Genomic DNA, 57073 nt, shown 5'->3' with positions numbered 1-57073 from the left:
GCGGTACGCGCCGCGTTTTGAAGCCTACTGCCCGAAATACCAGCGTATCGGTGTTTTGCACCTCAATACGGAAGTCGCCTTCGGCATCGGCCACTACACCCCGGCCACTACGCTGCACTAGCACGGCGGCACCCGGCACCGGACGCTGGGTGCCCGCTTCCAGCACCGACCCCGACACGCGCACCTGCGCCGTAGCACTCAGCGGTAGCAGCAGTAGCAGTAACCAGCCAAGTAGTAGTTGGAGTTTGGCGGAAATACTCGAAAGAAAATCTGGAAAAGTCATTGGCTCTATCAAACGCAAGCAACTGGCAAGTTAGCTCCCAACAGAGCCAAAAAAAGCCCGCACCGTTGCAGATGCGAGCTTTCAGAATCAATAATCAGGCGAAAACTACTTGATTTTGGTTTTCTCGCCGTTTTCGGGCTTCAGCTTCACAGTGCCGTCGTCGCCGTCAATTTTGGCTTTATTGCCTTCGGCATCCTTGATTTTCACGTCGCCGTCGGCTTTCACTTTCATCTTGCCACCTTCGCCGCCGTCCATGCTGCCAGTTTCAGTGGAAGCGCTTGCTGAATTGTTCATGCTACCCGACTCCATGTTGGAGTCGTCCATGTAGGCATCTTCGTAGTAGGTGGGGCGGCTAGTTTCATAAGCGGTATATGTTTCCGCTGGCAGATAGCCTTTCATTTCGGTGTCCGTCTCGGAATAAGCGCCACGCATAGCAGCACCCATACCGGTGGTATCGGAGGTATACTGGCCACGCAGCGTGCCAAGGCGCTGAGCACGAGTGTAGTACGAGTTTTCGATGCGCGATACCATCGCCGTGTCGGTGATTTTCATGTCAGCGGCCATCTTGTCGGCAATGCGCTTAGCGCGGCTGCGGTACTGCGTGTCCATGTCGCCGGTGGCGGCGGTGCTGGTGGTGGCTTCGGTAGCCTCAGCCGTTTCAGCAGGCTTGTTTTCGTTGCACGAAGCCAAAGAGAAGGCAGCAGCAACCGGGAGAAACATCAGGAGCTTTTTCATGATCAAAGTTGGGATGTGAGAGGAAAAGGGAAGAGCGTAATGGGCGCGTATACGGCCCAGCTACAGTGGCGGTTATTGGATACCCAAAACTTTGTAACTGAAAAAAGAAAGCCCCGGCAAAAACTTGCTGGGGCTGCTTTGATACGCTGTAAGTGGGGCTAATGATTAGGCCCGCCGCAGCTCAATCACCGTTATTTCGGGCAAGAAACCTACCCGGCCATGGTAGCCGATAAAGCCCAACCCGGCATTTACATACAGGTATTGCCGCCCGCGTTGGTATAGCCCCGCCCACTGCTTGTACACGTACTGCACCGGGCTCCACTTCAGAAATGACAGGTTCACGCCGAACTGCATACCGTGGGTATGGCCCGAAAGCGTCAGGTCAATATCGGGGTAGTTGTGCACCTGCCCGTCCCAGTGCGAGGGGTCGTGGGAAAGCAGAATCTTGAACGGCGCGGCGGGGTCGGCAGCGGCGTAGGTTTTGGCCAGGTTGCCGTACTTTTTGAAGCCTACGCCTCCCCAGTTCTGCACGCCCAAAATGGCTATTTTCTCGCCGTTGCGCTCCACGGTGCGGGCTTCGTCGAGCAGCAGTTGCCAACCAATTTTGGCATGGTTTTGCTTGAGCCGGGCCAGGTTAGCCAGCTTGGCCGGGTCGCCGCCTTCCTGGGTCCAGTCCACGTAGTCGGAGTAGTCGTGGTTGCCGAGGATGGAGTAAATGGGTAAGCTGGACTTGATACCTGCCAGCGTCTCGATGTGCTCTTCCACTTCGGTGGCGTAGTTGTTCACTAGGTCGCCGGTCATGAACACCATGTCGGCGTTTTGCTGATTGATGATCTGTACGGCCCGCTGCAACGGCTCTTTACTGTGAAACGAGCCAGTGTGCAAGTCGGAAATCTGGAGCACCCGGAACCCGTCGAACGAGGCCGGTAGGTTGGGGAACTTCAGCGTAATGCGCTTCACCGTATAGTCGGTGCCGCCCTTGGCCATGCCCCAAATCAAGGACACGAACGGAATGGCCCCCAGCACCAACGCGGCTTTGCTGATGAACTCACTGCGCGGCATGGCTGGGCCACTACCGCCGCCCGCCGGCCGCGCCTGGAACACCCAGCGGCTAAACCGTACCACATCTTCCAGCAGCAGCGGAACCACGATGGTCATTTTGGCGGCAATAACGGCCAGCAATACGCCACCCAAATACGACTTAAAGGAGGGGTGCTCGTGGCGGTTGCGCATCGACCAGATACCCAGCCCCCACACCGTCACCGTCACCACCCAGTATAAAATCGAGACCAGCCGGCGCGTGCCGGGCGCAGTGTGTTGCACCAGCGTCCGGAAGGCCTGATAGCCATACCATTCGCCCAATACAACCAGCGCTAAAAACAGAAAAGGAAACGTGCGTCTTGACATAGTTCGAAGGCAAACCCGCGCAAGAAGGAATAGGTTTAGGTGGAGCTGCCAGGGCAGTAGTCGCGGATGCGGGGTTTTTGCTTTAAATTCCAGACCCTGCAACCCTTATGCCTTATGTTATCCGTTGACAATCTGTCCGAAAATCAGCCCGTTGAAGACCTCACGGCTATACCCTATGAAACGCCGGCCTCGTTTGGTATCAAGAGTTGGGCCGAGGAGGACCGCCCCCGCGAAAAGCTGATGCAGAAGGGCCGCGCCGCCCTTTCCGACGCCGAACTGATGGCTATTCTGCTGGGCTCGGGCACGGCCAAGCTCTCGGCGGTAGACGTGGCCAAGCTGATTCTGAAGGCCGCCAACAACGATTTGAACGCCCTAGCGCGGCTGTCCATCAAGGATTTGATGCGCCACAAAGGCATCGGGGAAGCCAAGGCCATTACCATTGTGGCAGCGCTGGAACTGGGCCGCCGCCGCAAAGAAGCCGATGCCCCCGCCCGCACCACCATCACCAACTCGCGCGATATATACCGCGTGGTGCAGCCCCATTTGCAGGACTTACCGCACGAGGAATTTTGGGTGGTGCTGCTCAACCGCGCCAACGTGGTGATGCGCACCGTGAGCATTAGCCGGGGCGGCGTGGCAGGCACCGTGGCCGACCCGAAGCTGATTTTCAAGGAGGCGCTGGAGCAACTGGCGTCGTCGGTGATACTGGTGCACAACCACCCCAGCGGCAACCGCAACCCCAGTGCCGCCGACATTGCTCTCACCCGCAAGCTCAAAGAAGCCGGCCAGTTCCTCGACCTCCCCATCCTCGACCACCTCATCTACACCGACACCGGCTACTTTAGCTTCGCCGATGAAAGTATGATGTAGTTGATTGTTGCTAGTTGGGAGGTGATTGTTAATTGTTGGTTGTTGCTTTGTAGGCTGGTTGCAGCTTAGCGGTTCAGGAAGCCGTCCGAACTACAGTAGAACGTCATGCAGAGGCGGAGCCGAAGCATCTCGCCTGCTGATGTTGCAACGGTAATCCTGACGTCAGCAGGCGAGATGCTTCGGCTCTGCCTCTGCATGACGGGCTTCCATGCTCTACAACTGCAATAATCAGCCCCCAACAATCACCACCCAAAACATGCGCCTCAATCCCAAATTGCTTATCGGCCTCGGCCTGCTGCTCGTAATCGGCTATTTCCTGAGTGACCTGGTTTTCAACGACGACCAGTACGCCGCCCGGCTCCGCAAAGCCCGCCGCGAAAAGACCGATAGCTTCCGTCGGGTGCAAGGCTCACCGCTCAGCGAAACCCAGCGCAACGCCTTCGACAGCCTGCGTTACTATGCCCCCGACAAAGCCTACCGTTTCGAGGCGCAGCTAGAAGCCGTCAGCCAGCCTGATACCGTGGAAATCCCGCTCAACACGGGCAAAGCCGACAAATACCTGCGCTGGGGCCGGGCCACATTCATTCTCAACAAGCAGGAGTACAAGCTGACCTTGTTTCAGAAAGCCGACGGCAAGGATTCCACTTTGTTCGTGCCCTTCACCGACCGCACCAACGGCTTCGTCACCTACGGCGGCGGCCGCTACCTCGACGTAGTTAAGCCTGCCACCGGCGACACCGAAGTAGTGCTCGACTTCAACGAAGCCTACAACCCGTTCTGCGCCTACAACGACGGTTTCGCCTGCCCCGTGCCGCCCCAGGACAACCGCCTAGCCGTGGAAATCAAAGCCGGCGAGCAAGCCTTCCACGACCATGCCGAGCACGCGGGCAAGGACCACTAAGTATTGGGTAGCTATGGCCTAACGAAAAGCTATAAGGCAAAATCAGTAGGGTTTCCGCTCGCCACAGGCACCTGAAAGTAGTTGCCCGCCGAGCCATTGAAGCCACAGACCTGAATCCGTACCTTTGCCGGCTCTGTTGCCAATTGTGAGTTGCCAGCTAAGAGTTTATTCGACTAGCTAGCTTCTAGCGCCAACAACCAACAATCAGCTTCCAACAATCACCATGAAAATATCCCTCGACTGGCTCCGCACGCTCATTCCCACCGACAAACCCGCCGTGGAAATCGGCAAGCTGCTAACGGGCTCGGGGCTGGAAGTGGAGGGTATTGAGGAGCTGGAAAGCGTGCCGGGCGGCTTACGCGGCGTGGTGCTCGGCACCGTCCTGACCTGCGAAAAGCACCCCGACGCCGACAAACTCAGCCTGACCACCGTGGACGTCGGCGATGGTACGCCCCGCCAGATTGTGTGCGGTGCCCCCAACGTAGCCGCTGGTCAGCGGGTGGTAGTGGCGTTGGAGGGCGCTATGCTGTACCCCAGCTCCGGGGAGCCGTTCAAAATCAAGAAGTCGAAAATCCGCGGTGCGGCCTCCGAGGGCATGATTTGCGCCGAAGACGAAATTGGTCTGGGCCAGTCGCACGCCGGTATTATGGTGCTGGACACCGACCTGCCGAACGGCACGCCTGCTGCCAACTACTTCGGCCTAGGTTCCGATTCGGTGTACGAAATCGGCCTGACGCCCAACCGCGCCGATGCCGCCTCGCACTACGGGGTAGCCCGGGAGTTGCGCGCCTTGCTGCGCCGGCCTTGCCACCTGCCCGATGTGAGCAAGTTCCACGCCCCCGCCGAGGCCACGCAGAACATTGGCGTAACGATTGAAGACGCCGAAGCCTGCCCCCGCTACGCCGGACTGTTGCTGGAAAATGTGCAGGTTGGGCCGTCGCCGGAGTGGCTACAGCGCCGCCTGCGCAGCATTGGCCTGTCGCCCATCAACAACGTAGTGGACGTGACCAACTTCGTGCTGCATGAGTTAGGCCAGCCGCTGCACGCCTTCGATGCCGACCAAATCACCGGCAACCAAATCCGGGTGAAGCGGGCCGAAGCGGGGGAGAAGTTCGTGACGCTGGACGGCACCGAGCGGGCCCTCAAGGCAGAGGACTTGGTTATTGCCGATGCCAACGGTGCACCAATGGCGTTGGCCGGGGTGTTCGGCGGCAAAACGTCGGGTGTTTCCAACAAAACCACCCGCGTATTCCTGGAAAGTGCGTATTTCCAGCCGGCCGCCGTGCGCAAAACCAGCCAGACGCAACAGCTCAAAACCGACGCCTCTTTCCGCTTCGAGCGGGGCACCGATCCGCACATGGTGCCCGTGGCCCTTAAGCGCGCCGCCTTGCTGCTTCAGGAAGTAGCCGGTGCCACCGTGGCCGCGCCCGTAGTGGACGAGTACCCGACGCATATCGGGCACACGGCCGTGCGCCTGCGCCTGCCCCGCGTGAAGAAGCTGGTAGGCCAGTTCATTGCGCCCGACCGGATTCGCCAGATCCTCACCGACCTCGACATCCTGATTTCCGAGGAAAGCGAAGACGCCAACGGCCACGCCGAATGGATCCTGTCGGTGCCGCCGCACAAGGTGGACGTGACCCGCGAGGCCGATATCATCGAGGAAATTCTGCGCATCTACGGCTACGACCATGTGGCGCTGCGGCCCCACAACTCGGCTACCTTCTTGGCCAACTTCGTGAAGCCCGACCCGGAAATCCTGCGCCAGAACATTTCCCGCTTGCTGAGCGGCATGGGCTTCTCGGAAATCATCACCAACTCCATCACCAACTCCACCTACTTCCAGAAGCCGGGCGAGAAAAACGAGGAGCTGGTGCCGCTGCTCAATTTCAACAGCGCCGACCTTGATGTAATGCGCCCCACCATGCTGCACAGCGGCCTGGAAGTGGTGCGCCACAACCTCAACCGCCGCCAGCGCGACCTGAAGCTCTACGAGTTCGGCAAAACCTATCACCGCCAAGCCGACGGGCAATACCAAGAGAAGAACAAGCTGGTGGTGTACCTAACCGGCAACACCACTGCCGAAACCTGGCAGCAGAAGTCGGAGAAGGCGACCTACCACCAGTTGGCGGGTGCGGTGCAGCAGGTGCTGGCGGCGCTGGGTTTCGGGGCGCCTACTTCGCAGCCGGTGCAGCATCCGTACTTGGCGGGTGGCCTCACAGTACTAGCCCAAAACCAGCCGGTAGCGCAGCTCGGTGCCGTGTCGGGCGCGGTGCTCAAGCAGCTCGACGTAACGCAGCCGGTGTGGTACGCCGAGCTGGATTGGGACTGGCTGATCAAGAAATACAAGAACAACCTGGCGGCCCGCGAGCTGCCCAAGTTCCCGGAAGTGCGCCGCGACCTGTCGTTGGTAGTCGATAAAACCATCACCTTCGACCAGTTGCAGCAGATTGCCCGCCGCACTGAGAAGAAGCTGTTGCAGGCCGTGAACGTGTTCGACGTGTACGAAGGCGAAAACCTGGGAGCCGGCAAGAAGTCGTACTCGGTAAGCTTCACGTTGCAGGATACCACCCAAACCCTGACCGAGCAGGCCATCGACTCGGTGATGCAGCGCCTGATTCAGCAATTTGAACAGCAAGCGGGAGCCTTAATTCGCAAATAGTTGTTTCATTTTTCGTTATTGGTTTTTCGTTTTCTGTCGAGCTGAGTTTCAATTACTAGACCCACTAATTCACCTGGTTCGAGTAGGTGAAGCTCAACAGCAAGACCGGAAACGAAAAACCGACAACGGAAATCCAAAAAAATGGCCTCTTCTCAACAGCTTGCTCAACTAGACCGCCTGGAGCGGCAGGTGAACACCTTAGTGACTGCCTATCAGCGGTTGCGCGAGGAGCTGGCCGATGCCCAAACGACCGTGCAGCAACTCCAGGCCGACGTGCGCGACCGGGAGCGGCAGCTCAAGGATTTCCAGAATCAGGAGAATATCGTTAAACTTGTCAACACCATAGCCGGCGAGCCGGCCAATGTCAACGAGCTAAAACTGCGCCTCAACGAATACATCCGCGAAATAGATAAGTGCCTTGCCTATTTGAGGGAGTAACCGACCATCCACCCCACCCACGACTGCTCCCATGAGCGAATTATCCATCAAAATCCGCATTGCCGAACGGGATTACCCGATGCGCGTTGAGCCTCAGGACGAGGAACGACTGCGCATGGCCGGCCGCCTGCTAGGTGAGCGGATCAAGGAATTTCGCGAGCTATATGGCATTCAGGACAAGCAAGACCTGCTGGCCATGATTGCTCTGTCCACGATGGCTGACCGTTTGAAAGTCAGCAAGGAAAAAGATGGTACCGACACCGTGCTAACTGAGCGCCTCGCGCGTCTCGACGAGCTACTGTCGGGAGTGGTGCTCGTCTGAGAAGAGAAACAGACGAACGCACCGGCGTATTTTTAGTTTGAAACCCCGAACGGCGCAGATGGCGCGGCGGGGTTGTTTGGCATGTGGCCTTTGCTGGGTTGTGGTTTCATCATTCCCTTCCAAACCAATAGCCCATGTCCTCCACTATTTATATCGTCTTAGCCGCCGTGCTGTCCCTTGTGGTCGGCATCGTGGTGGGGCGCCTGCTGGCCGGTAAGGCCAACCAGGGCCACGAAGCCGAAGCAAAAGCCCGTGCTCAACAACTGCTGGCCGATGCCGAGCAGCAAGCCAACCGCACCCGCGACGAGCGGATTCAACAGTCGAAAGACAAGTTTCGCACCCTCAAGCAAGAGTGGGAGCAGGAAAGCCGCCGCCAGAAGCAGGCCCTCGATCAGGAGCTAACCGACCGCCGCGCCACCGTGGTAGAGCAGGAGCAGGCCATCAAGAAGCTTACTGATACCACCCAGCGCCAGCTAGAGCAGATTCAGCGCAAGGAAACCGAGCTGGACGCCACCCGGGAGCGGATAGAAGCCCAGAGCACTGCCCAACGCGAAAAGCTGGAAGCCCAAGAGGAAAAGCGCCGCACCACACTGGAAAACCAGCTGGCCAAGCTCCAGCAGCGCGAAGAAGAAGTGGAAACCGAGCTAGAAGAAACCCGCCACCACCTCAACGAGCAGCTCCAGCAGGTGCAAAGCAAGTTGGAAACTATTTCCGGTTTGACGGCGGCCGAAGCCCGCGAACAGCTAGTAGAATCGTTGAAGAATGAAGCCCAGATTCAGGCTTCTTCCTACATTAAAGACGTAGTAGCCCAAGCTAAGCTTTCGGCCACCAAAGACGCCAAGAAAGTGGTGCTGGAAACCATTCAGCGCACCGCAGCAGAACACGCCATTGAAAACTGCGTGTCGGTATTCAATATCGAATCTGACGATGTGAAGGGCAAGATTATCGGCCGGGAAGGCCGCAACATCCGGGCGCTGGAAGCCGCTACCGGGGTTGAAATCATAGTGGATGATACGCCCGAGGCCATCATCATATCGGGCTTTGATCCGGTACGCCGTGAGGTGGCCCGCCTGAGCTTGCACTTGCTGGTGAAAGACGGCCGGATTCACCCGGCCCGCATCGAGGAAATCGTGGCTAAAACCCGCAAGAACATCGACGAGGAAATCGTGGAAATCGGGGAGAAAACCATCATCGACCTTGGCATTCACGGTCTGCACCCTGAGTTGATTAAGATGGTAGGCCGGATGCGTTTCCGCTCCAGCTACGGCCAGAACCTGCTCCAGCACTCGCGCGAAGTAGCCAACCTTTGCGCCACCATGGCGGCCGAGTTGGGCCTCAACGTGAAGCACGCCAAGCGCGCCGGCCTCCTCCACGATATTGGGAAAGTAAGCACCGAAGAGCCTGAGCTGCCCCACGCCATCTTGGGTATGGAGCTGGCCAAGAAGTACAAAGAGCACCCCGACGTGGTAAACGCCATCGGCGCCCACCACGACGAGATGGAAATGACGGCCATGATTTCGCCGTTGGTGCAGGCCTGCGACGCCATTTCCGGCTCGCGCCCTGGTGCCCGCCGCGAGATGATGGAAAGCTACATCAAGCGCCTCAAGCAACTGGAAGAAACGGCAGTAAGCTTCGACGGGGTACTCCAGTGCTACGCCATCCAGGCCGGCCGCGAATTGCGCGTAATGGTCAACGCTGACAACGTATCGGACGAGCGTGCACAGGAACTGAGCTATGAAATCTCGCAGAAAATTGAGAAAGAAATGCAGTATCCCGGCCAGATCAAGATTACCGTAATCCGGGAAATGCGCGCCGTAGCTTACGCTAAGTAGTAATAGTAGCTAATCAGTTTATGCAAAAGCTGTTGTGGTTTCGGCCGCAACAGCTTTTGTGCTTTATCTACCGCTGCCGCACCAGTTCCAGATATTTCGCGTCGCACTGCTCGAAGCGCGTGTATGGGTTCATGGAGTTGCCAGTATTCTGGATGACCAGCATGCTGTCCTGCCAAACAGCTTCTACATCGTCTACTGGGTCGGCACCTTTTAGCCCGGCGAAGGTGAAATACGTGCTGGAATCTTGCTGCTCTACCTGCACTTGCCCCTGGGTTGTGCCCGTAGTGAAACTGTAGCCATCGGCTTGCTTTCCAATGGTGATAGAGAGGGCACACACTGCCGTATCCTGTACCGTATACGTGCCTGCGTAGATGGGTTTGGCTGGGGCTGATGGAGATGTTGATGGACTGGCTGCCGCGGGTGGCATGGGTGCGGCGGGCGTAGCGGAAGTGGTGGGTCTTTGTTCGCAGTCTGTCAATGCTGCAACCAGGAAGGCAAGAGCTATAGGACGTGTTTTCAGGCATCTGGCTTTCATACAGGAAGTAATATGGACTCTAACTAAAGCTACCTGCTGAACCCGTTCCGGGTGCGGGCCTTTGGGCTTCCAACCAAGCTGTGGGCACCCCATCGTCGTTGAATACGCCCGCGTGACGTAGGCCCACCTTAGCCAATACTGCTCGGGAGGCTAGATTCTGCATGTCGGCTATGGCGTATAATCTTGGCAGGCGCAGCACCTGGAAACCATAGTCTACTGAGGCTTGGGCGGCTTCGGTGGCATACCCCCGGCCCCAATAGCGGCGGATAAATCGGTAGCCAACATCATAGAAATCAACGTGGTGGTTGATGGGCTCCCGGATAAGCTTGAGGCCAGCCCAGCCAATAAATTCGGTGTTTGCTTTGTCGATAACTGCCCAGCGCCCAATGCCATTATCTAGGTATTGCTGCCGGATGAAGGCTATCATCTCCTGGCTTTGCTCGATGGACTGCACCGGCTCGTTGCCCAAGTAGCGGTGCACCTCGGGGTCGGAGTCCAGCTCAAACATACCGTGCGCATCGGTGGATAGGAACTCGCGGAGTAATAGCCGCTCAGTTTCCGCAAATATCTTCATGAGGAGCTGGATTACGGGGAGCTACAGTAATCCGAAAATAGTGGTTCGTAGGAACAGCGCAGCAAAAAGCCCGTCGTGCAAAGCAAAGCGGGCTTTTTAATTGGTTGAAACAACTAAGCTATCCTCAACAACTTACTCCGGCTTGTCCAGCTTGGCAAATACGTTGTTCAGGCCCTCGGCCCAGCTTGGGTGCGCAATGACCATATTCTGGAGCTGCTGATATTTCAGCTTGCCCATCATGGCTAGCTGGAACATGGTCATGACTTCACCACCTTCCGCAGACAGCACAGTGGCGCCAATAATCTGGTCCTTGGCATCAACTAGTACTTTCCAGAAGCCGCCGGTCTGGCCGGTTTCGCGGGCGCGGCCTATCGTGCTGACGGGCATGGTGGCTACGCGGTACGTAATGCCTTCTTCCTGAGCTTGGCTTTCGTTGAGGCCGATGCGGCCCAGTTGAGGCTCGGTGTACACGCAATAGGGGAGGGGGCGCTGCTTGGCCGAGCGGCGCTTGCCCCGCGTGAGCAGGTTGTCGCGCACCACGCGGTAGTCGTCGTAGCTGATGTGGGTGAACTGGGGGCCGCCGTGCACATCGCCGAGGGCGTACACGCCGCGCACGTTGGTTTCGAGCTGGGCATTCACTTCAATGAAGTGCTTCTCATCGAGCTTGATGCCCGCCTGTTCGAGGCCCAGCGCGTCAGTATTAGGGGTGCGGCCGGTGGCTACCAGCAAGTGAGTGCCCCGAATGCGCCGCTCACCCTGCTTGGTGCTGGCCGTGAGGGTGAAGATGCCCTCGGTGTTGCGCGACACGAGCCGGACTTCGGCATTCAGCACAATCTCCACGCCTTCCTTGGTCAGGATTTCGCTGAGCGCCTCGCACACGTCGTCGTCTTCGCGTTCCAGCAACTGCTTGCCCGACTCGATGATGGTAACCTCGCAGCCGAACCGCCGAAACATCTGGCTGAACTCCAAGCCGATATATCCACCGCCCAGAATAACCAGGTGCTCAGGCAATTCCTTAAGGTCGAGTAGTTGGGTAGTGGTGAGATAGGGTAGGCCTTCCAATCCTTCGATTTCCGGGATAGTGGCGCGGGTGCCGGTATTGATGAAGATGCGCTTAGCCGTGAGTTCCTGCACGGGACCTTTGGTAGGCGTGAACACTATGTTGCGCGGCCCGGTGAAAGCGGCGTGGCCCTCCAGCACGGTAATACCCTTGTGTTCCTTGGTGAGGTTGCTACGCACTCCTTCGCGCATGTCGCCAATGATTTCGTCTTTGCGCTTTAGTACAGCGGCTATATCTACTTTGGGTTCGGCGCCTTGTACACCGTAGGTAGTGGCAGTACGCAGTTGATGGGCACGCTCAGCGGAAGCCAGCATGGCTTTCACAGGTGAGCAGCCGTAGTTGATGCAAGAGCCTCCCAGTAAATTTTCCTCAATGAGAGCTACCCGTTGGCCAGCATCGGCAAGGGCAGTGGCAAGCGGATTTCCGGCTTGGCCGGAGCCAATAATAAGAGTGTCGTAGGAAGTATTGGGCATAAAGCGCGAAGTTTGAACAATGGGAAGCTGCCGCGGTGGCTGCTGCCTGTCAATCAGTACGCAACTGTCGAGCCCGTGGCCACACAACTACGTGAGGTATCTTGCGTTTGGCTCTCGAATTATCTGTTTCTGCCCGCCCTTCATGCTTCGTTTGCTTCGTGCGTCCGTTTTGTTGAGCTTACCTCTATTGGCTAGCTGCTCGTCACTTTATTTTCCGCCACCCCCGCAAGTGCCCCTACTCACGCAGAAAGGCGAGTGGAGCGCTGGGGTACACACCAATTTTAGCAACAACACCGCGGTGCAGGGTGCTTACGCCGTGGGGGAGCATATTGGGGTAATGGGTTCGGCTTCGTTCCTGCATTCCAATAAAAAAGAAAGCTTGTTCGGTAGTAAAGCCGAGCGCGAATCCGTGGACCACGACTTTGTAGAGGCCGGCGTAGGATACTTCACCCGCTTGCGCAAAGACCGGCGCGTGCTGGAAGTGTACGGCGGCCTAGGTGTGGGCAGCACCAAGCGCACCCGCTTCAACCAAGAAACTAACTTCACCGCCGAAACAGCCGAGGGCACGTTGCACAAATATTTCGTGCAAGTGAATTACACCTCGAAGGAGGAAAAAAGCTTCCACGCATTCGGGCGCGACTGGCCGTTCAACTACGGTACCGCCTTGCGGGCCAGCTTCATGCAATTGGATAAGCTAAAGGTGAACGGGCTCGATGTTGCTCCCGAAGACAATGTGTTTCTGGAGCCTATTACTTATACCCGTATTCAGGTGGTCGGGCCGCTTCAGCTTCAGCTTATCAGCGGCAGCAACTTCGGGTTGCGCAGCCGCAAGTTCCTAAAAGCCTCCAACTCGGTGTTTCAGTTCGGGATTGTGGTGAACATAGGCGGGCAGGAAGGCCGTAAGTAGATAAGCTACTTGGCTGATTTGCTCTCGAAAAATTTATTGAGTGGGCGTTTAAACAGACCGTTAGTAGTGCCTAAATACACAGTATCGCCGAGTTGGGCCAGGTCAGAGAAATCAGCGTACCCTATACCGTCGTTTTTTAGCTCGCGCAGGCGAACAGTACTGGCGTTCAGCCACCGGAAGGTATAAACGCTGTTGGTTACAGCACCATGCGTAATGCCTACCAAACTGTCGCCTACTGAATAGAAAGTAGATAAGTCGAGCGCGGAATTGAAACCATCTAAACGCTGCCAACTTGCGCAGTCATTGTTTGAAGTCCAAATAGTGCCACCTCGCTGCAGGGAGTACACAATACCCTTTAATTTATAAACAGCAGTGGGATTTACTGGACCAGTAGCTTGAGTAAAAGTGCCATTTACCTGCTGATAAGTGCCATCCTGAGTGATTTTAAACAGGCCATAGCCGTCGCACCACACCAAAAAGTAATCGTCAACGGCCCAGAAACTTTTATAATTGAATTGGCTCCGGCCAGGAGGGGTGGGTATGCGGATAAGTTGCGAGCTTATTTGCGTTGTGCCAACAAGGGTTGACCCAGTAGTCGATGTGTTAATAAGCCTACTCAATACCAACTGAAAGGAGTTAGCCTGATCATCATTCGTGCGGTAGCCGCACAGTAACTAATTGTTGCGGTTGATAGCCCCAAAAGGGTATTGTGAGCCACCCAAAAAATTTTCAAACTGCGTAGCAGTTGGGTCCAGGCTACGCAGGTTCAGTTGAGTGCCTCTGTCGAAGAACTTAGTTGGATAAATAGTGAGTAATGTATTGGAAGCAACTTCACGGTTATCTTTTGGATTGGCGTAGAAATTTTCGTTCATCGGTACGGCATTGCGTACATCCCACGGCAGTGGGTCGGTGCCCCAAGTGCGTGACGGAGTCCGGCCAAAACCCGTGTAATAACCATTAGCCTTTTGTTCAGCAGAACCAGGAATTGGCGAAAGCACCTCAAACTGCCCTATCACTTGTAAATTAAGCGTATTCGTTCCTGGCACTACCCGTAAGACATTGCGTTGATAATTGATCAGATACTTTACCTCTGTCCAACTATATTGCTTGTCTACCTCTATAGTTACCTCCTCTATTTCCTTTCGGCAGGATAGTAAGAGAGGTGTAAAAAGAGCAACAGAAATCAGATTTCTAGAGAATTGCATACAATATTCTTTCAATGACAATAATTGTTATCAGTAGCAAATAAGCACAAAAAAGTGGACCCAACAGATCTGTTGAGTCCACTTTTCTATAGCTATACTACAGACGTAGTTGCGCCTCTCTATTTGCCGCCCAGTACGCGCAGCATCGTGTCGCCGATTTCGGCGGGAGAGTCTACTACGTGGATACCACACTCGCGCATGATGGCCATTTTAGCAGCAGCCGTATCGTCGGCGCCTCCTACGATGGCACCTGCGTGACCCATGCGGCGGCCGGGAGGGGCCGTCTGGCCAGCAATGAAGCCAACTACGGGCTTTTTGTTGCCGGTTTCCTTGATCCAGCGAGCTGCTTCGGCTTCCATGCCACCGCCAATTTCACCGATCATTACGATACCTTCGGTTTCGGGGTCGTTCATGAGCAGTTCCACGGCTTCTTTGGTGGTGGTGCCAATGATGGGGTCACCGCCGATGCCGATGGCCGTGGTCTGGCCGAGGCCGGCTTTAGTGAGCTGGTCAACGGCTTCGTAGGTCAGCGTACCCGACTTCGAAACGATACCGATTTTGCCTTTCGTGAAGATAAAGCCGGGCATGATACCCACTTTACACTCGCCAGCCGTCATTACGCCGGGGCAGTTCGGGCCGATCATACGCAGGCCTTCGCGGCCTTTCAGGTATTCTTTCACCGCAATCATGTCCTTGGTAGGAATGCCTTCGGTGATGGTGATAATAACCTTGATACCGGCGTCGGCGGCTTCCATGATGGCGTCGGCGGCATAAGCCGGCGGCACGAAGATGATGCTGGTATCGGCGCCGGCCTGCTCTACGGCCTCCGCTACGGTATTGAACACGGGCCGGTCGAGGTGGCTGGTGCCGCCTTTGCCGGGCGTAACGCCGCCCACCACGTTGGTGCCGTACTCAATCATCTGCTGGGCATGAAACGAGCCTTCGGAGCCGGTAAAGCCCTGCACAATCACTTTGGAATCCTTGTTGACCAGAACACTCATGTAAAGAGGGGTTATAGGTAGGTTGCGGTTGCAGCTGGAACTACTGGCCGCTGCAAGCAGCGGGTGCGCAAAAGTAGCCTTTTTTAAGGCTGCGGCAAGGTGCTTGTTGTCATTCTGGCCTAGGATGGATTCAGACCGTAGTTCCAAGCAAATGCTATCGTAGCAGGCGGCTCCCATCTGAAATTCGTACCTTTGCTGCCCCCTCTCTCAATAATAATTCCCCCTCACATGTACCTCAACAACATAGTCGAGGCCATCGGTAATACGCCGCTGGTCCGGCTCAACAAGGTCACGGACGGTATTAAAGGTACCGTGCTGGCCAAAGTGGAATACCTGAACCCCGGCAACTCAGTGAAAGACCGGATGGCCATCCGAATGATTGACGATGCCGAGAAAGCCGGACTCCTCAAGCCCGGCGGCACCATCATCGAAGGCACTTCTGGCAACACCGGCATGGGCTTGGCCCTAGGCGCCATTGCGCGCGGCTACAAGTGCATCTTCGTGATGAGCGACAAGCAGAGCAAGGAAAAACAGGATATTCTGCGCGCCGTAGGTGCCGAAGTAGTTATCTGCCCCGTTGACGTAGCGCCCGAAGACCCGCGCTCCTACTATTCTGTGGCGCGCCGCCTGACCGCCGAAACGCCGAACTCATTCTATCCCAACCAGTACGACAACCTCTCGAACACGGCGGCCCATTACGAAAGCACCGGTCCTGAAATCTGGCAGCAGACGGAAGGCACCATCACGCACTTGGCGTGTGGTGTGGGTACTGGCGGTACCATTTGCGGCACGGCCAAGTACCTGAAAGAACAAAATGCCGATTTGAAGACGGTAGGTATCGACACCTATGGCTCAGTGTTCAAAAAGTACAAAGAAACGGGGGTATTCGATAAAAGTGAAATCTACCCGTATAAGACCGAAGGCATTGGAGAAGACATTTTGCCTAAAAATGTTAACTTCGACCTCATCGACCTATTCATTAAGGTAACCGATCAAGACGGAGCGCTCATGACCCGTCGTTTAGCTAAAGAAGAGGGGTTGTTTGTGGGCTGGTCGTGCGGATCGGCCGTTTTCGGAGCACTAGAATATGCCCGGCAGCACCTTCAGGAAGGCGACACGATGGTAGTGATTCTACCTGACCACGGCACCCGCTACCTTGGCAAGATTTACAACGACGATTGGATGCGCGAGCAAGGCTGGCTGTAACATTTGCCGTGTCTAATTTGTCTGGTTTGCGCTGCTACTCTTTCATTGAAAAAAAGCTCACAGTCTTATGCCCAAGAAATTGCGCAGTATCATTCTGGTTGACGACAACGAAACCACCAGTTTCCTGAACAACCGGCTGCTCAGTCGTCTTGACGTGGCCGAAAAGGTGCACACCTTCCGGAAAGCTGAGCAGGCTTTTCAGTTTCTGTGGGGTGACGACAGCGACTTGGAAGAATCCGATGCTACGCCGGCACTGGTTTTCGTTGATTTGAAGATGCCTGGCATGGATGGCTTCGAGTTTCTGAAGCTGTATGATGCGTTGCCTGACCAGTCGAAAGCTAAAACAGTTATGGCAGTGCTAACCACCTCTATGCACGCCGCTGACACGGCCCGCGTGGCTCAGTACCCCAATGTGGAGTACCTGGCTAAGCCGTTGACCGAAGAAAAAATGGAAAAGCTGCTGAAAAAGCGGTTTTAAAATGAAAAGCTAAAAGACGGGAGCCCGGAGTTAGAAGAAAATAGAATAACCTGTTCTATTTTCTTCTAACTCCGGGCTCCCGTCTTTTAGCTTTTTCTAACGCTACCCCACCGCCTCTACAAACCGGAAGGCCTCCCCGTCGAACAAGCCTTTGTCGCTAAGTTTCAAGCTAGGAATAACCAGCAGTGCCATAAACGAAAGGGTCATGAACGGTGCCCCCAATGGGGAACCCAATTGCCGCGAAAGTAAATCAATGGCGGCGTAGGCTTCGGCTACGCGGTAGCCATCCTGCTCCGACATAAGGCCTGCGACGGGCAGCGGCAGCAATAACTCCTCGCCGTTGGCGCCTACAGCTGCCAAGCCACCACGTGCTTCCATTACCAGATTGACGGCCCGCGCTATACTTTCATCGTCACAGCCAACGGCAGTAATGTTGTGAGAATCGTGGCCGACGCTGCTGGCCAAGGCTCCGTGCTTCAGCCCGAAGCCCTTAATGAACGCCACGGCCGGCGGGGCGGCGTGGTAACGGTTCACTACCGTAAGTTTCAGCACATCCTGCGCTACATCGGGCACCACTAAGCCGTTTTCTATGCGGGCCGGTAAGTCGTGGCGGGCCGTGATAAGCTGCCCATCAAAGCACTCAATCACTCTGCTGGTGGCTTGTTGGCTTCTGTCAGGAGCTGGCAACTGAAAATCGGGGGCGCTAACGGGGTAGGCGTGGAAATTGTTGATGACGCGACCCGGCACCGAAGAAATAAGCGTAGCTCCGTTTTCGGCAACCAACTCACCGTTCAGATACGTCTGCTGAACCTGAAAATCGGTTAGGTTATCCACCACGATAAAGTCGGCCGGGTCACCGATGCGGAGCAGACCCACGGGTAGGCGGTAATGCTCGACGGGGTTACGGCAAGCCACGCGCAGCACTTTTAGTACATCTTGGCCGCGCGCCAAGGCCCGCTGCACCAACTGGTTGATGTGACCCAGCACTAGTGTATCGGGGTGCTTGTCGTCGGAGCAGAACATGAGGTGTTCGTAGTGCTCGGGTAGCAAATCAATCAGGGCTTCAAAATTGCGGGCCGCTGAGCCTTCCCGAATCAGAACCTTCATGCCTATGGCTAGCTTGTCAAGCGCCTCTTCTGCCGTGAAACACTCATGGTCGGTGCTGATGCCGGCTTCGGCGTAACGCTGGGCATCGGTGCCGCGCAGGCCAGGGGCGTGTCCATCTACGGGGCGGCCATACTGCTGCGCCAGCCGGATTTTCTCCATCACGCCCGCGTCGCGGTTCAACACGCCGGGCCAGTTCATCATTTCAGCCAGATACCCGATTTCTGAGTTTTGAAACAGCTGCTCGATGTCGGCGGCCGTTATTTCAGCCCCAGCTGTTTCAAACGGGGTGGCTGGTACGCACGACGGAGCACCAAAGCAGAACTTAAATGGTACCTGCCGCCCACTTTCCAGCATGAACTCCACGCCTGCTACGCCCAGCACATTCCCAATTTCGTGCGGGTCGGATACGGTGGCCACTGTGCCGTGCACCACGGCCAGCCGTGCAAACTCGGCGGGTATCAGCAATGAGCTTTCAATGTGTACATGGGCATCAACAAACCCCGGCAAGGCATACGGTAAGCTAGGGTCGGGGACGGAGGCGCCCGTGGGCTCAACAGCCTGAATGCGGCCTTCGGCTACGCGCAGCATAGCGGGCGTTATCGTGTTGGCAAACAGGTTGATGACGTTGGCGTGCAAACTGAATTTAGCAGACATAAGCTAGGAGAGAAGCAATAATGGAACAGCCACTCTACGGTGGCGAACGGGTAAAGAACCGTATATTTGAGGAAAACCTGCCCCAGTGAAAAAGATAACAACGCTTCTGCTAACAGCTCTTTTCCTGAGTTCCGGACTCGTAGTTACCAGCTGCGCCAGCCGTACCCCGCAGCAAAAGAAAACCCGCTCATTCAAGCGCCATCACAAGCCCGGCGACCGGATGCCCTGCCCCACGCACGACTGCTAAAGTCCACTGTTGCACACTGCACTGCCAGATTAGGCACTGATATGGTAGGTACTGCGCTACCAAATAGTGTCGTAAATGAAAGAGTCCTCCTTGCTCCTTGACTGATAGCCTATGACTGACACCAATCCGCTTGCCGCCCTCCGTGCTGCCGCCGAGGCTGTTCGCCAGCAATTGCGCGCTAAGGCGTTTGATATTGATGCTGTGCAGCAACTAGACCATTTCATTGAATCTCAGCGGGCTGGTTTGCCAGCCACCGAGAAAGAGGGTGTAGTTACGGCATTGGGATGCTTCTTGGGTGAGTGCCTAGTGCAGACCTACAATGGTACTTGGGCGCAGGGTCCCGATGGCACAACGGGGGTGGGCATCAACCAGAATAGCTTTTTCAATCCGTTCTTTCGGGTAGCCGAGCAGCTGGATAAGGGTAATACCGAATCGGTAGCTGAGTTTTTTGCTTCGGTGCCCATTCGTCTGGCAAACCCAAGTCGTAGACAGTGGATTTCGTGAAATTCACCTAAAAAAGTAGGGGGTAAGCGCATCGTTCAGTAGATTAGAATAACCTGGAGGTCTGTAAGCAGGGGGCTACCGACAATTCAGGCAGTATTTTAACTGCTGTACCCATGCGCCATTTGCAAGAAGCGGCCGAAGCCGTACGACAAAACCTCAACCTGACGCAGTTCGATGAAACCGCTGTGCGCCAACTGGCTGAGTTTATTGAGAATGAACGCCCTAATGTGCTGGCCGATAGCCGGGCCGCAGTGGTAAATGCACTCGGTTGTTTTTTAGGCGAGTGTATCATCCGTAGCTTTGGGGGCTGGTGGCGGACTGATATCCGTGGCACCGCAGGTGTGCAAATCGGGCAAAATCTGTTTTTGCATCCTAATTTTTTCATTGAACAACAGTTTAAGCGTGGTCTAGCAGAGTCAGTAGCGGAGTTTTTTACTTCCTTACCAACCAAACTACTGAACCCGCCTCCACCGCGCAGAACCTGGATTCCGGTGCCGGTACCGGTTGTCCGCCGACCGATGTAACTATGAGAAAAATCGTCATTGCCATCGACGGCTACTCCTCGTGCGGCAAGAGTACTACGGCCAAGGCTGTAGCCGCTGAACTAGGATACGCTTACATCGACACGGGAGCCATGTACCGCGCCGTGACCTTGTACTTGCTCGAACATGATATCCGCTTTGACGATTTGCTGCGCATCGAGCAGGCGCTGCACGAAATGCAGATTTCCTTTAAGCGCAACCGCAAAACGGGGCGCAACGAGCTGTGCCTTGATGGGCACATCCGGGAAGATGAAATCCGACAGATGCGCATCTCCAACTTGGTAAGTGAGGTTTCGAGCGTGCCGGCGGTGCGGCATGCCATGGTGGCGCAGCAGCAGCGCATGGGCCGCAAGCGCGGCATTGTGATGGATGGCCGGGACATTGGCACCACTGTTTTTCCGGATGCCGAGGTGAAGATATTTATGACGGCCGACGTGCAAACCCGCGCCGAACGGCGGCAGGTGGAGTTGGCGGCAAAAGGGGAGGAGGTGGCCGTAGAAGAAATTGTGGAAAACCTACGTAAGCGCGACCATCTGGATTCCACCCGTACCGAAAGCCCTTTGCGCCGCGCCGCCGATGCTGTCATGCTCGATACGACGCACATGATGATTGACGAACAAGTGGATTTTGTGTTGGAGCGGGTGTCGGCCATGCTGTTTGCGCTGGCCGTTGAGGGCGGAAATGAACGGAATAGCAACGAAGTGGTTGTATAGGAGTAGTGCTTCGGGCCTAGCACTTTAGGCTTGGCATCAACCTTGTAAAAAGCCTCGTGAGTTTTCTGCGAAGCACCACGCATCAAGTACCAAAAAGTCATGAACGTCATTATTGACAAGAATTCCGGGTATTGCTTTGGGGTTGAATTCGCCATTCAGATGGCCGAAGACGAGCTGGCGCACGAAGAAACCTTGTATTGCTTGGGCGACATTGTGCACAACCGGATGGAGGTGGAGCGCCTATACGAACGGGGCTTGCGCATCATCGACCGGGAGCAGCTTGAGCAACTGCATGACTGCAAAGTGCTGATTCGAGCTCACGGAGAGCCGCCAGAAACGTATCAGCTGGCGCTGCGCAACAATATTGAGTTGATTGATGCTTCGTGTCCGGTGGTGCTCAAGCTCCAGAATCGGGTGAAGCACGCCTTCGATTCCAGCCAGCGCCAAAACGGACAGATTGTTATCTATGGTCAGCCAGGTCACGCCGAAGTAGCGGGCCTCACGGGCCAGACCGGCAACCGCGCCCTCATCGTCATGACCGAAGCCGACCTCGACCAGATCGACTTCGCGCGGCCCGTTACGCTCTTCAGCCAAACCACAAAAAGTACTGCCGGCTTCTACCACATGAAGGCCGTAATAGAAGAGCGGATTCAGGCGGCCGGCGGCTCTCTGGATTCATTCGACGCCAACGACAGTATCTGTCGGCAGGTAAGTAACAGGGAGCCCGCCCTGGCTCGCTTTGCTACGGAGCACGACGTAGTGGTATTTGTGAGTGGCCGCAAAAGCTCCAACGGCAAAGCGCTGTTTTCGGTGGTCAACAAAACCAACCCGCGCAGCTATTTCGTGGAAAACGAGCAGGAAATAGATGAGGAATGGTTTCATGGTGCCGAGTCGGTAGGCATTTGTGGTGCTACCAGCACCCCCATGTGGCTGATGCAGCGCGTGAAAGACCGGATTGAGGAAGTGCCGGAAACGGTATAGCCCCCCTCAAAAAAGGAAAAAGCCCTTGACGTACCCATTCGCCAAGGGCTTTTTTATTGAGTACGGCAGAAAAAAAGGAGGGAAGCAAGGATAACTTGGGCGTTTCTGGGCAATAGCAGCAGCGCATTTACGCCGGTGTTACCTTCGCGCTATGCGCAGATTTCTCAACTACTTTCTCAACGGCTTTCTTATCGTCGCGCCTATTGGCCTAACAGGATACATCCTGTACGCTGTGTTTCACTGGCTCGACGAGCTGTTCAAGATTCAGGACGTGCCGGGGCTGGGGTTGCTGGTAGCTGTGCTGGTTGTCACGGCTATTGGCTTCGTAGCAAAGTCGTTCATGGTACGCCCGTTCTTGGTTATTGCCGAGCGGATTCTGCACCGCACGCCGCTGGTTAGCATCATCTATTCCAGCCTCAAGGACCTCTTCGATGCCTTCGTGGGCGACAACCAGAAATTCAACCGCCCGGTACTGGTCCGCCTCAACGCCCACGATGAGGTATATAAAATGGGCTTCGTAACGCAGGAAACCATGCTGGCCATCGGGCGAGAGGAACTATTGGCCGTGTACTTTCCGCACTCCTACAACTTCTCGGGCGAGCTGGTGCTGGTGCCCGCCGCCAACATCACGTATCTGGACCTGCCCAGCAGCGAGGTCATGAAATTCATCGTGTCGGGAGGCGTTTCGCGGCTGATGTAACGGTGAGCGAGTGAGGTGCTGAAATAGTGAGTTTACGTTCTGTTGTACTGCACATATGCGTCACTAGCACGTAAAACACACTATCGCATCACCTCATTGTCTCACCATATGCCTACCAAGCTGCATTACCGCGCCTACGGCTCAGGGCCGCGGGTAATTCTGGCATTTCACGGTTATGGGCAAGGCGAAGGGCACTGGCGCAGCCTGATTGCCGAGCTAAGGAATGAGGTGACGGTGTATGCCTTCGACCTGTTCTACCACGGCCGCAGCCGCTTAGCCAAAGCGGATGCTCCGCTCACTAAAAACCGCCTGGGCGAATTGCTAAATGAGTTTCTGACGCAACACCACATTGAAAATTTCAGTCTGCTGGCTTTCAGCATGGGCGCTAAGTTTGCTCTGACGGCCGTGGAGTATTTTCCGGAACGAGTGCAGCAACTGTGGCTAATTGCGCCTGATGGCCTGCAACGGCAGTTCTGGTATTCGTTGGCAACCTATCCGCCGTGGATGCGCGGCGTATTGGGCCGGGCAGTGCTACGGCCCCAGCGGCTGTTGCAGTTTCTGGGCACGCTGGAGCAGCGCCGGCTGGTACCAGCTAACTTGGTTCGGTTTGCGGAATGGCAGCTTGAAAGTCGCGAAAAGCGGTTGCGGGTGTACCGTAGTTGGGTGGGTTTCCGGTTGCTCACGTTCAGCCTACGGGCACTGGCCGCCTTGCTAAACCGCCGGCCGACGCCCGTTACGTTTTTCCTCGGCCGCCACGACCAAGTGATTCCGCACGCCGGACTCCAGCGGTTCATTGGCTTGCTGCAAGGCGCCGAAACTATCCTGTTGGAAGCCGGGCACGCCGGCTTGATTTACACCGTGACCAATTACCTGCGTTGGCATCCGGAGCGGCGACTATAGTGGCTTAGTCGTGAGAGGAATCGGGCAGGCTGCGGAAATACTTGTGGTCAATAGAATAACGGCCGGGGCCCTTGATCATAAAGAACATCAACAGGCTCAGCACCAGCAACGATACCCATAACTCCCGGTTGTCGGTACTTACTCCTTGCTGCGGATTGACAACCAGCGCGGCTCCCATCAATATCGGAATCTGACACAGCAAGGCCAGCCGGGTTAGGCAGCCGAAGGCAATCATCAGGCCGCCCAGCATGTGTACCACGCTAAAAAAGAAGGGCGCTTTGCTTAGTTCTCCAATGCTATGCTGCTGGCTCAGCAGGTAGTATACGTCACTGCTGTTGTTGAGGAACGAGAAGCCTTTGATGAATAGAAACAAGCCGAGCAGGACGCGCAAAGCATCCATCCAGACAGGGTTACTGGCGCTATTTCGGTTGCGGCGGGCGGCTAACGGAGGGTGGTTTACAGCTTCCATGGCATTATTCTTTTGGTGAAACCAAGTTCATTGAAAGTAATGGAAATCGATTGCATAAACAATCGTTGCCCTCATCAAGTGCCAGTAACTATTGTAATTCCTGCTCGTAAAGCTTGAAGCTAGCCTCGTCGAATACTACGAAAACCACTTCCTGAGGCAACTCGTGCTGGTCGAGAAACGCCCGGACTTCGCGCACGGCAATGACAGTAGCTTCTGCTTTCGGATAGCCATACACGCCCGTACTAATGCCGGAAAAGGCGATACTATGCAACTCATTTTTCTCGGCTAGCAACAAGCTATTGCGGTAGCAGTTGGCCAACAGTTCAGGCTCCTGTTTGTGTCCACCGTTCCACACTGGGCCTACCGTGTGGATGACTTGTTGGGCGGGTAGGCGGCCACCGGTGGTTATCACGGCTTCGCCAGTGCGCAGGCCCTTACCATAATGGCCGGCCCGTAGCTTGCGGCACGCTTCCAGAATCTCGGGGCCACCGGCGCGGTGAATGGCTCCATCAACACCTCCGCCCCCGAGCAGGCTGGAGTTGGCAGCATTCACAATGGCATCGATGTCGAGGCGCGTGATGTCGCCTTGGTAGAGCAGGATGCGGCCGAAGGAGCGGGCGTTGGTGCGCCAGGTAGAAGGGGAGGTAGCCATGGTAGCAGGTAATGAACGGCTTTTCATACGCTGACCCGCAACAGGTGGCTGCGGTTGAGTAACGGTTTTCGAGACTTCAAGTAGTGGAATTGATGCTTCGGGAAGTTCCAGTTGGGGTAAGGGAAAGCAGGGAATAAGTTTGAGCATCAATCAACCGCAACACCTCCCCGTCATGGAAACTTCCGACCGTAACCCCCAACTTTGGCGCATGGCAAAAGACCGCGCTAAATTCAAGTCGCACTTGTTCACCTATTTGGCCGTGAATGCGCTGCTGTGGGCTATCTGGGCTTTCACCAACGATTACAGCGGGCACCACCGGCACGCGGGGATTCCTTGGCCTGTCTTCCCCATGCTGTTTTGGGGGTTTGGGGTAGTTATCCAAGGCTTGAGAACCTACGGCGTGCTGAGCCAGCCCAACCTGTCGGAGCGGGAGTACGAACGGCTGGTTCGTCGGCAGCGCGAAGGCCGGCTGTAAGTTGCCGGTTGCCAATTGGTACTTCGTTCTGGCAACTGGCAACTGAACCACAGTAACTTTCCGGCCCGGCGAGTGGTTAGGAAGCCATGACAACGCGCCAACTTTTTCCACTGTTGCTGCTGGCTCCGCTGGCCCTGGGTTCCTCCACGCCCAACCGGCCAACGGCGGCTCCAGATGTTAACCTCAGCAAGATCAAACTACCCGCCGGCTTTACCATCAGTTACTTTGCCCAAGGCGTGAAAAGCGCCCGGGAGCTAGCTGTAGGCCCCGATGGCACAGTGTATGTGGGTACCAAGGACGACAAAGTGTACGCCCTGCCCGACCGCAACAAAGACGGCCGCGCCGACGAGATAGTGACTGTAGCTACTGGCCTGAATGCGCCCAACGGCGTGGCTGTGCGCAACGGCGCCCTCTACGTGGCCGAAATCAACCGGGTGGTGCGCTACGACAACATTGCGGCCACTCTGCGCAAGCAGCCCAAGCCGGTGGTGGTGTACAACCAACTGCCCAACAAAGACTGGCACGGCTACCGCTACATTGCCTTCGGGCCCGATGGCAAGCTGTACGTGCCAGTAGGTGCGCCCTGCAATTCCTGCCTGCCCGAAGAACCCATCTACGGCACCATCAACCGCATGAATGCCAACGGCACCGGCTTGGAAGTATTCGCACAGGGGGTGCGCAACACCGTAGGCTTCGATTGGAGCCCGCAGGACAAGGCCCTGTGGTTCACCGACAACGGCCGCGACATGCTCGGCGACAACCTGCCCGCCGACGAACTAAACCGCGCCCCTAGCCCGGGTTTGCACTTCGGCTTCCCATATTTCTTCGCCGGCGACGTGCCCGACCCCGAGTTCAGCAAAGGCCGCTCGGCTGCCACCTACACCAAGCCGGCCCGCAAACTGGGGCCGCACGTAGCGGCGCTGGGTATGAAATTCTACACCGGCAAACAGTTTCCGGCCGCCTACCGCAACCAGATTTTCATTCCTGAGCACGGCTCCTGGAACCGCAGCAGCAAACTTGGTTACCGCATCACGCTGGTGCGCCTCGATGCTAGCGGCAAGCAGGCCCGCAGCTACGAAACCTTCGCCGAAGGCTGGCTACAAGGCCAGAAACCCTGGGGTCGCCCCGTGTGCTTACTCGTACTGCCCGACGGCTCCCTACTGGTATCCGACGACCAGAACGACGCCGTGTACCGCATCAGCTACAAAGGATAAGCAGTGAAATTGTGAGACAGTGAAATAAGGAGTTTGATGTTCTGGCTAGTTTAGCTGTGCGAATCTGCGGCATTTGCGTTAGCTAGCTTACCAGACCGTCAAATTTCCCATTTCACTGTCTCACAATTTCACCGTTACTTGCCTTTCATGAAGAAGCAGCGCATGCCGAAGCGGACCGTAGGACGGTTGGAATTGGTTGACTTTCCGGACTTTCAGCTCTGGGGAGTGGAAGCCAAAGTGGATACCGGAGCTTATACTAGCGCTATTCACTGCTCCAATATTGAAGTACTGGACGGCCCCGATGGCCAGCCGCGGCTGCGCGTACTTCTGCTCGACCCCTCACACCCGCACTTCGATGGCACGCTGATGGAGTTCACTGACTTCACGCTGCGCGACATCAAAAGTTCCAATGGCGACGTACAGGAGCGCTACGTCATCCGGGCTGTTTTGCGGATTTTTGGCGAAGATTTCAATACCGAATTCTCTCTATCCGACCGTTCCGACATGAAATACCCCGTACTGCTGGGCCGGCTGTTGCTGCGCCACGGTCGTTTCGTGGTAGATGTGGCGCGGCGCAACTTATCCTGCCGGGCGCAAGCCACTCAGTCGTCGCGGCCGTAAATGGTGCCCTATCTTCGTGGCCGGTACTAACCGAGCTATCAACCCTCTCTCTCCCCTCCAATGAAACTGGCGATTCTGTCGCGTGAGCCCAAACTATATTCCACTAAGCGCCTCGTAGAGGCCGCCGAACAGCGCGGCCACGAAGCGCTGGTAGTGGATCATTTGCATTGCAACCTGGTGCTCGAAAAAGGCAAACCCGACATCATCTACGAGGGACACCGTCTCGTGGGCATCGATGCTATTATTCCGCGTATTGGCGCTTCGGTCACGTTTTACGGCTGCGCCGTGGTGCGGCAGTTCGAGATGATGAAGGTGCGTACCGCTGTGGAAAGCCAAGCCATTGTGCGCAGCCGTGACAAGCTCCGCTCCATGCAAATTCTGGCCCGCGCCGGCGTAGGTATGCCCAAAACGGCCTTCACCAACTACTCCGACGAGGTACCCGAAATGATAGAGCAGGTGGGCGGCGCGCCGGTCATCATCAAGCTCCTCGAGGGCACCCAGGGCTTGGGCGTAGTGCTGGCCGAAAGCGCCAAAGCCGCTCAATCCGTCATCGAAGCTTTCCACAACCTCAAGGCCCGCATCATTGTGCAGGAGTTTATTGCTGAAAGCAAAGGTGCCGACTTGCGGGCGTTTGTGGTGAACGGCGAAGTGGTGGGCGCCATGAAACGGCAGGGCAAGGAAGGCGAATTCCGCTCGAATCTGCACCGCGGCGGCAGCGGCAAGCTGGTGAAGCTGAGCCGCGCCGAAAAAGCCGCCGCGCTGTTGGCCGCCAAATCGTTGGGCCTCGGTATTGCGGGCGTGGATATGCTGCAAAGCAAGCGGGGCCCGCTGGTGCTGGAAGTGAATTCGTCGCCGGGCCTTGAAGGCATCGAAAAAGCCACTGGCCTCGATATTGCCGGCAAAATCATTGAATACACCGCCGAAATAGCCCAGAAGAAGAAAACCAAGGCCAAATCCAAATCCGCTGTCGGTGCGCTGCCCGACAACCAGCCCGATTCGCCTTTGTAAATGAGAAGTGGTTAGCTACTGGCGGTTGGCTGATAACCGACGTTCACCAGAAAGCTACCAGCCAACCGCCAGTAGCTACCAGAAAAAACCAACCTATTGACTCCAGCCGCCCGTTCCGCCGCCGATATTTCCCTTAATGGTCTCACTATCAGGCCGGGCGAGAATGTGCAGACGCGGCTAGTGATTTCGCGGCTGCCGTCGGGTACTGTCATCGACATTCCGGTGCACGTGTACCGCTCCACGGTGCCGGGCCCCACGGTGCTGCTGCTGGCCGGCATGCACGGCGACGAAGTGAACGGCATTGAAACCATCCGCCGCCTGATTCGGCGGGGGCTGCTACGCCCCCTCAAGGGGACCATCATTGCCATTCCCATCCTCAACATCTACGGCTTCCTGAACTTTAGTCGGGAAGTGCCCGATGGTAAAGACGTGAACCGCAGCTTCCCTGGCAACCCGCGGGGCTCTTTGGCTAGCCGCGTCGCGCACCGCTTCATGCGCGAAATCATGCCACTGATTGACTACGGCATTGACTTCCATACGGGCGGCGCGGCCCGCTCCAACATGCCCCAAATCCGGTGCATCCTGCACGAAGACGCCGAAACCGACGAACTAGCTGCGGCTTTCGGTGCCCCCTTCACACTACACGCCTCCTTGCGGCCAGGCTCCTTGCGCGAGGCCGCCATGCAGGAAGGACGGCGCATCATCGTGTACGAAACTGGCGAATCGTTGCGGCTCGATGAGACGGGGATTGAACTGGCTATTGCTGGTACGTTCCGGGTGCTGCACCACCTAGGCATGGTGGAGCAGGCCGCCCCCTCCGAACACGCGCAGGTGGTGTGCGTGCGGTCTACGTGGCTCCGGGCTCGGTATGCGGGCTTGTTCCGTAGCCTCGTGCAAAACGGGGCGTACTTGGAGAAAGGCCAAGTGTACGGCACCATCTCTGACCCCTACGGCGAAACGTCGGTACGGCTGGAATCACCGGTGACGGGCTACATTATCGGGCTCAACTACATGCCCGTAGTGAACCAAGGCGACGCGCTGGTGCACGTAGGACGTACCGACGCCGCCCCCAGCCGCGCCGACCTGGCTCCACCGTTCGAGGAAAAGCCTATGAAGCCCCTGGAAACGGAACCCGACGACCCTGAACTCTACGAAGACGAGCTGCACTAAGGCGAGCCTGACTTTCGGACTACGACTACAATAAAAAGGCCCGCCTTGGCAAGAGGCGGGCCTTTTTATTGATAGCCAGTTGGCTTACTGTTACTTCACCAGCGGCTGATCGGCTTTGCCCGCCAGCACGATAGTCTTCGGGTCAACGGTAATTTCTTTGAGCCGCTGGGCCACGGCTGGGGGCATGCTTTCTTGATAACGGCCGCCAAGCTGTTGCGCCAGAAACTTCTCCGACGCCGCGTACATGGCCATGTTGTTCACGGGGCGTGCAAAGCCGTGCCCTTCATCGGGGGCGCAGATATATTGCACGGGGTAGTTCCGGTCGCGCAGGGCTACCACTATTTGGTCAGCCTCGGCTTTGTTCACACGCGGGTCGTTGGCGCCCTGCACCACCATCAGCGGGGTTTTGATTTTGTCGGCTGAGGTAAGCGGCGACTGGCGCAACAACTGCGCTTTACCTGCTTCGGTACTAGGGTCAGCCATGCGGGCGTATAGTTGCTTGCGTTGTGCTTCCCAATACGGCGGAATGGCATTGAGTAGGGTGGGCAGGCTGGAAGGCGCCACGATAGCCACGCCAGCCGCGTACAAATCGGGCGTAAACGCCACACCCGCCAGGGTGGCATAGCCACCGTACGAGCCGCCCATGATGCCCACTTTCTTAGGGTCGGCAATGCCTTGGGCTACCAGGTACTTCACGCCCCAGGTAAGGTCGTCCTGCATTTTCTGGCCCCACTCGCCGTTGCCGGCTTCCAGAAACTTCTTGCCGTAGCCCGTGCTAGCCCGGAAGTTGGGCGAAAGCACCGCGTAGCCCCGGTTGGCCAGAAACTGGTGTAGCGTGTTGAAACCGTACACGTCGCGGGCCCAGGGGCCACCGTGCGGAAGGATGATGACAGGCAGATTTTTGGCCGCTACTCCTTTAGGCAAGGTCAGGTACGCCGGAATTTCCAGCCCATCCGACGACTTATAGCGCACCACTTTCATGTCGGCTAAGTCGGTGGTGTTTAGCTTGGGGCGTAGGTCGTACTGCTTGGTCAGGGCCTTGGTTTGGCGGTCGAAGAGGTACACCGTGCCGGGCATGGTAGCGCTGCTGGCTGCTATCAGCCACCGCCGCTCGTCCTTGGTCGAGGATACCGGATTGAGGTCGGCACCGGGCACTTTGGCCTGGATGGTTTTGAAATCGGCCTCGTACGCTTTGTCTTTCCACACGCGGCGCATCCGGTCGTCTATGTACGTCACGGCTACCGGCTCGTGCGTCACCTCCGACAGCATCAGTCCCCCGAAATCCACCCGCTTGAGTGGGTCGGCGTCTAGCAACGCCTCTTTCTTGGTGCTGGGGTCGAAGAGTACCAGCTCGGCCCGGTCGCGGGCGTTGCCGCCGTTGGTTACTAGGTACACGCGCTTGTTATCCTTATGGAAGCCTGCTACATAGCTCTGCTCGTCAATGGTGGTGCGGTAGACTGGCGTGAATTTATCACCGTCAACAACCAGCAGCTCGTTGCTGCCGTCGGGGTTGGAGCGGGAAGCCATGCGCAATTGGTCGTTCCAGTCGAAACTCCAGCTGGCTAGGCGGTCCTTGTTCTGGCGGAGCAGGGTTTTTTCGCCGGTGGCTAGGTTCAGTTTGTACAGGTCGTGCCAAGCTTTGTCTCGGTCGTTGAGACCGATGTAGAGCGTATTGGGGTCGGATTTGGGTACGTGGTAAAGCTGCACGCGCACACCTTTCAAGCCGGTCAGGTCGCGGGCGGTGGGCACGTCGGCACCCGCAGCGGGTGCAACGGCCGGGTCAACGGCGTAGAGGTTGAAGTTCTCGTCGCCGCCTTTGTCCTGCACATACAGCACGTACTTGCTGTCTTGGCTCCAGAAGTAATTGCGTACGGGGCGGGCGAGGTCGGCGGTAAGAGGTTTGGCAGCAGAAAACGGTTCGGCTACGCCCTTCACCCACACGTTGCGGGTGCCTTTGTAGGGCTTGATAAACGACATGAACCGGCCATCGGGGGAGAGTTGCGCGCCCGACGTTTCGGGGTCACCAAACAGCAGTTCCCGGTCGATGAGGGCCGGCTGCTTGGTTTGGGCCTTTACCGTATTTCCGAGCAGCGCGCTTAGGGCCAGCGTCAGCAGTATAGAGTGAAGCTTTTGCATAGAAGAAAAGGAAAAGTGAGAACGGTAAAATTAAAGTTAAACATATATATGTTCTAATAACGCCCTCCACTAAATAATAGCTCTACAATCCAACAGCCCTTTTTGCGTTTCTTTGGGCTGCCGATTCAGGCTTTGTGTTCTTCTCTTTATTTCTCGCATGAAAAATTCGCTCCAACTGGCCATCAATGCCATTCTGGTTATTGCCGTAGCCGTGTTGTTCTACCTGCACTTCGCCAACCAGCCTTCTAAAACGGCCCGCAAGGCAGCAACCGTGGTAAAAACCACCGACTCCACCGGAGCTGTAACAACCACCGAAACCCCCGATGCCACTGACGTAACCGACGATACCAATGCTCTAGCCGCCGTAGCCGACACCGATAAGGTGGCCTACGTGGAATCCAGCAAGCTGCTCGATGGCTACAAAGGCATGCAGGACGCCCGCAAGACCTTCGAGACTAAGGCCAAGCGCTGGGAGGCGCAAAACAAAACCATGGTTCAGGGTTTCCAGAATGCCGTGCAGCAGTACCAGAAGCAAGCCGAAAGCATGACCGCCGAGCAGCGCGCCGCCACCGAGCAGAAGCTAGGTGCCCAGCAGCAGCAGGTAGGCGCAGGCCAGCAGAAGTTGCAGCAGCAGGCCCAAGAAGAAGAAGCTAAAATGACTCAGAGCGTACTGGAGCGCCTTAACAAGCAAATCGAGAAGTACGGCAAAGCCAACGGCTACCGTCTGATTTTGATTGCGGCCCCGAGCGGCACCATTGCCTACGGCCGCAAAGACCTCGATATCACGCCCCAGGTATTGAAATATATCAACTCCGAGTACGCGAAAAAATAGCCGAAGCTGTTTCCGTCGATTCCCAAATTGCCACCCGCTTTCCCATATTGGCTGAGCGGGTGGTTTTGTTTTAATGTAATATCGGGTTCCAAACTGCCGCTGCAGGCTTCACGCAGAGAGGTATAATAGCAGTAAAAGTTGCCTTTACTGCTGTGTAGCTGCGGATTGCCGAGTATACACTATAACTGGCTGAGCACCAAGAGTAGGATATATAGTAAAAAGAAGTGGCGTAACGGAATCCGGCGGGTTGGCTGTTGCGTTTTCATAGAATTAAGAATAGTACCCGCACTATCCAAGTAAGCATGACTCACTACGAACAGCGCATTAAGGAGCTGGAACAGGAGTTGCAGGCAACTCGGGCTATGGCCGCTACGGCCAAGCATCAGCTAGACACGCTAGCTAAATTTCTGCCCGCTGGCATTCTGCTTTATAATGATGAAGGCATCGTTACAGTTGTTAACGAGCAAGTAGGCGAACTGCTAGGAATAAGCGAGTCCACTCAGCAGTGGATTGGGAAAAGGTCGGCCGATATTGTCCCAACGGTGCGGGCCAGTATGTTGGGCGCCAGCACGCTCGATGCCTTTATCCAAAATTCCTGGGCCTCAACCAATAAGAGTGCAAGTGCGGAGTTTACCGTACGCAACGGTCGCACCGTTCAGATAGACTATATTCCGATTAACGCAAGCGAATATGGGGAGCGTACCAGCCGGCTGATTTGCCTGCGCGACGTGACAGAACGCAAGAGCAATGCCCGCCTGCTGAACGAGCAGCGGGAATTCTACGAAACCATCTTGGATTTTCTGCCCGGCGAAGCGGCCGCCTACGACGTCGACCACCGGTACCGCTACGTAAATGCCAAGTCCATTACCGACCCCGCCCTACGGGCCTGGATGATTGGTAAGACCGATGCCGAATACGTGGCGTACCGCAACCGTAGTCCCGAGCTGGCTATCCGGCGCCGACAGTATATTGAGGAGGCGCTAGCTAAAGGGCAAGTGGTGTGGGAAGAGTCGTTCCGGATGCCTGATGGCAGTATGCGCTACATGCTGCGCCATTTGCACGCCATCCAGGGCGAGAACCAGCAGCCACGCATGCTCATTGGCTACGGTACCGACATCACCCAGCGCTACAAAACTGAAGAACGAATCCGGGCTCTGTTTGCTGCCCTGCCTGACACCATCTTGGTAATTGATGCCTCGGGGCAAGTGCAAAATGCCAAGCTCGGCGACACTGCCCTGCTTTTGCCGGAAACCGATTTGGTGGGGGCTTTGGTGAAAGATGTACTGCCCGCCGCCGCACTCCGGTCGTTGCTGCCATGTTTGGCGCAGGTCCGGAGCACGGGCCAGCCAGGGGCGTGCACGTTTGAGTTACCTGCCGAAAACACGTTTGTGTCTTTCCATGCTGCCCGCGTAATGCCGCTGCCAGATGCGCAGGCGGTGCTGATTATTCTCCAGAACGTAACCACCCAGGAACTGGTGCGGCGGGAACTGGCCGACAAACAGGAATTTATTCGCCAAGTAATTGACGTCAGCCCTACGCTGATTCACGTGCGCGACGCCAATAACAAAGTGGTACTCAGCAACCAAGCCTTCAACGATTTTATGCGTCCCAATGCGCATATGTCAATCATCCAGGGGCTAGAGGAAAACACCGATGCGGCAGTGGGTCAAGAAGTAGAGCGCATCTACAGAGTGCACGCGCACGTGATGGCCACCGGCGAAGATGTGCACTATGAGGCGGCCTTCACGCAGCGCGACGGGCAGGTGCGGTGGCTTCAGTCGATGAAGCGCCCCTTTGTGAGCCCCGACGGCACCATGAACGTGCTGAGCATCTCCACCGACATTACGGAGGTGAAGCGGGCCCGGATGGAGCTGGAAAATAGCGAAAAGAAATTCCGGGACTTGGTGCAGTACTCGCAGGCGCTGATTTGTACCCACGATTTGGAAGGCAACATGCTGAGCGTGAACCCTGCTACCGAGCGGATGCTGAACCGGTCGGCGCAGTATTTGGTGGGCCGCAACCTCCGCGAAGTAGTACCAGCCAAGCATCAGGCCAACCTAAGCAGTTACCTAACGGCCTTTGCCGAGCAGTCTGAGCAGCGTGACGTAATGGCCATCATGACCCGTCAAGGCAAGCGGTATTTGCAGTACAACAACTACTTGGTGAAGGAACAAGGCCAATCGCCCTACGTGGTAGCGTCGGCCTACGACATCACGGAAAGCGTACTAACCGAGCGGGTGCTGCGCCAGGCCAAGCTGGAAGTGGAAGAGAGTGCCCAGGCCAAAGACAACTTCCTGGCTAGCATGAGCCACGAAATCCGGACGCCGCTCAACGGGGTGTTAGGTATGGCAGCACTGCTGGCCAAAACCGAACTGGATACCGCCCAGCGGGATTTGCTCGACACCATGAACCAGTCGGGGCACCACCTGCTGGCCGTGGTGAACGATGTGCTGGACATGGCTAAGATTACCGCCGGTCAGCTTCAGCTCGAACACATTCCCTTCAACCTCTGGGACTCGGTGAAAAGCGTGGTGCAAAGCATGAGCTCAATGGCCGAAGAAAAAGAGCTCTACCTATCAGTGGTGCCGCTAGCTATTTCGTCGCCCATGGTGCTCGGCGACTCGCGCCGCCTCAACCAAGTGTTGCTCAACCTGCTTAGCAACGCTCTCAAGTTCACGGAGCACGGTAGCGTGACAGTAGGCGCCGACGTACTGGAGCAAACCGCCGAAGCAGTGCGCCTACGCCTGTGGGTGCGCGACACTGGCATTGGCATTCCCGAGCAGGAGCAGCAGCGGATATTCGGCATCTTCACCCAAGCCAGCACCGACATCAGCCGCCGCTTTGGAGGCACTGGGTTGGGCCTTTCCATCAGCCAGCAATTGGTGCAGCTGATGGGCGGTACGCTCACTGTGGACAGCAAACCGGGCCAGGGTAGCACTTTTGCCTTCACGCTGCAACTGCCGCGCACCAGCACGCAGCCCTTGCCAACCCTCGCCGAAACCGAATGGCCGGAATTGGCTGGGTTACGCGTTCTGCTGGCCGAAGACAACCGCATCAATCAGCGCATTTCGCTGCTAATGCTTCAGCCCCAGGGAGTGGCAGTGGACTGTGCCAGCAGTGGCCCGGAGGCGCTACGCTGCTTTAATGAGCAGCTCTATGATGTGGTGCTGATGGATATTCAGATGCCGGGCATGAGTGGAGTGGAAGTTACGCGCCTAATTCGGCACCACCCCGACCCACGGCGAGCCAACATCCCCATCATTGCCCTTACGGCCAACGCCTTGCGCCGAGACCAGGACCGGTACCTGGCAGCCGGGATGAACGCCTGTCTGATTAAGCCGTTCGAGGAACGCTACCTGCACCAAACCATTATCAATGTGCTGCGTGGCACGCCGCCGCCCGCTGTTAGTCCGGTGACCAAGGCGCCAGCGGCTACCCCCAGCCTTACCACGCCCTACGACCTGAATTTTCTGCAAGCCTCCGCCAACGGCAACCCGCACTTCACCGACCGGATGCTGTCGGTGTTCGTGCAGGAAACCCCGGCTACGGTGCTGGCGCTCCGGCAGGCTATTGCCGCCGAAGACTGGCGAACCGTCCGGCAGTTGGCCCACAGCGTGAAGCCGGTGGTGGTGCTACTGCGAATTGAGGGAGGGGCAGATGCCATCAAAGTTTTGGAAAACCAACGTGCCGGAATAGCGGCCACCAAAGTAGCCGCGCACACTCTAGCCAAGCAGTTGGAACTGACCTGCGAAACGCTGCAAAAAGAACTACGTCCCCAGTAAGCAGTGAAAGCAGCGTAGCGCTTAATGAAATAGGCTGAGCTGGGGCAAACCGGCATACAGCAATGTGCCGCCTCCCTATTGCAAGGAGGCGGCACATTGCTGTATAAGAAGGACGGTTAACGGCGGCCGTCGTAGCGGTCATTGCGGTGGGCGGCTTCCCAGCGGGCGCGTTCCTGTGCCGTCACTCTGTGCTTCTTGTCGTAGCCGTAGTTGAAATCTTTGCCGTTGCGGTCGTCACGACGGTCGTTGTTGCGGTAGTCATTCCGGTCGTCGCGGCGGTCGTTGCGGTGGGCGGCTTCCCAGCGGGCCCGCTCTTGGGCGGTTACTTTATGTTTTTTGTCGAAGCCATAGTTGAAGTCTCGGTCGTTACGGTCGTCGCGGCGGGCAATTTCTCGGCGGCGGTCGTCATCGTGGCCAGGGGCGGGGGCGGCGAAAGCGCTGGTAGCAAGCAAAAGGGCAGTGGCGAGGGAAAGCAGGGTCGTTTTCATGATGAGTTAGTTTCAGAGAAGTTGGAAGAGAAAAGCGGGCAAGTCCGTTGCTGCAGGCTAGGCTTCAACCCGTGAAATCCGTTTCGATTTCTGAAAAGGAACATTGCAAACCAGCGGCCGAAAATGCCACCAGGCTCGCCAGCTAGGCGGTTTCCTGCTGAACACCGACCAATCTGCCTTCTGAATCGACCAAACCCAACCGCGCGCCGTTCCGCACTTCTGCACTGGCTTCAATACTTGTAAACTCCGTAACCTGATTAAGCAGCCCAGTTGTGGCCAGCCCGCAGCCAGTAGATATGTGCTAAGTGCTTGCTAAGTAGAGCCAACCTTTTGCGCCTAGGCAGCCTCTGCTATATACCAGGCAGCTAATAGTCCGCGTTGGTAAGGCGCTAGTGGTTGATTGAGTTCTATATAGCTTCTAATTCTCTTTATGAATCCAGCTTTCCGCGCTGTTGTAGTAGCCTGTTTCCTATTGAGTGCCGTAGCCGCCCAGGCGCAGCAGCCCGCCGCCAAAATCACGATTAGCGGCTACGTGCGCGACGCTGCCACCGGCGAAAACCTGATTGGCGTGGCCGTAGTTAGCCCCACCACCGGCCAGGGTACCGCCACCAATACCTACGGCTTCTACTCCCTCACGCTACCCGCCACCGACTCGGTGCGGCTGGTAGCTAGCTACTTAGGCTACGAACGTGCCCGCTGGGCGGCGGCCGTTACGCGCAACGTCAGCCACGATTTCCGGCTGCGTACTGCCAGCAACGAACTGGGCGGGGTGGAGGTGGTGGGCAACCGCGAAGAGCGGATTGAGCGCAGCACTCGCATGGGCACCATCAACGTGCCCATTGCCCAGATTAAGAGCCTGCCCAAGCTGTTTGGCGAAACCGACGTGCTGAAGGTGTTGCAGCTGCTGCCTGGCGTGCAAAGCGGTGGCGAGGGCCAGAGCGGCCTGTACGTGCGCGGTGGCTCCCCCGACCAGAACCTGATTCTACTGGATGGTACACCGGTGTACAACGCGGCGCACTTGTTCGGCTTCTTTTCGGTATTCAATGCCGATGCCCTCAACAACGTGGAGCTGATTAAAGGCGGCTTTCCGGCGCGCTACGGCGGGCGGCTGTCGTCGGTGCTGGACATTTCGATGAAGGAGGGCAACATGCAGGAGTTTCATGGCGAGGGCGCCGTGGGTATTGTGGCGTCTAAAATCACGCTGGAAGGCCCCATCAAGAAGGATACAGCTTCGTTCATCATCTCGGCCCGGCGCACCTACCTCGATATTCTGGCCCAGCCCTTCATTAAGGCCCAGCTTTCCAGCGAAGGCTCCAGCGGCTCGGTGGGGTACTTCTTCCACGATTTGAACGCCAAGTTGAACTGGAAGCTAAGCAACCGCGACCGGCTATATCTGAGTGCCTACACCGGCTACGACAAGTTCTACGCCCGCATCCGCGACCAAGACAAGTCGTCTGATAACTACAGCCGCACGGTGGCCAACTTAGGCTGGGGCAACCTCACGTCGGGGCTGCGCTGGAACCACATCGTGCACGACCAGCTGTTCATGAACACCCACCTCACCTACAGCAAATACCAGTTCAACGTAGGGGCCGAGGACGAGCAGCGCTACACCAACCAGGGCCAGCGGCGCACCGACAAGTACGCGCTGCGCTACCTATCCAACATCCGGGACTTCAGCCTCAAAACCGATTTCGACTACACGCCCACGCCCGACCACTACATTCGATTCGGCGGGCAGTATATTCTGCACTCGTTTCGGCCCGGCGCCCTCACCGCCAAAGACAACACCGGCAACCTGGACAGCCAGCTGAAATCAGGCACGCGCACCATGGCCAGCGAAGTTGGCCTGTACGCAGAAGACGACTACCGGCTCACCGACCAACTGAAAGTAAACGGCGGCCTGCGCCTGAACGGCTTCGCGGTGGAAGGCAAGTTTTACCCGAGTGTGGAGCCGCGCGTAGCCGCCCGCTACCTGCTCACCGAAGACTGGGCCCTGAAAGCCTCCTACGCCCGCACCACGCAGTTCATTCACTTGCTCACCAACAGCGGTATCGGCCTGCCTACCGATTTGTGGGTGCCAGCCACCAAGCAAATTAAGCCGCAACGGGCGCAGCAGGTGAGCGTGGGCGCGGCCCGCACGGTGCGCTTCAAAAACGAGGACTACGAAGTGAGCTTCGAGAGCTACTACAAGCCCATGCGCAACCTAGTGGAGTACCGCGAGGGCGCCAGCTTCCTGGGAACTGTGGAAAGCGACTGGGAAAGCAAAGTAACCAGCGGCAAAGGCTGGGCCTACGGCGGCGAGTTTTTCATTCAGAAGAAAACCGGCCGCACCACCGGTTGGATTGGTTACACCCTGGCCTGGAGCAAGCGCCGCTTTCCTGACCTCAACCAGGGCCGCATCTTCCCCTACAAGTACGACCGGCGCCACGATATTTCGGTGGTGGCTATCCATAAGTTCAGTTCTACGCTCACGCTGTCGGGGACGTGGGTGTACGGCACCGGCAACGCCACCACATTGTCGCAGGGGCGGTTTACGTTGGGGGAATACCAGGATTTTGAAGACTACGGTGAGCGGAATTCGTTCCGGATGGCCGCCTACCACCGCTTCGACCTGGACCTAAGCAAGACCAAGAAAAAGCGGTGGGGCGAAATCGTGAACAGCTTCAGCATCTACAACGTGTACAGCCGCCGCAACCCCTACTACCTGTACCTAGGCTACGATTATGATTACAACGGCAGCTCTTCGGAAAGAAAGCCGGTGTACCGCCAGGTTTCGTTGTTTCCCATCATTCCGTCGTTCAGCAAAGCCTTCAAGTTTTGATTACGGATTCAGCTGGATTTTTCGGACTACGCAGCTTGAGTAGCTGCCCAAATATCCATTCGTTGCCCGATTTTATATGAACAAGCTACTTCCTTTTCTTGCTAGTGCTACGGTAGCACTCAGCGCCTGCGAAACCATTGTGGATGTGGATGTGCCCCCGCATACGCCCCGGCTGGCCCTTAGCTATACGCTCAGCAACCAAACTCCCACAGCAGAATACCAAGAGTTGTTTGAGGTGCGCGACCTATTTGTGAGCACCAGCCAGGGAGTGCTGGAACCGAAAGAACCAGCCGGCCGGAAAGACGCCACCGTGGAATTGCTCAACGACGCTGGGCAAGTGGTAGAGCAGTTCCGCTCGAAAGGCCGGCCCGGCTTTAACTTCAGCACCGGCCGCCCCGATAGTTTGTACGGCTACTACGTGCCCACCCGCAACTTTGTGGGGCAGCCCGGCAACACCTACACGTTGCGGGGCTCGGCGCCGGGCGTAGAAGCCGTGGAAGCTACCCTCACGCTGCCCGCCCGCGCCACTATTGAAACGGGTAGCTACATTGTGTCTTCTTCAAATAACCCAGTTGGGTGGAACAACGCTGGCCGGCTCACGTGCAGCATCCTCGACAATGCGGCTACCATCGACTACTACATGGTGTACGCTCGTGTGCTAGACCGCAATGGCCAGTATTGGGGAACTGTTCAATACGATTACAATAGCCCTAGCAATGGGAACAATTCGGATATCAGCTTAAACCGATACCAACTTTCGGAAGCCCGTAGCCTTTATAACCAATACCCGTTTAGTGATGTTGGCGGCAACGGGCAGCGCCTGATTTTCAGCAACGATGTGTACCTGGATGGCAGCCGTACCACCGAGCCCGCCTTTATTGAAGTGACGGTGAGCAGCCTCACCCCCGATACCTACCGCTTCTACCAGTCGTTGCAGCGCTACTACGATACCGACGGCAACCCGTTTGCCGAGCCTGCGCCACTCTTCACCAACGTGCGGCCCGGCTACGGTTTATTCGGTGGCGCCACCGATGTTACCTACCGGATTCCGCTGTAAGCAGCCGCAGTGTTATAGTTCTTGAAGTGCCCCTAGTAGGAGTCGGGCGCTGCAGTGCTTTATGCTGACTAACAGGCTCCTATATAGCTTTTTCAAAGCGGGTGAAGTAAACTTTGGGCTGGTTTTTGCGTCTAATCAGTAGTGCAGGCCCCGGTTGTGGCTTGCCGCTACTGACTATGAAAAAGCTTCTGAAAGTTCCGTTTTTGCTTGCCTTGCTCGTTGCCGGTACCTTGCTCACTAGCTGCGTTGGTGCGGGCGTAGCCGTTGGCACCGGCCCCGCCGCCTACTACGGCGACCCTTATTATGGCCCCCGCTACCGGCCCTACTACGGTCCGCGCTATTATCGTCCATCCAGAGTAATTGTGCGGCCCGCGCCAGTTATTGTACACCCCGGTCCCCGCTACTACCACGGCCCGCGCGGCGGTGGTTACTATCGGGGCGGTGGCCGCCGCTAGCCACCCGTTTTATCCGATTAAAAAAAGCCCGCTCAGCTAGCTGAGCGGGCTTTTTTAGTTACACGTTTCAAGCCATCGAGTACGTTTCACGTAGCACCTCGCGCACGCGCAACGGCGGTTAAGCTACTTTAGAAGGTAAAGCGCAGGCTGATGGCCGCGTCATTGTAGAAACCGGTGTAGCCGTTGAACACCTCAAAGTACGGCTTGTAATCAACGCCCACTACAAATGGCAAATCCTCCATTTTGTATTCAAGCCCTAGAATGAGGTCGGCGCCAAACGCCACGTACGTAGCGTCGTCGTAGATGTAGTCACGAGTGAAGTAGATGGTGTTTTTGCGTCCCCGGTAATAGCGGGTATCAGCAAAATAATAGCGCCCCTGATACGCCCCGGCGTGAAAACCCGCTCCGTAGTAAAACTGCAAGCCTTGTATGTCGGAAATGGCTTTGTGTTTCTCGCCGAGCAGCGTGAGCCGGGCACCACGGGCCTTGTATTCCGTCGTGACCAGGGCTTCGAGGGCCACGCCGTTTTTACCACTCATAAAATGTTTGATGGTGAGCCCCGAAGAATAGCCACCCCCGCGCAAGCCAATGCCTGTGCTGTAACCAGAACTGCTGCCGCCGCTTCTGGTACTGCCAGTAGTTTTCTTCTTAGTCTGAGCAGCCACTGTCCCAGCACTGCCCATCAGGATTGCAGCTAATAGAATAAAGGAAAAATGCTTCATCGAAAAACGGAAAAGTTAAATATGAAGCCGCAAAAATAGGCAGAAAAACGGAAGTGCAACGGAATGTCACAAATTGCTTGTTTGTGCAATTTCATCTGAAGGATGTACCTGAATTCCGCTACTGTCTTTGCTGGCGGCTTGCAGCATGGCCCGTGCTACGGCAACGCCCGACACTGCCCGGTACTTGCGTAGCGGCCCCACTAGCACCGGATTTAGCACCCGCAGTAGCACTGCTCCCAGTTGTTCTCCCCGGCGCTTTTCTTCCCTTTCACCTAGCAGCAACGACGGCCGGAAGATATGAATGGTCCGAAAAGGCAGCTCCCGAACTGCTTGCTCAGCCTCACCCTTCACCCGGTTATAGTAAATCCGGGCGGTTGGGTCGGCACCCATGGCCGATACCAGCAGCAGCTGCACCGCAAAGTTGCGGGCGGTGAGGGCCGCTAGCGTCACTACGTACAGATAATCAACCCGGTAGAAAGCCTCCTTCGAGCCGGCCTGCCGCATAGTAGTGCCCAAGCAGCAGTACACATCATCAGCAATCAGGCGCATAGCGTGTTCCTCCAGCTTATCGAAAGCTAACACACGCTGTTCCAGCTTGGGATGCACCTGCGGAATAGGCCGCCGCCCCACAGCAATAACTTTAGAATAACGGTCGGAAGCCAGCAGTAGCGGCAGCAACTGGGAGCCAATCAGGCCGCTGGCCCCGGCAATAAGTGCAGTTTTCTGCATAAACGAGAGGAAAAAGACAAGCAGCTTCGGGTACCCAAGGCTTGAAGCTGGGTGGTACGTAAAACCAGCCGAACGGTAGGCACGTGGCAGAAAGATGGAGCCTTTAGGTGGACCGTTGCCTGCCTGCTCCATTGCACGCCGCCAGGTTGTCGGTTAGGAAGACGCCAGTTTCACTCGGATATCGGCCAGCCGGGCTTGCTTGCCGGCCTCCCGCTGGGCTATGGCTGTTTTCGTCCAGTAGCGGTGCGCCACCAGAAACTGCTCCTGCAAACGGTTCCAAGCGTTATCGTCGGCCGCAATAAGCTGCCGCGCCTGAAACTCCAGAAATAGCGTGTGAGCTATTGGCTCGAAATCGGGTCGGCCCAAGTAGTCGAGGTCGGCATCGCAGAGAATTTCAGCCAGGTGCGACTGAGGAGCCTGCGGTAGCTTGGTAGCCATAATCATGGCAGAAATAGCTTCTATCTGCGCTGGGCTGTAGCCGAAGCCGGGCAATACGTCGTGCACCAGCTCGCAGCTAGCGGCCTCGTGCTCGTTGAGGGTGCGTAGGAAACCAGCATCATGAAAAAGGGCCGCCGTACGCAGCAGCTTGCGTGGTTCCTCATTGATAACTCCTTCGGCAGTAGCCAGCTGCATAGCCGCGTGCGTTACGTCTAGGGTATGATGCACGCTGTGGTAGTATAGCGTGGCCGGAAGCTGGGTTTTCAGCTCGTGCAGGATGTATTTTTCGGCAAGCTCCTGATTCATATGGGAAACGGCTAACAACCGGAAAGCCCAGCAATATATCGATACCAGGAGATATTTAGTGGTTGAAGCAGTGAATCAAGCGGCCGGAAAATAAAACTCCCCGCCGTGCGAAGAGGAGCATGTGCGGTAGCCTGAAAAATTCGCCCTTTCTTTACCTTCAGCACCGCAAGCAATACCAGAAAAACCGCATTCCTTCTCCCAACTTGTACCAACAACCTGCGCTGGTAGCGGCAATGCCTTACATGTACCAAACCGAAGCGCCTGCGCATCCAAAGGCAGATTATGGACTCTAAATCGTTTATAAATATTAATGCCGAGCTGTCATTCTCTGTGCTGGTGGCCTGGGGCATCCTGCGGGCGTACGGCAAGTTTCTGAACCTGCCAGTCCGGGCGCCGCGCTGGTCCGTGGCCGCCAACAAAGTTTGGGTACTGGGAATAAGCGTGGCCGTATTCGGGCTGCTGTTCAACATCAAAAGCGACCATCTTAACGGTGTGTTCTGGCTACTCACCATGGCTGGCACGGTAGCGTTGCTGCTTCGCATCCGGGACTACCGCCCGGCCCGTACTATTCTGCTGGCTATAGCTCCCTTCGCGCTACACTACCTGTTCGAATTTCTGGCGAAGGCGCTGGGCAACGGACTGTTGGATGAATATGATGACGCCTTCGATACGGCCCAGGGGTTTGCATTTATCTGGCTGGCTACCTTTCTGCTGATTGCCCGCAGCCAAAAGAAAAACCTGGAAGCCGAGCGCCTGCTGCGCGAAGAAGAAGAGCAAAACAAGCGGCGCATTGAAGCCCAAAATATGGAGCTGGAGCGGCTGGTATCGGAGCGCACGGTGGCCCTCACCCAGCAGACCGAAGAACTGCGCTACACGCTTACCGAGCTGAAAACCACGCAGGCCCAGCTGATTCAGGCCGAGAAAATGGCCAGCTTGGGGGAACTGACGGCCGGCATTGCCCACGAGATTCAGAACCCGCTCAACTTCGTCAACAACTTTTCGGAGGTATCGGCTGAGTTGGTGCAAGAGTTGGAGGAAGAGTGCCAGAAGGCAGAGCGGGACCCAGAGCTGGAAAACGAACTGCTCGCCGACCTTAAACTCAACCTTCAGAAGATAACGCACCACGGGCAGCGGGCCAGCAGCATTGTCCGGGGCATGCTGGAGCACAGCCGCGCCAGCACCGGCGAGCGGAGCCCCGCCGACCTCAACGCCCTCTGCGACGAATACCTGCGCTTAGCTTACCACGGCTTGCGCGCCAAAGACAAAACCTTCAACGCCACCCTCGAAACCCATTTCGACCCCAATTTGGGGCAGGTAGAAGTGATTTCGCAGGATGTTGGGCGGGTGCTGCTCAATTTGCTCACCAATGCCTTCTACGCCGTGCAGCAGCGCCAAAAACGCCAGGAAACCGGCTACTACCCGACGGTTACGGTAAGCACCCGCCGCACCAGTGAAGGCAGCGAAATTAGGGTTCGTGACAACGGGCTGGGTATTCCGGAGAGCGTGAAGCAGAAGATTTTTCAGCCCTTTTTCACCACCAAACCTACTGGCGAAGGTACTGGCTTAGGCCTTTCGCTCAGCTACGACATCATCACGCAGGGCCACAACGGTACGCTAACCGTGGACAGCGAGGAGGGCCGCGGCACCGAGTTTGTGATTGTGCTGCCCGAGTAAAGACAACTTAATCTGGTAACTGTACTACCTTAGCATAAGATGAAAATACTGGTTGTTGACGACGAAACAGACGTACGGACGCTATTTGAACAACGCTTCCGGCGGGAGATTCGCAGCGGGCAATTCGAGTTTTCATTTGCCTATTCCGGCGAAGAAGCTCTCAATTATCTGCACGGTCACCCTTCAGAAGTGGTGCTGATTCTGTCCGACATCAACATGCCCGGCATGAGCGGGCTGGAGCTGCTGCGCCGCGTGAAGCAGGAATACGACGCGCCGCCGCCGCCGGCCCCGATGGTGATGATGATAACCGCGTACGGCGACACCGACAGCTACAACCAAGCCATGCAGCTCGGGGCCAACGACTTCCTGACCAAGCCTGTGGATTTTGGCGCGCTCAAAGAAAAATTACTCTCCTTGGAGAAGCTATGAAAACGAAGATTCTGGTAGTAGATGACGAGGCAGACCTAGAGCTGCTGATCAAGCAGAAATTCCGGCGGCAAATCCGCGAAGGCGTGTACGAATTCAAATTCGCGGCCAACGGGCAGGAGGCGCTGGACTGCGTGCAGGCCAATCCTGACCTGGACATTGTGCTCAGCGACATCAACATGCCCGTAATGGATGGCCTGACGCTGCTCACTAAGCTACACGATTTGAATGCGGTAGTGAAAACCGTCATCGTTTCGGCCTATGGCGACATGGCCAACATCCGGACGGCCATGAACCGGGGCGCCTTCGACTTCGTGTGCAAGCCAGTGGATTTCACCGATTTACAGGTCACCATGGAGAAAACTGCCAGCCACGTGCAGCAGTTGCGCCAAACGCTGCGCGCCATTCAGGAAAACAACATCCTGAAGATGTACGTGGACGAAACGGTCATCAATTTTATGGCGCGGCCCGGTTTCGAAAACTCCCTGATGCTGAGCGAAACCGTGGAAGCTACCGTGGTTTTCATCGACATCTGCGGCTTCACATCGTTGTCGGAAGTATTGCCGGCCGGCACGGTTGTCACGCTGCTCAACACCTATTTCGACCAGATTGTAAAGGCCGTTATTGCGCAAGGCGGCTACATCGATAAGTTTATGGGCGACGCCGTTATGGCCGTTTTCCGGGGCGAGTTTCACTTGGACCGGGCCATTGATGCCGCGCTGGCGGTGCGTTCCGTTATTCAGGCCCAGCAGAACATTCTGCCCGACGGCAGCGCCTATCAGCCGCGCGTATCCATCGGCATCAATACCGGCGAAATGGTATCCGGCAACATCGGTTCGGCCTCCCTGCGCCGCCTCGACTACACCGTAATTGGCGATACAGTGAACGTGAGCCAGCGCCTACAATCCTCGGCCAAGCCCAACCAAATCATCATCACCGACGCTATTTACGCCAAGGTAAAAGAGTCGTTTCAATGCCAAGAGGTAGGGGAGGTGCACCTGAAAAACAAGGCCAAACCCGTCATGACTTACGAAGTGATGGCTTAGTAAAGTGCTGTAAGAAAGGTACTTGTGTGCTTCCTGTTTGCCGGTCTTCTTCGGCTTATCTGCTTTAGGTGAGCGGCTTAGTTACCTCTTCTGAGCCTTGAATGGCACTCCACTAAACTAGCGCAGCACCGAGGCATACGTTGCCTCGGTGCTGCGCTAGTTTAGTGGAGTGCTGCCTATTTGAATAGCAGCGGCGCAAACAGATACAAGTCATGGCGCCACACGGGCCAAGTGTGTCCGCCCGGATATTCGCTGTAGGCGTACTTGATACCCAGCTCATCAAATTTGGCGCGCATTACTTTGTTGTTGGCGTAGGCAATGTCTTCCGGTCCGCCCATCGACAGCCACAACTGCTTTAGGTTCTGGTTGATGGTGCCGGCGTTCTGCTTCATGTAGTTGTACTGCGGATCAGACAGCTTAGCGTTGTTGGCGAAAAAGCCGGAGCTGAACACCCCCAAGGACGAAAACATATCGGTATTGCGGACGCCGGCGTAGAGCGTTTGCAAACCGCCCATCGACAGGCCTGCCAGAGCGCGGTTGTTGGCGCCGGGTGCCACCCGAAAATTGCTTTCCACAAATGGAATAACCGTTTGCTTCAGTTCTCTTTCAAAAGATTGCAACGTGTTTTCCGAGAAGCCGGCAATGCCACCGGGGCCGCCCATATTGCCGTCCATCATCACGACCAGCATCGGCTTGACTTTCTTTTCAGCCAGCAAGTTATCTAGTATTAAATCGGTTTTGCCTTGCTTGGCCCAGCCGCTTTCGTCTTCACCGCCGCCGTGCAGCAGGTAGAGCACCGGGTACCTTTCGGCGGGATTGGCCTCGTAGCCGGGCGGCGCGTAGATGTAGGCCTGCCGCCACGAATTGGTAACGCTCGAGAAGAAACGCTTCACCCGGATGTCGCCGTGGGGCACGTCCTTCATGGCATAAAAGCTGCCGTTTCGATTGGGGATTTCGATGCCACTAGCCATGCGCCCCATGCCGTAGAATGTGTCGCTGGCGGGGTCGGCCACGGGCAGCCCGTCGAGCAGCAGGGAGTAGTAGTGCAGGCCCCGGCTGATGGTATCCGTCGTGACGGTCCAGACGCCGCTGCTGTCTTTCACCATGTCGTATTTGCGGGCTAGGTCCACCTGTACTTGTTTGGCGGTAGGGGCTTTCAGGCGGAATACCACCCGGTTGTCGGGCAGAATCTGGGGATATTTGGCGTTGCGCACGTTGGTGGCGGCCGGCGTGCCCAGCACAGTATAGGTGGGTAGCTTCGCCTTGTCAACGGGCTTGAACAGGAACTGCGAAAACATGTACAGCCCGTTTTTCCAGACCTTGAAGTCGTGGCCGCCTGCTTCGAGGTAGTACACGTGCGGCACGTTGTGCTGATACAGGTAGTCGTGGGTGCGCTGGCTGATGGAAACTAATCCGTCGTTGTCGCCGCACGAAATCCAGAGCAGCTTGAGTTGCTGGCGTGCTTTGGCGGGGTCGGGCACCAGTTCTTCAGGCTTCTTGGTGTTAGGCGCCGAGGAAAACCCACCGACCCAGGCAAACTTATCCAGGTTGCCCAGCCCAAAATTCAACGACTGTCCGCCACCCATGGAAAGCCCTGCAATGGCTCGATTGTCCCGGTCTTTCAGCACCTTATACTTCTTCTCAATGAAGGGAATAAGGTCGGTTAGCAGGTCTTTTTCGAAGTTGGCAAAGCCGGCTACTTTCTCGGGGCTGTAGATGTTGCCCACGGCCCGATCGTCTTTCAGGGCGCGGCCGTTGGGCATCACTACCAGCATGGGTTTCAGCTTACCCTCGGCATATAGGTTGTCGAGAATCACCTGCGGCCGGCCGCCTTTCAGCCATTCCTTTTCGTCGCCCCCAATGCCGTGCAGTAGGTACAGCACTGGGTACTTTTTGCCTTTAGAGTAGCCCGGCGGGGTGTACACGAGTGCCTTGCGCGTCGTGCCCACAGTGGCCGAAGGGTAGCTGATACTGTCGAGCCGGCCGGCGGCAATGCCGGCTTTGGGCTGGTCGAAGCCTTGGGGCGCTTCCTTTACAGTTGGTTGAGCCTGCAAGGCCGTAGTGGCCAGCAGCAGGCTTGCCAGCAGAGGATATAGTTTTCTCATCGGTTGAGAGTGTGGGTTTTGAATGGTATGAGGCCTAGCTACTGGTTAAAAGAACGGTCATGCAGAGCGCAGCGAAGCATCTCGCGTGCTGCTGTCTGAGTGATATATTCTGAGTCAGCACGCGAGATGCTTCGCTGCGCTCTGCATGACCGTTCTTTCTTAATTGTTAGTACTCGGAGTCAATGCTCACTAGAGCTAGTCAATCGTCTTGGTGGCGCCGGTCAGCACGAGGTCGGCTTGCTGCACGCGGCCGGCTTTCACGGCAGCGGCCAGCGGCTGGCCCCCCCCCACAAACACCTGCACTTTTCCGGCTAGCTCCACGCGTTGGGCTTTAGCGTTGAGGCGCGAAAGCTGGCGTGGCGTTAGGGTGAACGTCACCGTCTTTTTCTCGCCGGCCTTCAGGTTCATGCGCCGGAAGCCTTCGAGTGCATGCCGGGCTACGCGGCCCGATGCGCCGGGGTGGCGAACGTACAGCTGCACCACTTCGTCGCCGGCGCGCTGGCCGGTGTTCTGCACCTGCACGCTCACGCTGATGGGCTGCCCGGTTACGGGCTTGGACAGCACTTTCACGTTGCTGTATTGGAAGGTGGTGTAGCTCAGGCCGTGGCCAAACGGAAACAGCGGCTCGCCGGTGAAGTAGCGGTAAGTGCGGCCGGCCATGCTGTAATTATCGAAGGGCGGCAGCTGGGTTTCCGACTTATAGAACGTGACCGGCAGGCGGCCGGCGGGGTTGTAGTCGCCGAACAGCACGTCGGCCAGCGCCGTGCCCGCCGACTGCCCGCCGTACCAGGTGGTAATCAGGGCCGGCAGGTTGGCAGCCTCCCAGGGAGTAGCCAGCGCACTACCCGACATCATGGTGAAAACCACCGGCTTACCGGAGCTGTGCAGCACCTTAAGCAACTCGGTTTGCACCTGGGGCAGGCCAATGGTGGTTCGGTCGCCGCCGCTGAAGCCGGGCACTTTCACGTTCATTTCTTCGCCTTCCAGCTTGGGCGAAATACCACCTATCATCACAATAGCGTCGGCGTCCTTCACCTGGGCCAGAATGTTGGCCGCGTTCATCGGCACCACTTTCGCGCCGGTGAACTTTAGGATGGTGCGGCGGTCGGTTTGCAGGTATTCCAGCCGCAGCTTCAGTGGCTGGCCGGCCGTTACGTTCAGGGTGTGCTGGTTGGTGGAAAAGCCCCGGCCCTTCCAGGCGTCAATCACCAGTTTATCATCCACAAACAGCCGGTAGCCGTCGTCGCCATTGATTTGCAAAGCCAGCTCCTCGGACTTGGTGGGCGTGAACGTAGCCTGGTAGCGGGCCGAAAAATTCTCGGCGGGCAGGCCGGGCGCCACCTCCATTTTCACGTTGGCGAGGTAGCGGTCCAGGCCCGCTTCCTGCCGGGTAGCCACGGGCTGGCCTTCCAGGGTGATACCCTTGAAATACTCGGCCTGAAAGCCCGGTTTGCCATTGTAGGCAAGCTGCTTGTTGATATCCAGCGGCTCGTACACCACGTTGCTGGCGTAGTCAACCCCCTGAATGTACACCACCTCGGTGCCGGGGCCCACCTTGGCCCGAATGCCTTCGAGCGGCGTCACGATGTCGGTAGCGAAGCCGTTGTAGTTGCCGAGCTGCACGCTTTCGTTGTCGGCATTGGGGCCGAGCACGGCAATCTTCTTTAGGTTCTTGCGCAGTGGCAGCGTGTTCTTGTCATTCTTGAGTAGCACCACCGATTCGCGGGCCATTTTGAGGGCGTGGGCTTGGTGCGGCTTGCTTTCCACCACACTCATGGGAATTTGGGCGTATTTCACGCGCTCCACCGGGTCGAACATGCCCAACTGAAACCGGATTTTGTAGAGCCGCTTCACCGAGGTGTCCAGCTGCTGCTCGCTGATGAGCTTCTTCTCCACCGATTCCAGCAACGAGTTATAGGTGAAGAGCTTGCCGGTGGCGCACTCCAGGTCGGTGCCGTGCAGCACGGCGTTGGCGGCGGCGGTGGCCGCGTCGGGGTCGGTTTTGTGGTGCTGCCAGAAGTCGTTGATGCCGTCGCAGTCGGAGGTGACGTACCCTTTGAACTTCCACTTATCGTAGAGAATCTCGTTCATCAGCTTGTCGGAGCCGCAGCAGGGCTGGCCGGCGTAGGCGTTGTAGGCGCACATCACGCCGGCCACCTTGGCGTCCACTATCAAGTCGCGGAAGGCCGGTAAATACGTGTCCCACAGGTCGTAGTCGCTGATTTGGGCGTTGTACTCGTGGCGCGACGACTCGGGGCCGCTGTGTACGGCGAAATGCTTGGCGCAGGCTGTTACTTTCAGGTACTTGGGGTCGTCGCCCTGAAAGCCTTTCACCAGCGCGCTACCGAGCTGGCCGGTCAGGTAGGGGTCTTCGCCGTAGGTTTCCTGGCCCCGGCCCCAGCGCGGGTCGCGGAAAATGTTGATGTTGGGCGTCCAGAACGTGAGGCCCTGGTAGATACCCCGCTCGCCGCGCCGCACGTACTCTTGGTGGACAGCCCGCGCCTCGTCGGAGGTGATGGTGGCCATTTGCAGCATGGACTCGGTGTTGAAGGTGGCGGCCATACCGATGGCCTGCGGGAACACCGTAGTTTTCAAGCTGGTTCGGGCTACGCCGTGCAGAGCTTCGTTCCACCAATTATAGGCCGGAATGCCGAGCCGGTCGATGGCCGGTGAGGCGTTCAGCATCTGCGACACCTTCTCGGGCAAGGTCAAGCGGCCCACTAAGTCATTGACTCGCTGGTCGATTGGCAAGTCGGGGTTCTGGAAGGGATATTCGGCCACTAGGCTGTGGGTGGGATTGGTGGCCGGTTGGGCCCCACTGGTGAGCAGGAGCAGGCCTAGTAAAGCAGTAGCGAGCTTCATAGAAATGGAATTGGAAAGAGAGTCAGACAGCTTCGTACTCTAGCTGTATCCTGAAGGAAGGGATTTTTTGCGGCTTAGGCCACGCTTGCGGGCTTACTCGAAGCGCACCCAGTCCACCTCAACGGTACCCGCCGCTTTGGCCTTGGGCGCGACATACAGCGCGTGCGTGCCGGGCTTGAATGCCAAGACCGGGGCTTTCACTTCTTGCCACGCGGTGCCCTTGGGTACGATAACTTCCGCTACCACTGGCCCTGTTGCGTTATCCAACCGGATTTGCAGGGTAGCCCCAGCAGGGGAAGTCCCGCGGAGCGAAACAGTTTTTAGCTTCTGCGCGCCGAATGCGACGCCGTTATACTGTACCCAACCGGAGTTGCCAGCGAAGACGGTTTTCCAGCCCTGAAAGGTGTTGGCCGTATCTAGGAAGGCAATGGTTGCGCCTCGCTGGCTCAGGCGGCTATAGCGGTCCAGCTGGATTTTCTGCTTAGCGCTGGTCAGGCCGACACCGCGCAGGGTGGGCTGCACTTTGTTGATAGAGCCGTCGGCGGCAAAGGACAAGCTGTCGATTCTGACCGAGCGGTTCTTGTCGAAGTTCGGCGACAAATCATTGTGGTGGTAGAACAGGTACCACTGGTTTTTGAGTTGCAGCAACGAGTGGTGGTTGGTCCAGCACCCGGTTGGCGACTCATCCATAATTACCCCCTTTACTGTGAACGGCCCGAGCGGACTGGTGCTGGTGGCATATTCGAGGCGCTCGGTCTTGTTCTCGACGTGCGGATAGGTGAGGTAGTAAATGCCTTTGCGCTCAAATACGTACGGGCCTTCCTTCAAGCCTTTGGTGGGTAGCTCGCCGAGGGTTTGGGGTTCTTCGGCCAGCTCCAGCATGTTGCTCTTCAGCTTGGCGCCGTAGATGTTGCCCTGCGACCAATAGAGGTAGGCCTGGCCATCTTTGTCGATAAGCACATTCGGGTCGATGCCGCGCACACCTTTGATGGGCAGCGGCTGCGGCACAAACGGCCCGGTGGGCTTATCGGCCACAGCCACCCCCACTGTAAAGCCCTTGCTGACGGTCGTATCGCGGGGCGTGGTGGGGAAGTAGAAGTAGTACTTGCCGTTGCGCTGGATACAGTCGGGCGCCCACATGCTGTAGCTGTCGGGCTTCACCCAGGGCACCTTGTTTTGCGTCACGATGACGCCGTGGTCGGTCCAGTCGGTGAGGTTGGCGGAGGAGAAGACGTGGTAGTCTTCCATGACAAACCAGCCCGCCCGCCCGCGCCCTGGGGCAGCCGGAATATCATGCGAGGGGTACACGTACACCCGGCCATCGAACACGCGGGCTGTAGGGTCGGCGGTGAATTGATTGGTGATGAAGGGATTTTGGGCGTAGGCGGGCGAAAGACCAACGAGGGTTAGGGCCGCCAGTAGCCAGTAAAGTTTAAGGTGACGCATTGCGTTTTGCGAATGGTAAATACGAGTTATAGGGTTTAGCAGGGCACCCCGCTAGCACGGCTACTTAGTAAGCTTATCGGTGATGCGGAAATAGTCGAAGTCGGCGTACCCGCCTGCTGCTTGGGTGGCGTAGTTGAACAGGCTGAAGCGGTAGCCCATAAAGTGCGGCAGCGTGTAGGCCATTTTCAACGGCCCGCCCACGGGCTGCCAGGTGTTGCCATCGAGGCTGTAGAAGAAGGTGGCAATGTCCTTCCGGTCCTGGAAGTCGCACTCGATTTTAAAGTACACCTTGTCTTGCTTCAGCGGCAGGCGCTGCAACTCCACCGGTTTTTCCGACTCGGCGCTAACCATTACAATAGCTTTACCGCCCGCGCTGGCTTGCACGCCCACTAAACCGTAGCGCTTCTGTAATACCCCAAGGCCGGCAAAGTCCCCCGCCTTCAGGTGAGATACATCCAGGGCCGTGGTACCAGCGCACACCGGGCCAATGGTCCGTTGCGTCAGGGTGTTGCGGGCCATTACAAACGACGTATCCACCCGCCCCGTAGTGAGGCGCAGGTAGCCGGGGCGCTTGGCCACCGACCAGAATTGGTTGGCGGGGTTGTGGTTCCACTGCCACACTAGCGGCAGGGACGGCTCGCCCTTGCGCCGGGTGAATTCGTCGGAAGCCACGATGCCCGGAATTAAGCTTTTATTAGCGGGCAGAGGCAGCGTTTCGGGCACTTTGCCCGCGGGGCTGCCCAGTACCGGCCAGCCATCCTTCCACTGTACCGGCACCAGGTACGGAATGCGGCCCACCGCCCCGTAGTCGCGGAACAAATAGGAATACCACTTGCCGTCAGGCGTGTCGATAAGGCCGCCCTGGGCCACGCCGAGGTCTTGCAACGCCACTCGGCCCTCGTAGGGGCCCGTTATTTTGTCGGCCCGATGCACCACCACCGTGCGCATCCCGCCCTTGGGCCACGTGATATTAAACAGGTAGTACTTACCCTTGATTTTGAACAACTGCGAGCCTTCGGCCGGCAGGCCGAGGTTGGGGCCGGCGGGGGTGCTGGCATTCTCGATGATGGTTTGCGGCGTGGTGCCCGGCTTCAGGCCCGACACGTCGGCCGTGAGTTCGGCTAGTTGCAGCTTGCCCGCGCCGTACACCATGTACACCCGGCCATCGTCGTCGAAAAACAGCGAATGGTCGTGCATGCTTGGCCGAAAGGAAACTGCTTTCCAGGGACCTTTTTCGATGTCTTTGGTGGAATACACGTGGGTGCGGCCCGTAGTCTGGGCAAACGTGCTGACGTAGTAGGTGCCCTGGTGGTAGCGCAAACTGCTGGCCCAGGAGCCGCGCCCGTAGGTGCTCTTGCCATTGGCGAGCGTCATGGCATCAACAGTGGAAAGAGTGTCGTAGGCGTAGCTCACTAGCTGCCAGTTCACTAGGTCCGTGGATTTCATGATGGGCACGCCGGGGCTCATGTGCATGGTGGTGCTGCTCATGTAGTAGGTTTTCCCCACCCGAATCATGGACAGGTCGGGCACGTCGGCATGTATCACGGGGTTGTGGGCCGCCGGGGTCTGTGCCCACGCTGCCGGACTCAAAAGGGTCAATATGGGCAGTAGTAGCAACAAGTAGTTATTCATGGCTTACTCTAATAGTTAACGCGCTACGGGCTTTATTACCTGGTACTTGCCGCTCAGGTGCATCAGGCTGAACAGGTAGAGCAGGCCGTCATAGTAAGGGTCGAAGTAGCCGTCTTCGTAGGGCGCCAGCTTGGCATTCCAGAGGGCGTGCACGAAGTCCAGCTGCGGCGGGGCGGGGCGCATAAGCGAGGCCGACGCCGAGGTAGCGACCAAGCCTAATGAGTGGCGCAGTTTCTTCACCTTGCCGGCCGGCAGAACAAAGTCGGGCCGTGAGCCGTCCACGTTGAATTGGTCCTCGAAGGTGTTGACCCCTTTGCTGCGCAGAAAACCCTGGAAGCGCTGGGCGTACTGCTGCTGCCAGGCCCGGTCTTTGCCAAACCACACGTAGTCCATGGCAATGTTCATGGGCACGCGCCAGGAGTCGTAGCGAAACGCGGCGGGCGCCCACCGAGTCGTGTGGGGTTTGCCGCTAAATTCGGTGTAATCGTAGTTGAGGCCGGTGGGGGCGGCGCAGGCGCGGTGCAGAAACACGCGCGACGTATCGGCGCAGTCCCGGTAGAACTGTTCGTGCCCATCCTTGGCGTATTCGGCCCACACTTCCAGAAAAGCTGGCACGTGGTAGGACGGGTCGGTCCAGTTATACATGTCGCCGACGGGCACGAAGCTTATCTGCTTGTATTTGGTGTTGAAGAGGTTGTGTACGCCGCCGGTGCCGTCCTTTTTCCAAGAGGCATCCAAGATGCGGCGGGCTTCCTTGTAGTAATTGATGCCCGTAGCATTGCCCCAACGGTTGGAGGCAAACAGCAGGCTAGTCACGAAATACAACTCGCCATCTGAGGCCGGCCCCTCCGAATTGAGCTTCATCGTGGTGGTATTGAAGCTCCAGGCGAAGTAGCCTTCCAATGGGCCGCTTTGGTGCTGCAAGTTCTTCTTCGACCAGCGCCAGAGGCGGTCAAACTCCTCCTTTTTATTAAGCTGCACCGCCACCATCATCCCATACGACATGCCTTCGGTGCGGGCATCCTCGTTTTTCACATCCGACACGTAGGCCATGGAGTCGCCCACCGTGAAGTACACCTTGTTCGGCCCCTCAAACACGTCGTGGTACGCCTGCGCTACTTTCTTATCGATGTCGGCTTGGCTGTAACCCGCTTCTCGCAGCAGGTTGGGGTACTTGTTGGTGTAAAAAGCCGCGGTGCTCGTTGGTTCCTTCGGGGGGGTAGGGCGCTGGCCGAAGCTGGGGCCAGGGCCCGCAAAAAGCAGGCAGGCCACCGCTAGGATAGCGTGTTTGCTACGAAGTATAAGGGCGAAAGAATTGTTCATGAAGCTGCTTTCGTTGCGAGGAATAACCTAATTAGTTAGCGGGGTACCGTACACGGCCAGGGCAAAGTCGTAGCCGCGCTTGTCGTTCAGCAGCACGGGCTGGCGGTTTTGGTAGGCGCCACCGCCGGCGTAGGTATCCTGCCGGCTCACTCGCCAAAACAGCGGCGCCGACTTCGCCACGCCTTGCAGCTCCAGCGCGTAGCGGTGCCCCGCTTTCAGCGTCACTTGGTGGGAGGCGGCAAAGTCGAATTGCAGTATCCCAGCGGCCTGGGGTGTGTAGGTGAAAATTAGGCTGTTGGCGGCACCTAGCAGGTTAGCGCCAACGGCGTAGGTGGGTGCGTCGGCAGCCAGGCCGGTGGCTGGTCCTAGGTCGTAGAGGGCTAGGGCCACAGGTTGCTTGGCATCTGTCCCGAAACCGTCACCCCCAAATAAATCGAGGCGTGTCAGGCGGCAATCTGCTTTCACCTCAAAGGTCTGGCCAAGGCTGGTAGTACCCTGCTTGTGGTTGAAGCTCAAGTTATCGAGGGCTACCGTAGCTGGGTCAGGCATGGTGCTGAAAACCGGGCTGCCGGGCCACTGCATAGGCCGGGGCTGGGTGTTTTCGGTGAGAGAAACACCTGCGCTGGTGGCTGGTGGCGTGGCCGTTGGGGCAACTGGTGGGCGCTGGGGTGATGCCGGATTAGCACCTTTGCGGGGCGGTACACTCAGGCCAGCCAGCGTGTGAGCAATGGGCTGGATGGTGCCGTCGGGGTTGTAGTAGAGGTACTCGGCGCACACGCTGCGCCGGCCCAGGGCGCCACTTTCGCCGGTGGGCAGCGTGAGGGTGGCGTTGTGGTAAAACAGGTACCACTGCTTCTTAAACTCGACGATGCCAGCGTGAATGGTGTAGCTGTTTTTCGCTTGGTCAGTAAGGATGCCTTGGTAGGTCCAGGGGCCAGTAACGCGGGGGGCGGTGGCGTAGCAGAGCTTCTCCGACATGCCCTGGTGCGCAAAGGCGGCGTAGGTGAGGTAGTAGGTGCTGCCGCGCTTGTGCAGCCATGGTCCTTCCGTGTAGTTGGGTACTTCGATGCGCTGGATGGGTCCGTCGAGCTCGGTCATGTTGGGCTTGAGCTTGGCCAGGTAGCAGTTGGGGTTGCCCCAAGCCAGCCAGGCCGTGCCGTCGTCGTCCACGAATACGGTGGGGTCGATGTCGTCCCAGCCGTTAGGGCCAGGCGTGGTTTTGTCGGAGATAAGGGCCGAGCCGCGGGCATCCACGAAGGGGCCGGTGGGGCTGTCGGATACGGCCACCCCGATGGCCTTGGCGTTGGCTGGGGTGCCCTCCTGCACCGCCGCGTAGAAGTAAAACTTGCCATTGCGGGCCACCACCTGCGAGGCCCAGGCATCCTTGCTGGCCCACTTGAAGTCGCGCACGTTCATGATAGAGCCGTGCGCGGTCCAGTTCTTCATATCAGATGAGGAATAGCACCGCCAGTCGTTCATGTTGAACATCTGGCCCTCTTTCGCCTCGTCGTGGCCCACGTAGAGGTACACCTTGTCCTTGTACACCAGCGGCGCTGGGTCAGCCGTGAAGATGTCGCGCAGAATAGGATTTTCGCCCGGCTTGGGGTTGGCCTGGCCGTAGCTGCGCGGAGCAGAACCAGCCAGCCCAAGTGCCACGAACAGGACCACACGGAGGAAGGACTTACGCATACATACAGGGTGAAAAACGATAAAGTAAGCAGCCTTGAATGGCCGCCTAGCTAAGCGAAATCAACTAAGGTTGCCGAGAAACACGCGGCAGCCTAGTCGGCGTGTCATTGGCAATGAGGGTCTCCAGCGTGTGCATGGGCGGCTCGATGGCGGCCGGAATGGGCATGCGGCTGAACTGCTGGAAGTACAGCAAACAGGCGTCTTTCCACACCACGGCGTTGCCGCTTTGGGTGCGCAGCTTGTTCTGCACCACTGCAA

Annotated in this window: 51 protein-coding genes and 1 pseudogene (2 of these 52 only partly in view); 28 read left to right on the top strand and 24 right to left on the bottom strand. The window is 57.1% G+C overall.

The window, feature by feature from the left end:
• The 3 genes from G536_RS0114075 to G536_RS0114065 form a co-directional block, all read right to left on the bottom strand.
• Positions 1-283, bottom strand: the start of a protein-coding gene (locus G536_RS0114075) for a carboxypeptidase-like regulatory domain-containing protein (protein WP_022824246.1). It extends 395 nt beyond the left edge of the window; the window shows 283 of its 678 coding nt (coding positions 1-283); the start codon lies at positions 281-283; its stop codon lies beyond the left edge, outside the window.
• 105 nt (positions 284-388) lie between these two features.
• Positions 389-1018: a hypothetical protein gene (locus tag G536_RS0114070; RefSeq protein WP_022824245.1), complete on the bottom strand. Its 630-nt coding sequence runs from the start codon at positions 1016-1018 to the stop codon at positions 389-391.
• A gap of 165 nt (positions 1019-1183) precedes the next feature.
• Positions 1184-2425, bottom strand: coding sequence for a metallophosphoesterase (locus G536_RS0114065; protein WP_022824244.1), 1242 nt, complete (start codon positions 2423-2425; stop codon positions 1184-1186).
• A gap of 114 nt (positions 2426-2539) precedes the next feature.
• On the opposite strand from G536_RS0114065, the gene radC reads away from it, so the two are divergent.
• The 6 genes from radC to rny all read left to right on the top strand — a co-directional run bounded on the left by radC (position 2540) and on the right by rny (position 9447).
• Complete coding sequence (gene radC, locus G536_RS0114060) at positions 2540-3295, top strand: RadC family protein (RefSeq protein ID WP_022824243.1); 756 nt, start codon at positions 2540-2542, stop codon at positions 3293-3295.
• A gap of 256 nt (positions 3296-3551) precedes the next feature.
• On the top strand, positions 3552-4196 hold the full coding sequence (locus G536_RS0114055) for a DUF1684 domain-containing protein (RefSeq protein WP_169515099.1): 645 nt from the start codon (positions 3552-3554) through the stop codon (positions 4194-4196).
• 223 nt (positions 4197-4419) lie between these two features.
• Complete coding sequence (pheT, locus tag G536_RS0114050; protein ID WP_022824241.1) at positions 4420-6855, top strand: phenylalanine--tRNA ligase subunit beta; 2436 nt, start codon at positions 4420-4422, stop codon at positions 6853-6855.
• A 141-nt stretch (positions 6856-6996) separates the two neighbouring features.
• Positions 6997-7293: a hypothetical protein gene (locus G536_RS0114045; protein WP_022824240.1), complete on the top strand. Its 297-nt coding sequence runs from the start codon at positions 6997-6999 to the stop codon at positions 7291-7293.
• Between the two features lie 31 nt (positions 7294-7324).
• Positions 7325-7615, top strand: a complete 291-nt coding sequence (locus G536_RS0114040; protein WP_022824239.1) for a cell division protein ZapA — start codon at positions 7325-7327, stop codon at positions 7613-7615.
• A gap of 134 nt (positions 7616-7749) precedes the next feature.
• Positions 7750-9447: a ribonuclease Y gene (gene rny / locus G536_RS0114035; RefSeq protein ID WP_022824238.1), complete on the top strand. Its 1698-nt coding sequence runs from the start codon at positions 7750-7752 to the stop codon at positions 9445-9447.
• 67 nt (positions 9448-9514) lie between these two features.
• Here the strand turns inward: rny and G536_RS30700 are convergent, their stop codons facing one another.
• From G536_RS30700 to G536_RS0114020, 3 genes are all read right to left on the bottom strand, one after another.
• Positions 9515-9925, bottom strand: a complete 411-nt coding sequence (locus tag G536_RS30700; RefSeq protein ID WP_157530627.1) for a hypothetical protein — start codon at positions 9923-9925, stop codon at positions 9515-9517.
• 76 nt (positions 9926-10001) lie between these two features.
• The gene (locus tag G536_RS27900) at positions 10002-10556 is read right to left on the bottom strand and encodes a GNAT family N-acetyltransferase (RefSeq protein WP_022824236.1); all 555 of its coding nucleotides are present in this window, start codon (positions 10554-10556) and stop codon (positions 10002-10004) included.
• A gap of 132 nt (positions 10557-10688) precedes the next feature.
• Entirely contained in the window at positions 10689-12089 is a 1401-nt protein-coding gene (locus G536_RS0114020) for a mercuric reductase (RefSeq protein ID WP_022824235.1), read from the bottom strand.
• Between the two features lie 142 nt (positions 12090-12231).
• Between G536_RS0114020 and G536_RS0114015 the strand changes: the two genes are divergently transcribed.
• Positions 12232-12996 (top strand): hypothetical protein, encoded by a 765-nt coding sequence (locus tag G536_RS0114015; RefSeq protein WP_022824234.1) that lies wholly within the window; start codon positions 12232-12234, stop codon positions 12994-12996.
• Positions 12997-13001: 5 nt separating this feature from the next.
• Here the strand turns inward: G536_RS0114015 and G536_RS0114010 are convergent, their stop codons facing one another.
• From G536_RS0114010 to sucD, 3 genes are all read right to left on the bottom strand, one after another.
• On the bottom strand, positions 13002-13472 hold the full coding sequence (locus tag G536_RS0114010) for a hypothetical protein (protein WP_022824233.1): 471 nt from the start codon (positions 13470-13472) through the stop codon (positions 13002-13004).
• Positions 13473-13670: 198 nt separating this feature from the next.
• On the bottom strand, positions 13671-14201 hold the full coding sequence (locus G536_RS32210) for a hypothetical protein (RefSeq protein ID WP_157530625.1): 531 nt from the start codon (positions 14199-14201) through the stop codon (positions 13671-13673).
• Between the two features lie 119 nt (positions 14202-14320).
• On the bottom strand, positions 14321-15202 hold the full coding sequence (sucD, locus tag G536_RS0114000) for a succinate--CoA ligase subunit alpha (protein ID WP_026880176.1): 882 nt from the start codon (positions 15200-15202) through the stop codon (positions 14321-14323).
• A gap of 228 nt (positions 15203-15430) precedes the next feature.
• Here sucD and G536_RS0113995 point away from each other — a divergent pair.
• Both G536_RS0113995 and G536_RS0113990 read left to right on the top strand, forming a co-directional pair.
• A pseudogene (locus G536_RS0113995) lies at positions 15431-16405 on the top strand (PLP-dependent cysteine synthase family protein); the annotation flags it as partial.
• A 70-nt stretch (positions 16406-16475) separates the two neighbouring features.
• A complete protein-coding gene (locus tag G536_RS0113990; protein WP_022824229.1) occupies positions 16476-16886 on the top strand; it encodes a response regulator in 411 nt (136 codons plus the stop codon).
• Positions 16887-16988: 102 nt separating this feature from the next.
• On the opposite strand, the gene ade is transcribed toward G536_RS0113990, so the two are convergent.
• A complete protein-coding gene (gene ade, locus G536_RS0113985; protein WP_022824228.1) occupies positions 16989-18647 on the bottom strand; it encodes an adenine deaminase in 1659 nt (552 codons plus the stop codon).
• Between the two features lie 358 nt (positions 18648-19005).
• Between ade and G536_RS0113980 the strand changes: the two genes are divergently transcribed.
• From G536_RS0113980 to G536_RS0113955, 6 genes are all read left to right on the top strand, one after another.
• A complete protein-coding gene (locus G536_RS0113980; protein ID WP_022824227.1) occupies positions 19006-19398 on the top strand; it encodes a hypothetical protein in 393 nt (130 codons plus the stop codon).
• A gap of 113 nt (positions 19399-19511) precedes the next feature.
• Positions 19512-19922, top strand: a complete 411-nt coding sequence (locus G536_RS0113975) for a hypothetical protein (RefSeq protein WP_022824226.1) — start codon at positions 19512-19514, stop codon at positions 19920-19922.
• Between the two features lie 2 nt (positions 19923-19924).
• The gene (gene cmk / locus G536_RS0113970) at positions 19925-20653 is read left to right on the top strand and encodes a (d)CMP kinase (RefSeq protein ID WP_022824225.1); all 729 of its coding nucleotides are present in this window, start codon (positions 19925-19927) and stop codon (positions 20651-20653) included.
• Between the two features lie 99 nt (positions 20654-20752).
• Complete coding sequence (locus G536_RS0113965) at positions 20753-21634, top strand: 4-hydroxy-3-methylbut-2-enyl diphosphate reductase (RefSeq protein ID WP_022824224.1); 882 nt, start codon at positions 20753-20755, stop codon at positions 21632-21634.
• Positions 21635-21785: 151 nt separating this feature from the next.
• Positions 21786-22334 (top strand): DUF502 domain-containing protein, encoded by a 549-nt coding sequence (locus G536_RS0113960; RefSeq protein WP_022824223.1) that lies wholly within the window; start codon positions 21786-21788, stop codon positions 22332-22334.
• 108 nt (positions 22335-22442) lie between these two features.
• Complete coding sequence (locus G536_RS0113955) at positions 22443-23234, top strand: alpha/beta fold hydrolase (protein ID WP_022824222.1); 792 nt, start codon at positions 22443-22445, stop codon at positions 23232-23234.
• A 4-nt stretch (positions 23235-23238) separates the two neighbouring features.
• Here G536_RS0113955 and G536_RS27895 read toward each other — a convergent pair whose 3' ends face one another.
• Both G536_RS27895 and G536_RS0113945 read right to left on the bottom strand, forming a co-directional pair.
• Positions 23239-23703, bottom strand: coding sequence for a DoxX family protein (locus G536_RS27895; protein WP_022824221.1), 465 nt, complete (start codon positions 23701-23703; stop codon positions 23239-23241).
• Between the two features lie 88 nt (positions 23704-23791).
• Positions 23792-24382 (bottom strand): O-acetyl-ADP-ribose deacetylase, encoded by a 591-nt coding sequence (locus G536_RS0113945; RefSeq protein WP_245575827.1) that lies wholly within the window; start codon positions 24380-24382, stop codon positions 23792-23794.
• 145 nt (positions 24383-24527) lie between these two features.
• On the opposite strand from G536_RS0113945, the gene G536_RS0113940 reads away from it, so the two are divergent.
• From G536_RS0113940 to G536_RS0113920, 5 genes are all read left to right on the top strand, one after another.
• Positions 24528-24830 (top strand): 2TM domain-containing protein, encoded by a 303-nt coding sequence (locus G536_RS0113940; RefSeq protein WP_022824219.1) that lies wholly within the window; start codon positions 24528-24530, stop codon positions 24828-24830.
• Positions 24831-24916: 86 nt separating this feature from the next.
• The gene (locus G536_RS0113935) at positions 24917-26044 is read left to right on the top strand and encodes a PQQ-dependent sugar dehydrogenase (RefSeq protein WP_022824218.1); all 1128 of its coding nucleotides are present in this window, start codon (positions 24917-24919) and stop codon (positions 26042-26044) included.
• A 147-nt stretch (positions 26045-26191) separates the two neighbouring features.
• Positions 26192-26665, top strand: coding sequence for an ATP-dependent zinc protease family protein (locus tag G536_RS0113930; protein WP_022824217.1), 474 nt, complete (start codon positions 26192-26194; stop codon positions 26663-26665).
• A gap of 60 nt (positions 26666-26725) precedes the next feature.
• Positions 26726-27673, top strand: a complete 948-nt coding sequence (rimK, locus tag G536_RS27890; protein ID WP_022824216.1) for a 30S ribosomal protein S6--L-glutamate ligase — start codon at positions 26726-26728, stop codon at positions 27671-27673.
• Positions 27674-27769: 96 nt separating this feature from the next.
• Positions 27770-28843 (top strand): succinylglutamate desuccinylase/aspartoacylase family protein, encoded by a 1074-nt coding sequence (locus G536_RS0113920; protein WP_022824215.1) that lies wholly within the window; start codon positions 27770-27772, stop codon positions 28841-28843.
• A gap of 90 nt (positions 28844-28933) precedes the next feature.
• On the opposite strand, the gene G536_RS0113915 is transcribed toward G536_RS0113920, so the two are convergent.
• Complete coding sequence (locus G536_RS0113915) at positions 28934-30979, bottom strand: S9 family peptidase (protein WP_022824214.1); 2046 nt, start codon at positions 30977-30979, stop codon at positions 28934-28936.
• A 157-nt stretch (positions 30980-31136) separates the two neighbouring features.
• On the opposite strand from G536_RS0113915, the gene G536_RS27885 reads away from it, so the two are divergent.
• Together G536_RS27885 and G536_RS30695 are read left to right on the top strand one after the other, a co-directional pair.
• Complete coding sequence (locus G536_RS27885) at positions 31137-31811, top strand: OmpH/Skp family outer membrane protein (RefSeq protein ID WP_022824213.1); 675 nt, start codon at positions 31137-31139, stop codon at positions 31809-31811.
• A 302-nt stretch (positions 31812-32113) separates the two neighbouring features.
• On the top strand, positions 32114-35593 hold the full coding sequence (locus tag G536_RS30695) for a PAS domain-containing protein (protein WP_022824212.1): 3480 nt from the start codon (positions 32114-32116) through the stop codon (positions 35591-35593).
• Positions 35594-35709: 116 nt separating this feature from the next.
• Here G536_RS30695 and G536_RS0113900 read toward each other — a convergent pair whose 3' ends face one another.
• Positions 35710-36081, bottom strand: coding sequence for a hypothetical protein (locus G536_RS0113900; protein WP_022824211.1), 372 nt, complete (start codon positions 36079-36081; stop codon positions 35710-35712).
• 430 nt (positions 36082-36511) lie between these two features.
• Between G536_RS0113900 and G536_RS0113895 the strand changes: the two genes are divergently transcribed.
• The 3 genes from G536_RS0113895 (at position 36512) to G536_RS27875 (ending at position 40417) form a co-directional block, all read left to right on the top strand.
• Positions 36512-38905, top strand: a complete 2394-nt coding sequence (locus G536_RS0113895) for a TonB-dependent receptor (RefSeq protein WP_022824210.1) — start codon at positions 36512-36514, stop codon at positions 38903-38905.
• A 76-nt stretch (positions 38906-38981) separates the two neighbouring features.
• Positions 38982-39962 (top strand): DUF4249 domain-containing protein, encoded by a 981-nt coding sequence (locus G536_RS0113890; protein WP_022824209.1) that lies wholly within the window; start codon positions 38982-38984, stop codon positions 39960-39962.
• A gap of 176 nt (positions 39963-40138) precedes the next feature.
• On the top strand, positions 40139-40417 hold the full coding sequence (locus G536_RS27875) for a hypothetical protein (RefSeq protein ID WP_022824208.1): 279 nt from the start codon (positions 40139-40141) through the stop codon (positions 40415-40417).
• A gap of 128 nt (positions 40418-40545) precedes the next feature.
• Here G536_RS27875 and G536_RS27870 read toward each other — a convergent pair whose 3' ends face one another.
• From G536_RS27870 to G536_RS0113870, 3 genes are all read right to left on the bottom strand, one after another.
• On the bottom strand, positions 40546-41139 hold the full coding sequence (locus G536_RS27870) for a hypothetical protein (protein ID WP_157530623.1): 594 nt from the start codon (positions 41137-41139) through the stop codon (positions 40546-40548).
• Positions 41140-41205: 66 nt separating this feature from the next.
• Positions 41206-41868 carry an NAD-dependent epimerase/dehydratase family protein gene (locus G536_RS0113875; protein ID WP_026880171.1) on the bottom strand — a complete coding sequence of 221 codons (663 nt, stop codon included), beginning with the start codon at positions 41866-41868 and terminating at the stop codon, positions 41206-41208.
• Between the two features lie 153 nt (positions 41869-42021).
• A complete protein-coding gene (locus G536_RS0113870) occupies positions 42022-42612 on the bottom strand; it encodes an HD domain-containing protein (RefSeq protein WP_022824205.1) in 591 nt (196 codons plus the stop codon).
• 282 nt (positions 42613-42894) lie between these two features.
• Here G536_RS0113870 and G536_RS0113860 point away from each other — a divergent pair, with 282 nt between their 5' ends.
• From G536_RS0113860 to G536_RS0113850, 3 genes are read left to right on the top strand one after another with little or no spacing between them, the layout of a single operon-like run.
• Complete coding sequence (locus tag G536_RS0113860) at positions 42895-44286, top strand: ATP-binding protein (protein ID WP_022824203.1); 1392 nt, start codon at positions 42895-42897, stop codon at positions 44284-44286.
• Positions 44287-44325: 39 nt separating this feature from the next.
• A complete protein-coding gene (locus G536_RS0113855) occupies positions 44326-44715 on the top strand; it encodes a response regulator (RefSeq protein ID WP_022824202.1) in 390 nt (129 codons plus the stop codon).
• On the top strand, positions 44712-45758 hold the full coding sequence (locus tag G536_RS0113850; RefSeq protein ID WP_022824201.1) for an adenylate/guanylate cyclase domain-containing protein: 1047 nt from the start codon (positions 44712-44714) through the stop codon (positions 45756-45758). The genes G536_RS0113855 and G536_RS0113850 overlap by 4 nt, the downstream gene beginning before the upstream one ends.
• A 176-nt stretch (positions 45759-45934) precedes the next feature.
• Here G536_RS0113850 and G536_RS0113845 read toward each other — a convergent pair whose 3' ends face one another.
• The 7 genes from G536_RS0113845 to G536_RS27855 form a co-directional block, all read right to left on the bottom strand.
• Positions 45935-47863, bottom strand: coding sequence for an alpha/beta hydrolase-fold protein (locus G536_RS0113845; protein ID WP_022824200.1), 1929 nt, complete (start codon positions 47861-47863; stop codon positions 45935-45937).
• Positions 47864-48058: 195 nt separating this feature from the next.
• A complete protein-coding gene (locus tag G536_RS27865; protein ID WP_022824199.1) occupies positions 48059-50725 on the bottom strand; it encodes a glycoside hydrolase family 3 C-terminal domain-containing protein in 2667 nt (888 codons plus the stop codon).
• A gap of 93 nt (positions 50726-50818) precedes the next feature.
• Positions 50819-52171 carry a family 43 glycosylhydrolase gene (locus G536_RS0113835; RefSeq protein ID WP_022824198.1) on the bottom strand — a complete coding sequence of 451 codons (1353 nt, stop codon included), beginning with the start codon at positions 52169-52171 and terminating at the stop codon, positions 50819-50821.
• A gap of 60 nt (positions 52172-52231) precedes the next feature.
• The gene (locus G536_RS0113830; RefSeq protein WP_022824197.1) at positions 52232-53803 is read right to left on the bottom strand and encodes a glycoside hydrolase family 43 protein; all 1572 of its coding nucleotides are present in this window, start codon (positions 53801-53803) and stop codon (positions 52232-52234) included.
• Between the two features lie 15 nt (positions 53804-53818).
• Complete coding sequence (locus G536_RS0113825; protein WP_022824196.1) at positions 53819-55126, bottom strand: family 8 glycosyl hydrolase; 1308 nt, start codon at positions 55124-55126, stop codon at positions 53819-53821.
• 27 nt (positions 55127-55153) lie between these two features.
• On the bottom strand, positions 55154-56815 hold the full coding sequence (locus tag G536_RS31500) for a glycoside hydrolase family 43 protein (RefSeq protein WP_022824195.1): 1662 nt from the start codon (positions 56813-56815) through the stop codon (positions 55154-55156).
• Between the two features lie 64 nt (positions 56816-56879).
• Positions 56880-57073 carry the final stretch of an alpha-glucuronidase gene (locus tag G536_RS27855; RefSeq protein WP_022824194.1) on the bottom strand. It continues 1897 nt past the right edge of the window, so 194 of the gene's 2091 nt are visible here — the last part of the coding sequence; its start codon lies beyond the right edge, outside the window — the gene reads right to left on this strand; its stop codon occupies positions 56880-56882.

This window comes from Hymenobacter norwichensis DSM 15439 (assembly GCF_000420705.1).
GTDB classification, from domain to species: Bacteria; Bacteroidota; Bacteroidia; order Cytophagales; family Hymenobacteraceae; genus Hymenobacter; species Hymenobacter norwichensis.
This window is presented reverse-complemented; position numbering and strand designations above follow the sequence as displayed.

Excerpts from the sequence above, each read along its gene's own strand:
- sucD (WP_026880176.1), bottom strand. The coding sequence starts at position 15,202 with ATGAGTGTTCTGGTCAACAAGGATTCCAAAGTGATTGTGCAGGGCTTT.
- G536_RS27895 (WP_022824221.1), bottom strand. The coding sequence starts at position 23,703 with ATGGAAGCTGTAAACCACCCTCCGTTAGCCGCCCGCCGCAACCGAAAT.
- G536_RS0114040 (WP_022824239.1), top strand. The coding sequence starts at position 7,325 with ATGAGCGAATTATCCATCAAAATCCGCATTGCCGAACGGGATTACCCG.
- ade (WP_022824228.1), bottom strand. The coding sequence starts at position 18,647 with ATGTCTGCTAAATTCAGTTTGCACGCCAACGTCATCAACCTGTTTGCC.
- G536_RS31500 (WP_022824195.1), bottom strand. The coding sequence starts at position 56,815 with ATGCGTAAGTCCTTCCTCCGTGTGGTCCTGTTCGTGGCACTTGGGCTG.
- G536_RS0114015 (WP_022824234.1), top strand. The coding sequence starts at position 12,232 with ATGCTTCGTTTGCTTCGTGCGTCCGTTTTGTTGAGCTTACCTCTATTG.
- G536_RS0113850 (WP_022824201.1), top strand. The coding sequence starts at position 44,712 with ATGAAAACGAAGATTCTGGTAGTAGATGACGAGGCAGACCTAGAGCTG.
- G536_RS27885 (WP_022824213.1), top strand. The coding sequence starts at position 31,137 with ATGAAAAATTCGCTCCAACTGGCCATCAATGCCATTCTGGTTATTGCC.
- G536_RS0113830 (WP_022824197.1), bottom strand. The coding sequence starts at position 53,803 with ATGAATAACTACTTGTTGCTACTACTGCCCATATTGACCCTTTTGAGT.
- G536_RS0113845 (WP_022824200.1), bottom strand. The coding sequence starts at position 47,863 with ATGAGAAAACTATATCCTCTGCTGGCAAGCCTGCTGCTGGCCACTACG.
- cmk (WP_022824225.1), top strand. The coding sequence starts at position 19,925 with ATGAGAAAAATCGTCATTGCCATCGACGGCTACTCCTCGTGCGGCAAG.
- G536_RS0113900 (WP_022824211.1), bottom strand. The coding sequence starts at position 36,081 with ATGAAAACGACCCTGCTTTCCCTCGCCACTGCCCTTTTGCTTGCTACC.
- G536_RS0114045 (WP_022824240.1), top strand. The coding sequence starts at position 6,997 with ATGGCCTCTTCTCAACAGCTTGCTCAACTAGACCGCCTGGAGCGGCAG.
- G536_RS0113935 (WP_022824218.1), top strand. The coding sequence starts at position 24,917 with ATGACAACGCGCCAACTTTTTCCACTGTTGCTGCTGGCTCCGCTGGCC.
- G536_RS0113955 (WP_022824222.1), top strand. The coding sequence starts at position 22,443 with ATGCCTACCAAGCTGCATTACCGCGCCTACGGCTCAGGGCCGCGGGTA.
- G536_RS0113825 (WP_022824196.1), bottom strand. The coding sequence starts at position 55,126 with ATGAACAATTCTTTCGCCCTTATACTTCGTAGCAAACACGCTATCCTA.
- G536_RS0113990 (WP_022824229.1), top strand. The coding sequence starts at position 16,476 with ATGCCCAAGAAATTGCGCAGTATCATTCTGGTTGACGACAACGAAACC.
- G536_RS0113890 (WP_022824209.1), top strand. The coding sequence starts at position 38,982 with ATGAACAAGCTACTTCCTTTTCTTGCTAGTGCTACGGTAGCACTCAGC.
- G536_RS27900 (WP_022824236.1), bottom strand. The coding sequence starts at position 10,556 with ATGAAGATATTTGCGGAAACTGAGCGGCTATTACTCCGCGAGTTCCTA.
- G536_RS0113975 (WP_022824226.1), top strand. The coding sequence starts at position 19,512 with ATGCGCCATTTGCAAGAAGCGGCCGAAGCCGTACGACAAAACCTCAAC.
- G536_RS27870 (WP_157530623.1), bottom strand. The coding sequence starts at position 41,139 with ATGAAGCATTTTTCCTTTATTCTATTAGCTGCAATCCTGATGGGCAGT.
- G536_RS0113960 (WP_022824223.1), top strand. The coding sequence starts at position 21,786 with ATGCGCAGATTTCTCAACTACTTTCTCAACGGCTTTCTTATCGTCGCG.
- G536_RS0114065 (WP_022824244.1), bottom strand. The coding sequence starts at position 2,425 with ATGTCAAGACGCACGTTTCCTTTTCTGTTTTTAGCGCTGGTTGTATTG.
- G536_RS0114070 (WP_022824245.1), bottom strand. The coding sequence starts at position 1,018 with ATGAAAAAGCTCCTGATGTTTCTCCCGGTTGCTGCTGCCTTCTCTTTG.
- G536_RS0113965 (WP_022824224.1), top strand. The coding sequence starts at position 20,753 with ATGAACGTCATTATTGACAAGAATTCCGGGTATTGCTTTGGGGTTGAA.
- G536_RS0114020 (WP_022824235.1), bottom strand. The coding sequence starts at position 12,089 with ATGCCCAATACTTCCTACGACACTCTTATTATTGGCTCCGGCCAAGCC.
- G536_RS0113855 (WP_022824202.1), top strand. The coding sequence starts at position 44,326 with ATGAAAATACTGGTTGTTGACGACGAAACAGACGTACGGACGCTATTT.
- G536_RS0113945 (WP_245575827.1), bottom strand. The coding sequence starts at position 24,382 with ATGAAAAGCCGTTCATTACCTGCTACCATGGCTACCTCCCCTTCTACC.
- G536_RS0113875 (WP_026880171.1), bottom strand. The coding sequence starts at position 41,868 with ATGCAGAAAACTGCACTTATTGCCGGGGCCAGCGGCCTGATTGGCTCC.
- G536_RS0113915 (WP_022824214.1), bottom strand. The coding sequence starts at position 30,979 with ATGCAAAAGCTTCACTCTATACTGCTGACGCTGGCCCTAAGCGCGCTG.
- G536_RS30695 (WP_022824212.1), top strand. The coding sequence starts at position 32,114 with ATGACTCACTACGAACAGCGCATTAAGGAGCTGGAACAGGAGTTGCAG.
- rny (WP_022824238.1), top strand. The coding sequence starts at position 7,750 with ATGTCCTCCACTATTTATATCGTCTTAGCCGCCGTGCTGTCCCTTGTG.
- G536_RS27865 (WP_022824199.1), bottom strand. The coding sequence starts at position 50,725 with ATGAAGCTCGCTACTGCTTTACTAGGCCTGCTCCTGCTCACCAGTGGG.
- G536_RS27875 (WP_022824208.1), top strand. The coding sequence starts at position 40,139 with ATGAAAAAGCTTCTGAAAGTTCCGTTTTTGCTTGCCTTGCTCGTTGCC.
- pheT (WP_022824241.1), top strand. The coding sequence starts at position 4,420 with ATGAAAATATCCCTCGACTGGCTCCGCACGCTCATTCCCACCGACAAA.
- radC (WP_022824243.1), top strand. The coding sequence starts at position 2,540 with ATGTTATCCGTTGACAATCTGTCCGAAAATCAGCCCGTTGAAGACCTC.
- G536_RS0113980 (WP_022824227.1), top strand. The coding sequence starts at position 19,006 with ATGACTGACACCAATCCGCTTGCCGCCCTCCGTGCTGCCGCCGAGGCT.
- G536_RS0113930 (WP_022824217.1), top strand. The coding sequence starts at position 26,192 with ATGAAGAAGCAGCGCATGCCGAAGCGGACCGTAGGACGGTTGGAATTG.
- rimK (WP_022824216.1), top strand. The coding sequence starts at position 26,726 with ATGAAACTGGCGATTCTGTCGCGTGAGCCCAAACTATATTCCACTAAG.
- G536_RS0113835 (WP_022824198.1), bottom strand. The coding sequence starts at position 52,171 with ATGCGTCACCTTAAACTTTACTGGCTACTGGCGGCCCTAACCCTCGTT.
- G536_RS0114055 (WP_169515099.1), top strand. The coding sequence starts at position 3,552 with ATGCGCCTCAATCCCAAATTGCTTATCGGCCTCGGCCTGCTGCTCGTA.
- G536_RS32210 (WP_157530625.1), bottom strand. The coding sequence starts at position 14,201 with ATGCAATTCTCTAGAAATCTGATTTCTGTTGCTCTTTTTACACCTCTC.
- G536_RS0113870 (WP_022824205.1), bottom strand. The coding sequence starts at position 42,612 with ATGAATCAGGAGCTTGCCGAAAAATACATCCTGCACGAGCTGAAAACC.
- G536_RS0113940 (WP_022824219.1), top strand. The coding sequence starts at position 24,528 with ATGGAAACTTCCGACCGTAACCCCCAACTTTGGCGCATGGCAAAAGAC.
- G536_RS0113895 (WP_022824210.1), top strand. The coding sequence starts at position 36,512 with ATGAATCCAGCTTTCCGCGCTGTTGTAGTAGCCTGTTTCCTATTGAGT.
- G536_RS0113860 (WP_022824203.1), top strand. The coding sequence starts at position 42,895 with ATGGACTCTAAATCGTTTATAAATATTAATGCCGAGCTGTCATTCTCT.